Origin of the sequence: Vibrio diazotrophicus, from assembly GCF_038452265.1 — a bacterium.
Classification (GTDB): Bacteria; Pseudomonadota; Gammaproteobacteria; order Enterobacterales; family Vibrionaceae; genus Vibrio; species Vibrio diazotrophicus.
Window position 1 is genome coordinate 1,787,813 of record NZ_CP151842.1, and the last position, 57,671, is coordinate 1,845,483.

Consider the following 57,671-nt stretch of genomic DNA (forward strand, 5'->3'; position numbering starts at 1 on the left):
ACCATCCGGCAGTTTGAGTGTTGCGCCATCTTCGCCAATATGGGTCACTTTTGCAGGTAACATATTCATTTTTGGAGAACCAATAAATCCAGCAACGAACTCATTCGCTGGGCGATTATAGAGTTCAAGCGGTGAACCGACTTGTTCAATTCGACCATCTCTCAACACTACAATTTTGTCTGCCAGCGTCATGGCTTCTACCTGATCGTGAGTAACATAAATCATGGTAGTGGCAAGCTCACGATGAAGGCTGGAAATTTGTAAACGCATGTCGACACGCAGTTCAGCATCGAGGTTGGATAGCGGCTCATCAAACAAGAACACTTTCGGGTTACGTACGATCGCCCGGCCAATCGCAACACGTTGACGTTGACCGCCGGACATATCTTTCGGCTTACGATCCATCAAGTGATCAAGTTGTAGCGCTTTTGCTGCAGCATCAACACGTTGTTTGATTTCAGCCTTTGGAAAACCGTTCATTTTCATGCCAAAGCCCATATTCTCTTCCACCGTTAAGTGTGGGTAGAGAGCATAAGACTGGAATACCATCGCAATGCCGCGCTCTGCTGGGTCAACATGGTTTACCACTTCATCATCAATGCACAACACGCCATCTGTGATGTCTTCCAAGCCAGCGATAAGGCGCAATAATGTTGATTTACCACAACCAGATGGGCCAACAAACACAACGAATTCACCGTGTTTAATATCGAGGTCAACACCATGAATCACAGTATGTTCGCCATAGCGCTTAACAACATTGGAAAGATTAATATTTGCCATCTTTACATCCTTAAATTTGCTTCTTTAGAGAGCAATAGTTAGCTCTCTACCGATAATGCGCTGGCAACTGAATTGCCAGCACAGACGGCATCTGGTTAAAACTTCAATTCAACTTGGTAACGGTAACGTTCGCGGTCAAGTTTAAATTCGTCATGCACGCTTGGTGTCCATGAATCATCGCCGCCAACACCCATGTGGAATCCATCTATTCTCACGAACAAGTTGCCACTGTCTTTCAGCTCGTTGGTATGTTTTGCTTGAGCAATGTTGTCTTGAGCAAAACGGCTCACTGAGAAATGGAAGTCACCTTGTACAGTAAGCTCACCAACTTGTGCTTCTTTTACATCGCAACGTAAACCGCTGTCAGATGGGAAGATGTACCCAGTGTGCATCTCGTCTTGGCTAGCTTTGTAGCGACCAATATGCGCTGAATCCAAACGGTCTGGGTAGTTCTCATGTGGACCGCGACCAAACCACTCTACCGATTGCTGTTTCTGCGGTAACGCTAATTCCATACCGACACGAGCCAATGGAGGCGCGCTTTTCGCGACGCGAGCATCAACATCTATTGATACCATTCCGTCTGCGTAAATGTGATATGTCCATACTGTTGCCATTAATACGCCTTGCGAGTTTTTGTGTGCAAACTGAGTCACTACCTCAACTGAATTCGCTTTATCAAAAAGCTGTAACTCAACACATTCAACATCAAGCTGATTAATGCCTGCAGCATCCCAACGAGCAGACCATGCATTTGGGTCAACGCGGTCAACTTCACTCACACCAATATCGTTATCCAACGGTGCGCGGTAGAAGTTGTCTTTTGGTCCAGAAACTAATTTCTCTTCGCCACCCACAATCCAGCTATCAATCACACCGGTTTCTTTGTTGAAGCGTATAGAAAAATCTTCACCGCTTATCATTGAGTTATCCGCAAACATTGATGAAGTCAAAACACCTCTTGGTTTTGATTTCTTTAATGCCAGTGATGATGCAGACGGCAATTCAAATTGATGAGTAGCCGTAGTATGACCAGCCTGTGCCCACGCTGTATCACCAATCAAACTAACCTTAAGGTTCAAATGATACGACTTACCGACTTTAACTTCCGGTAACGCTTTAGTAAGTTGCAACTGAATAGACTGCTCAGCATCCACAACCAGCGGAATTTCACCGCTTTCAATAACTGCGCCATCCTCTGTAATCGTCCAAGAAAGCTGTTCATTATCTGAAGAGGTAAACAAGTTCTCACTGGTCACTTTAATGATTAATGGTTCAGCACCAAGCAATTTAAATTGGTAGAACTGCTGTGCGTATTTCGCTTCCAAAACAGTTGGATGCAAAGTGCGATCTGGGAAAATCAAACCATTGATACAGAACTGACGGTCGTTGATTTCATCGCCGAAATCGCCACCGTATGCCCAGTATTTGGTGCCGTTTTCATCGGTTTTAGTAATGCCTTGGTCAACCCAGTCCCAAATAAAACCGCCTTGCAGACGTGGATAATCACGGAAGGCTTGCCAGTATTTGTTGAAGCTACCCAAGCTGTTACCCATAGCATGCGCGTATTCGCACAAAATCAATGGACGATGTTCACCCGGTAAACCTAGCCATTTTTTCAATGCATATTTCGGTGTCACCGTTGGGTCGATGTGATGTACTTGGTCTTTATCGACACGAGAATACATAGGCACGATGATGTCAGTCGCTGCTGTATTTGAACCGCCACCTTCGTACTGAATCGGGCGTGATGGGTCACGCAGTTTTGTCCATTGGTACATAGCATGATGGTTGCCACCAATACCCGACTCGTTACCGAGTGACCAAATAATCACAGACGGATGGTTTTTATCGCGTTCAACCAAACGAGTAATACGGCGCATGTAGGCATTTAGCCAGGTAGTGTCATCAGAAAGGCGGCACATCGGGAACTGACCGTGTGTTTCAATATTCGCTTCATCAACCAGATACAAACCGTATTCATCACATAGCTCGTACCACAACGGATCATTTGGATAGTGAGCGGTACGAACTGCGTTGAAGTTATGCTGCTTAAGCAGTTTGATGTCTTGCAGCATAGTTTCGCGGCTCATGGTATGACCGGTTTCTGGATGATGCTCATGGCGGTTAGCACCTCGAACCAGAATCGCTTTGCCATTGACCTTAAGCAGACCATCGGTGATTTCTACACTACGGAAACCTACATTGTAGGCTTCGCAATCAAGTCGCTCGTCACCATTAAATAAAGTGACAACGCAACGATATAAGTAAGGCGATTCTGCGCTCCACTTATGCGGGTTCTCAACGTGGATGTTGTGCTCTGCGCGCTCTAGCCAAGGGCCTTTTTCATCAATGATGCGTTGCCCACAGCTTGAAGACTTCACGCCAAACACTGAGTTGCCTTGCGCATCAAATAGCTCAACCTCAACACGGTTCGCTGCATTTTTCTCGCTAATGCTGGTTGTTACATTCAACCAACCATCGCGGTAACACGCATCCAGTGGCGTTAAGATTTGTACATCCTGAATAGAGATTTGTGGTTTAGCTAATAATGTGACATTGCGGAATATGCCGCTTAACCACCACATGTCTTGGTCTTCCAGATAAGAACCGTCAGACCAACGAATCACCATAGCTGAAAGCTGGTTCTCTCCTTCCACTAAGAAGTCCGTCAAATCGAATTCAGCGGCTAGGCGGCTATCTTGTGAGTACCCTACCCATTTGCCATTGCACCAAAAATGAAATGCAGAGTTCACACCATCAAACGTAATGGTTTGACGCTTACCTGCGAAGTGTTTTGGCACGTTAAAGTTTAGGCGATACAAACCCGTTGGGTTTTCCTCTGGTACATAAGGAGGTGTATCCGCAAACGGATACTTCACATTGGTGTAAATCGGTTTGTCGAAACCTTGTAACTGCCAGTTGCTAGGTACTGCAATTGTGCCCCACGCGGAATCATCGAAATCCGATTCAACCGACGCCGCTAATACGCTTTCAGGGCGGGCAAACAGCTTGAATTTCCACTCACCGTTCAGTGATAGCTCATTCTCAGACTCTTGCTTTGTTAATGCGGCTTCTTTATTTGCGTAAGCTTTAAGCGGCGCGTGAGCAGCAAGCACATTGTGATGTGTTACATGCTGATTTTCCCATTCGCGAGCACTGATAATTTGTTCAAATGTTCTCATTTTTATTATTCCAGACTTATTTCACCGAACCTGTCATACCTGCAACGAATTGCTTCTGCATTGCGAAAAACACAGCCAGAGTCGGAAGCGTCGCAATAACAGTTCCCACCATGATGATTCCGAAATCAGGGAAATAGGCAGACGATAAAGATGATAAAACGAGGTTAATTGTTTTTAGTTCGGCAGATTGCAGCACGATCAAAGGCCACAAGAACGCATTCCAAGATGTCATGAACACAATGATAAACGCGGCGGCATAAGTGGTTTTCATCACTGGGATGTAAACAAACAGGTAGATTTTCCAATCTTTCACACCATCCACACGGGCTGCATCAATCAGCTCATGCGGAAATGCTTTGGTGCATTGGCGGAAGTAGAAAACGATAAATACTGATGCGATGGTTGGCAACATGACTGCGGCATGGGTATCTAACAGTTGAGCTTTCGCCATTAAAGTAAATAGCGGAATCATCAACGCGGCAAACGGTATCATCATGGTCAGCAGTAATGCGCCGTATACACGGTCGCGCACTTTACTTTTGTACACTTCGAAACCGTACCCTGCCATTGAAGAAATCAATAGCGTCACCAAGGTACTGATAATAGCGATTTTGCTGGTGTTCCAGAAGATAAGTCCCAGATCCACCTGCTCGCTCAAACGACTGATGTTGGCGAACAACTGGTCACCAAAGCTGAACTTGCCTTTGTTAATATCTGTTGCGGTATTGGTACTTGATACCACCATCCAGTAGAAAGGAAATAGCGATATCAAGGAAAACACGCTTAGGAATAGATACATCAATGCGCGGTTAAGTTTGTTCTTATCCATCTTTATTTATCCTTAGCGATCTTAAATTGCATAATCGCAAGCACTGCAGCAAAGAATACGATGACGTATGACACTGTCGCGGCATAACCGAAGTTTGGCACGAACTTAAACGATAAGTTGTAGATGTACATCGAAAGCGTCATGGTCTCATTCGCTGGACCACCAGCAGTAATGTTGACCACTTCATCAAACAGTTGCAGCGTACCAATCGTCGACATCACTGTAGTAAACAGAATCACGGGCTTAAGTAATGGCACAGTAATAAAGAAGAATTGCTTAGTTGGGCTAACCCCTTCCATACGCGCGGCTTCGTAGATGGACTTATCAATATTTTGCATCGCAGACAGGAAGAAAATCATGTTGTAACCCGTCCAGCGCCAAGTAATCGCAATAATAATCGTCACTTTTGCCCAGAAAGGATCAGACAACCAAGGGATTGGCTCACTGACAATGTGAGTCCACATCAAAAATGAGTTAATGATCCCTTCGTACGAAAACATACTCTTAAACAGAATCGAGTACGCCACTAGTGACGTAACACAAGGTAAGAAAATCGCAAGCCTAAACAAACTACGGAACTTCAGATTCGGAGCATTCAGGCATGAAGAAAGAATCAGTGAAAGCATAATCATCACTGGCACCTGAACCACGAGGAAAATGAAGGTGTTCTTCAGTGATTTAAGGAAAAATGGGTCGTTGAACAGACGCAGTACATTGTCAAAACCAACAAACTGCATCATAACGCCGCGTCCGGAATGCATCGACATCCAGAGTGAGCTCAAAATCGGGTAAATCATAAAGAGGCTGACGAGAACGACAGCAGGAAGAACAAACGACCAACCGTTAATATCGTAAAAGCGGTGAAAGCTTTTTTTGCTCTTTTTCTGTTTTTTACTGATGGCAGTAGAAGTATCCATAAGACAAACCAAGAAAGCATTGAAAACAAGGCACTTAGGCACCTAAAAAGGTGCCTAAGGAAGACAATTAACGTAGTTGGAACTCAAGTTGTTGTTGAACATCGCCCAACACTTTCTCGATAGGAGCACCCTGAACAATCGCAGGTAGCATAGAGCTTAACGCTGCATCAACCTCATAGGTGTAGATGCCGTAGTTCACTTCTGGGATCTGACCTAGCCAATCCGTGAAGTTCGCGTAAATTTTCTGACCACCAAAGAACTCATTGCTGTACTGATAAGCCGCTGACTGTCCAGAAGGCATATATGAACCAACGGCGCCACGCTCTTTAAGAATGGTTTCATAGAAAGGAACATTAGAGCCAAAGGTTGCGTTAAGGAACTTAATCGCTTCTTGCTTCTCTTTCGAAGAGTTTAGTACGTACCAGCTTGAACCACCTAAGTTCGATGCGTTTACCGCGCCAGCTTTTTGCAGACGAGGTGTCGCTGTCACAGCCCACTCACCCGCTTGGTCTTTACCTGCTTCAACCGATGGCGTAATCCAAACACCGGTAACAATAGAAGCCACTTGACCACGGTTTAACGAACCTACCCACTCAGACCAACCAATTGTTGGGCGAGAGACTTCTGGGCTCATCAACTCTTTAAATACATTTAGTGCTTCTTTTAGTGATTCGTTAGTAGTGATATTTAGCGAACCGTCTTTGTTGAAGTACCACTCACCACCAGACTGCATCATCACGCGCACTAGGCCAAGATCATCCGGGTTCATGCCCAGCATGGCAACGCCCGTTTTTGCTTTCACTTGCTTACCAATTTCGATGAAACGTTCCCAAGTAATGTTCTCTAGATCTTTCGCCGTAAAGCCTGCTTTCTCAAGCAAGTCTGTACGGTAGTACATACCAGTAACACCAGTGTCGAATGGTAAGCCGTATACTTCACCGTTCAGCGTCATAAGGTTTACTTTGTATGGTGCGAAGTTTTTGTAATCAACGTCTTTTGTCATCGGTGCAAAAGCACCTGGGTATGACTGAAGGTATTTTTGAGCGTTGTAATCTTCAATAAGAACCACGTCAGGAAGTGATGACGTAACGCCTGATGCAAGCATAGTGTGCAGTTTTTGCTCGAGGTCAGCCTTAGCAAAGTCCACCACATTGAACGTGGTTTCTGGGTGGTCTTTCATATAAACCTTCGCTGCTTCTTCCATAATCGCAACGTTAAAGTTTGGATCCCAAGCCCACACGGTAATTTCGTCGGCAAGTGCTGCATTACTGAAACACGCCAAACCAATCGAGGTTGCAAGCATATTTTTAAGCATTTTCTTATTCATAATCACATTCTCTTTTTTATGAGTAGGGTGCCATATCACTTCAACCAACCACTGATTTGCACGATGAAAACATTCCGTGTTCATCATTCATTAAAGCAATATGGAAACGTTTACAATTCAGGTTAACATTCACCATCATGAATAAGTAAGATCTAACCCTCATTTTCGTGATCGTCTAAGCATTAATTTCTAACACCGCAGCCACTCTGAGGCTTTCAACTTTACATTTCGCGCATTTACAGAAACGACAACCAACACGAGAACACAAGACAAGTGTATGTATTTATTACAAATATAAAACAGAAAGCAGCTAATTATTAGACGTTAATCCTAAAGCCACCTTAATCTAGGTGGCTTCGGCGTTAAGTATCTGAAAGGTTAAAAAACGGAGGGTATAAAATGAACAAATTGAAAATAAAAACACTGTAAACGCATCCAATCTCTCATATGAAAAAGAGAATTTTTATTAAATCAGTGGTATAGCACTATTAAATCAATGGAATACCAATTGCTTTTACAGAGAAAAAGACTTTGCCAGCAAACTTGCTGATTTGAATATGAGTAATGCTCTGATTATCGATAGAGAGAGAGGTGTATAGCAGAGGATTTTGCCAGTCAACCCCAAGCACATGAGCAAGAATGAAGCGAATAGGACCACCGTGAGAGACGATCAGCGTATCTTGCTCGCAATGCTGAACAATCTGTTCCCAAGCTTCGGTGACACGCTCATACCCCACTTGCAATGGCTCCGCGTTAGGTAAAGTGTTTTGCGCAGGATTCGCCCAGAACTGCTCTAGCTTTTTCCACTCATGAGTTAAGTCATCGAAAGGTACGCCATCAAAATCACCAAAGCTCTGCTCTTTTAAACGTGGTTCGATCACCAGCTTAAGTGTCGGATTAAGTCCTGTGACGAGCTCTGCCACTCTTTGACATCGAATCAAAGGCGAAGCATAAACTTTGCTAAACGAATATTGTTCTAAAACACGATGAGCGATAGCGTTCTGAATTGATTCATCAACTACCACATCTTTATGACCATTCAGCGCGGATTTGCCTTTGGTTTTCCCATGCCTCAAGAGGTAAAGGTTAAACTGGTTTTGGCTTAAACTCATTATTCCCCCTTCAGAGTCATTGGCATTCCTGCGACGACAAAATCGACTTTCTCAGCGATTTTTGCCACCGCTTGATTCATCCATCCGCTATGGTCGACATACAATCTGGTTAATGTGCCCATAGGTACAACGCCCAACCCTACTTCCGTTGAAACACAAAGTATAGTGGCTTGAGTTTCGGCCAACGCGTGAGTGAGTTCATTCAATTTCAGCTTTATTTGTTCACTGTTCGCGTTATCCCCTAAATAGTGAATCACATTGTTCAGCCAAACCGTCAGACAATCTACCAGCACCACATCGTGCGCTTCAAACTTGGACAGCAATTGTGCTAACTCTACAGGGCATTCATGATTGTTCCACATTTCATCTCTGCGAGATTGATGTAATGAAATACGCTCTTTCATTTCTTGGTCGAAAGGCTCGGTGGTTGCAACATAGTGGAGTTGTGTTTGAGGGTGGCTGCGTTTGCCTTCTTCTAACAATCTTATTGCTTGCTGCTCTGCATAAGCCGATTTCCCACTGCGAGCGCCCCCTAAATACAACCTTACTGCCATGTTGTGTTCTCCACTATTTCTGATTCGATGAATTAAGCCACATATTTGCTATGAAGCACAGTGAGTTATCGCACTTTATAACGAATTGATTTGCCAGCCCCTTCACACCATCTTCTCACTTATCAACCGTGAACTTTATGAACAAAATCGACACAATAGACAATATTATTTTTATCTCGTCTTTACAGACTTATCGTTAACACACTCATAACATTTCACTACCCGTTAAGCACTTTATGCCCTATATGCGGGAAACATAACTATAAGCGTCATTCTGACTGGATGATGCGGAAACATAAGGAACGTGAAAATGTTAAAACATATCAAACCAACCCTTACTGCGTCGCTTCTTGCGGCTATGTTCTCACTACCTAGCATGGCAGCAGAGCTAGAGAAAATTCACTTTTTAATTCCTGGTGGCGCTGGCGGTGGTTGGGATATGACGGCTCGTGGTACTGGTGACGTATTAATGAAAACTCACCTAATCGAAAGTGTTTCTTACCAAAACCTTTCTGGTGGCGGCGGTGGTAAAGCTATTGCGCACCTTATTGAAACTGCCGATCGTCAAGAAGACACCTTGATGGTGAACTCTACTCCTATCGTTGTTCGCTCCCTTTCTGGTGTATTCCCTCAATCATTTCGTGATTTAACACCCGTTGCAGCAACAGTAGCGGATTACGGCGCACTGGTTGTATCTGGAGATTCCAAATACAACTCTTGGGAAGACGTCGTTGCTGATTTCAAAAACGACCCTAAAAACGTGAAAATCGCTGGCGGCTCAGCACGTGGCAGTATGGACCACTTGGTTGCAGCGGCGGCGTTTAAAGGTCAAGGCCTAGACCCGAAAGCAGTACGTTATGTAGCGTATGATGCTGGCGGTAAAGCTATGGCAGCACTGCTTTCTGGTGAAACTCAACTGCTATCTACTGGTTTAGGTGAAGTGCTGGAGATGTCTCGCAATGGTCAGGTAAAAGTTCTGGCTATTACTGCACCTAAACGCCTTGAGTCGGCGCCTGATATTCCAACTCTGGGTGACTACAATAACCCAACCGTATTTGCTAACTGGCGTGGTTTCTTCGCAGCTCCGGGTGTAAGCCAAGAGAAAGTAGATGAATGGAATGCGGCACTAAGCAAAATGTACACTACGGACGAGTGGAAAGTGGTTCGTGACCGTAACGGGTGGATCGACACTTACAAAGCGGATAAAGAGTTCTTTGCATTCTTGGAAGATCAAGAAAAGCAAATGGGTGACCTAATGCGCGAACTCGGCTTCCTGAAATAATCTCTCCCTTGGGGCAACTCATCCTTGCCCCAAATTTTCCCCGTAATTGAGTGTGCTTATAACTCCTTTGTTTATTGGTTGGAAATTCGACTAGCAGCGAATGACTTACTTTTGGTTAATGATGTTCATTACCTTGCTCAATTACGGTTCTTTTTTCCTAGATTAACTACTACGTAAAACATGGAGTTGGATATGTCGGAGTCGCCAACGAATTTATTCAGCAAAGAGAACTTATTGTGCCGCGATCGAGTAGGCGCGATGGTTTTTCTGGTGCTGTGCCTTTGTTATGGGTATCAAACCTCTCAGATCCCTATGTTTCCCGGCGATGAATATGAACCCTTCAACGCCAGAACCCTACCAACAATCCTGACCTATATCGGTGTTGGATTATCGCTTCTTCTGCTGATAGCGGGCCAACCTGACAAGAAAAGCGGCGCGGTATTGGATTTCAACTGGAAACTTCTGATTGGCTTTCTAGTGCTAATGACGCTTTACGGCGTTGGTTTAACCTATTTAGGCTTTGTGCTGGCAACAGGATTGTTCCTTTTGGCCGGTTTCTACTTACTGGGCGAGCGTCGTAAGTCTGTGCTGTTTGGCGCATCGTTCCCGTTTGTTGTCGCTTTCTATTTGTTATTAACCAAAGGGCTGGATGTTTATCTAGAGCCCGGTCTTATTTTCACGATTTGGTAGGAACGGATTATGTTAGACGGAATTTTACAAGGACTCTCTACCGCCGTAATGCCATTTAATTTATTGATGGTTATCGTCGGGTGTTTTGTCGGTACCTTCATTGGTATGTTGCCGGGTTTAGGACCAATTTCAGCTATAGCGTTGATGATCCCTATTACCTATGGTTTAGACCCTTCTTCAGGCCTGATTTTAATGGCGGGTGTCTACTACGGTGCGATTTTCGGTGGTTCAACATCGTCGATTTTGATCAACGCGCCGGGTTGTTCTGCAACTGTGGTTACCGCTTTTGATGGCTACCCAATGGCGCAAAAAGGACAAGCAGGTAAAGCGCTTGCTCTGGCAGCTTATGCTTCGTTCACTGGCGGTACTTTATCAGCCATCATGTTGCTGGTTGCAGCACCTGCATTGGCAAAAGTCTCGCTCAGCTTCCAGTCTTCTGATTACTTTGCACTAATGATGATGGGGCTTTCTGCCGTGGCTGCGTTTGCCGGCAAAGGGCAAGTCCTTAAAGCGTGGATGATGACCATTCTTGGTTTGATGCTATCAACCGTGGGTATCGATAAAGGTATTGGTGTTGAACGCTTTACTTTTGGTTTAACCGATTTAATGGATGGTTTTAGCTTCCTACTATTGGCAATGGCTACGTTCGCGCTGGGTGAAACCTTAATGGGCATTTTAAAGCCCGAGCTGGATACACGAAATGAAGAGAGCAATAAGCTAAGCAACATCGGCAGTATGAAAGTCACTAAAGAAGAAGTGCGTGAAGCTGCGCCTGTGGCACTGCGTTCATCACTCCTCGGCTTCTTTACTGGTGTTTTACCGGGTGCGGGTGCAACCATTGCAGCCTTCCTTAGCTACGGTATGGAACGTAACCTTGCACCAAAGAACAAACGTGAAGAGTTTGGTAAAGGTTCATTACGCGGGCTGGTTGCTCCAGAATCGGCAAATAACGCGGCTTCAAGCGGTTCGTTTGTTCCGCTACTTACACTGGGTATCCCAGGCTCAGGCACGACAGCGATTATGCTTGGCGCGTTGATCGCTTACGGCATTCAACCGGGTCCAAGACTGTTTGTTGAGCATCCAGATGTGTTCTGGTCAGTGATTATTTCTATGTATGTCGGCAATATTGTTCTACTTGTTTTGAACTTGCCGCTGATCCCTTACATTTCGAAGTTACTGGCAGTACCAAGAACCGTGCTTCTGCCTATGATTTTGTTCTTCTCAATCACAGGGGTTTACTTAGTTTCATTTAACACTATGGACGTGTTCATTATGATTCTAATCGCTATGGGTGCTATTGCTTTACGTCTTGCTAACTTCCCGTTGGCTCCCCTACTACTTGGGTTTATCTTAGGTGGTTTGATGGAAGAGAACTTACGCCGCGCGTTAATGATCTCAGATGGTGAAATCAGCTTCTTGTGGGAACGTCCCATTACACTGGCATTTACTGTTATTTCAGTAATAGTGCTCACTAGCCCAATCGTGGTGGCAATTGCGCAGCGATTCCGTCGACCACAAACAGCCAAAGTCTCATAACCAGTTTTTGTATTTACCTCTTAAAGCCTAGTGATATCACTAGGCTTTTTTGTGTCTGGAAAAATTAACTTAAGGATGAGTTTTCGATTTTTTGTCGACATAAATTTCACGCTTGTACTCGTAGTATCTGCGCTATAGATACAAATACTCTCAGAGGTACAAACCGTGAAGCCAGGTAGAACAGGTATTCAACGCGTAATTTTCGCAACAGGCTATTCATTGAAAGGTCTTCAAGCTGCATGGATCAACGAAGCCGCTTTCCGTCAGGAATTAGTAGCTTCCGCACTGCTCACCATCAGTCTGTTTTTTCTCCCTGTCACTAATCTAGAACGCATCGCTATGGTGGGTTCTTTAACACTGGTTTTACTTGCAGAACTCCTCAACTCAGCGATAGAAGCTGTGGTTGACCGCATTGGTAGTGAAAAACACGAACTCAGCGGGCGCGCCAAGGATATTGGCTCGGCTGCGGTGTTTGTTGCTTTGGCATTTGCTGCTTTTACTTGGCTAATTATTTTGGTGTAACACGATGAAACTGACTAAACCAAACATCTCATTTTCTTATGCTGGTATCACCTTAGTACTTGCCACCTTTTTCGCTCTGGTCATGAATCTACCGGTGTACTCCGCGCTGGTCGGTATTTTCGGTAAGCTAGATAGCGTAAAAATTGGCTTCATCATCTCTTTGCCATTTTTCTTCGCTGCCGCGTTGAACTTTTTGTTCAACCTATTTAGCTGGCCGTATATTACTAAACCTTTCTTCATCACATTAATCATTGTCTCTAGCTTTGTAAGCTACGCGAGCTATAACTACGGTACGCTGTTTGATACAGAGATGATTAACAATATTGTTGAAACCGATACCAGCGAAGCCGGCTCTTACTTAAGTCTTTATTCTCTCGTTTGGGTTGCGCTGCTCGGCTTCCTTCCAGCAACATTGCTAGCATTTACCAAAATCAACAAGCCACACTCATGGATCAACTTCACCTTAAGAAAGCTTGGCTCCATGATGGCCTCTTTGGTGGTCATTGGTGTGATTGCCATTATGTACTATCAAGATTATGCGTCAGTGGGTCGCAACAATAGCTACTTGAAAAAACTGATTATTCCAACTCAGTTCGTTTACAGCACAACTAAGTTTGTTCAACAGAAATACTTCTCTACACCCATCGTATATAAAGAGCTTGGTCTAGATGCCAAACAATCGCCAGAAGCACTGGCCGCTGCGAAGTCCAAACCGACACTGTTTGTCTTCTTGTTGGGTGAAACCGCTCGTTCATACAACTATGAGCTAAATGGTTATGATCGCCCGACTAACCCTTACACTCGTGACTTAAACGTAATTTCGTTTAAGGATGTAAGCTCATGTGGTACTGCCACTGCGGTTTCAGTACCTTGTATGTTCTCAGCGATGGACAAAGGCAGCTTCAGTCGTGATGTTGCCGACAACCAAGACAACGTTCTGGACATTCTTAGCCACGCAGGCGTAGACGTCGCTTGGCAAGAAAACGATGGTGGCGACAAAGAAGTTGCTAAACGCATTAAGAAAACCGAAATTAACCGCAAGCGTGTTGATGATATGTGTAACGGAGAAACCTGTTATGACATGGCGATGCTGGAAAACTTCGACCAAAAAGTGGATGAGTTAAAAGGCAACCGCATGATGGTGATGCATCTTATTGGTAGCCATGGCCCCACTTACTTCCAACGCTATCCAAAAGAGATGGGAGCATTTCAACCGGATTGCCCTCGTAGCGATATCGAAAACTGCAGTGTCGATCAGATCGTCAATACGTACGACAACACCATCGCTTATACCGATTACGTAGTAGCGCAAACCATCGATAAGTTGAAGGCACTGCAAGACAAATACAACACCGCTCTGGTTTATATCTCTGACCATGGTGAGTCCTTGGGTGAAAACGGTATGTTCTTACATGGTATGCCTTACGGCCTAGCACCGAATAACCAAACCCATGTGCCGCTTATTGTTTGGCTGTCTGATGGCTTTAAACAAGAGAAGCATCTAAAAACAGATTGTTTGAAGAAAAACGCAACAAGCCATCAGTACTCACAAGATAACGTGTTCCATTCGTTGCTTGGCATCATGGACGTGAGCACTAGCGCCTACAACCCTGATATGGATTTATTCGCTAGCTGTCGTTCTTGATTGATAAATGATGTTTATCACTGTGTTATCTTTGCGCCCTTCAACGGGCGCTTTTTTGCTTATATTTTTTACTCATAGCCTCGTTTGAACACAATTCGGTAATTCAGTAGAATCGCCACACATTCAAATAACGAGCATAAGCCTGTGGCAAAACATACACCTGTGATAGAAATGACTTCCTATGGTATCTATTCCCATTGGGATGCCAAAGCCAAAGAACTGCCGAAGATTAAAGAGTTCACTCAGGTGATTACCGCAGAGGAAGACATTGAATTTGGTTTTATCGTCAATATTAAAAAAGCCAAAGGTCAACTTCTTCAGTTTTGTATCCATCATCCCGGCATCATCAACAAGAAAGGACAAGTTCTGGCACCATTTGATGGTGAAGTGTATGTTCGAAGTAATGATTGGAACTTCTATCTTGGCGACACGATTCAAGTGCTCAGCCCGATTAACGGACTAGAGAGCAACTTCGGCGAATGGCGCATGACGTTAGAAATGGAAGGTAAAACCATTGCCGAGAAGTCATTTAAAGTTGTTGCCCGCGATGAAGGGCAGTTCTGGAAAAAGCGAGGATTTTAACCTCGCTTTCAGATACACACCATTTGCAAAGTGGTTAAGTGCTGCTATATCAAAACTACGTTTTTGGTAGAACAGTTAGGATAAGTAACCCGTAAATAACGTTATTCCAAAGAAGATCAGCACCAATCCAGCCACTCTTTCTATAATGTGTATCACCGCTTTGAGTTGCATCTGAATGCGTGGACGCCCAATCGCAGATGCGATAAATAGATCCCAGAGTAAAACCGCAAAAAACATCCATACTCCGCAAGAGACTTGCTGAATCAAGGTGACTTCACTTCCCAGAATAACGGTCATTAAGCTCATGTAAAACAGAGCATTCTTTGGGTTGAGCAATGCTGAATTCAAACCAAGGAACAGCTGATTAATAGCCGATGGAGCTTTCTCCTGTTCGTGTTCAGCCTCGACTAATGTCTCTGTTTTTTGACTTCTCAGTAACCGTTGCCCTATCCACAAAAGATAGATAGCCCCCAAAATTTCCACAAAAGAAAAAACGAGCTGATTGTCCCGAATGTTGGTCCAGCCCAGTATGGCTAATGCGATGTAAAGTGCGTTTCCTAGCGCGACGCCAAGGCAGATAAATCGACTACCTTGCAATCTATGACGAATTGAGTGACCAACTATTAAGAAAAAGTCCTGTCCTGGGCTTAAAAGTGCAACAAAGTGAGCCAGTGCCAATGCAGGAAAAGCAACGGGGAAAAGAGTTGAAAGTGACATGAATATTTACCTATAGCCAAAACTGTCGTCAGACTATAGGTTTTCCAAGTTAACAATTATTGTCGAAAATTGACGTTACTTGCTGATATTGACGTGGTGTTGAGGCGGTATAGTTAACGAATGTGCGATGCAACTGACTTTGGTCTGAGAAACCGACTTCTGCCGCAACATCAACAATGTTCATCCCCGACTTAAGTAAGATCTTCGCTTTTTCGATACGACTGTTGTTTAAAAATGACTTGGGCGTAATACCAAGCTGCTTTTTGAATAGCCTAATGAGAGTCTCTTTTGGTCTACCGAATTCCTGAGAAACAACCTCAAGTGATGGCGCGCAAGCTAAGTCCTGCAACAGTCGATTTCGCAACTGTCCTACCAACTCACTTTCATCGTCGTTGTGCGTTTGTGGCACACAGTAACGGCTCACCAAATTCAATAAGCGACTCTCAACTTCAGTCACCACACTCTGAGATGGCTGATCCAACAATTTGAAAATTAAACCGGATAAGTTGTCATCGCCTTCGATTGCAGTGTGCAGTTTTTGCTCACAATAATATCTTGTGACCTCGTACCCGTAGATATTCGACAACACCTCACAACACCAGCCATCATCCAGATATAACATATGGTAGCTGCGAGGCTTATTCCCTACGGGATTACAGGCATGAACAATGTTAGGTTCTATCAGAATAATGTCCCCCTTTTTGAGGACAATATTTCCATTAGGGAGTGACAGTCGGGTCTCTCCCGACTCAATGATGCCAATGGATAGCTCACAATGGCTGTGAACTTTATAGCTCTGTGTACTGTTGCAAGTAGTGCGGAACGTCAAATAAGGAATATCCTTATTCTTCCAAAAACGCTGGTTTACATCACGAACAGTTTCTGCCACAGCACTCCACTCCATACACTCAAGCTTGTTGGATATCGTATTGCACTGAACCGTTAAGCGCAATAATCGAGCTAACAATAGCCAAAGGAATATTTGAGTACTTTCAGCTACTGCCTGATGCTAGTTGTATAAACCACTCCCAAAACGTGCGTTTTTTAACCGTTAAGAATACTTTCCAAATGTAATCTAAGAGAGGAATAAAATTAGAATATCTTATAAAGAATAATGTATTGATTATTCGCGTAAATTCTTCATCATTCATGGGCTTTACCGTCTGACGTTCTCAGACCAAACACAACAATAGAAAAATAAGAAATATTTGGATGTATAAAATGAAGTTAAAACCTTTTAAACGACAAGTTCGAGGTGTATTCGCCTCTTCAGTTGCGCTTTTCACTCTTTTGTCCCCAGTAAATGCAAACGCTGCTGAATCAGCACTGAATGGAATTTTAAGTTCCGGTGAGCTTAAGTTCTGTTTTGAGTCGGGTTATATCCCGTTCGAAATGACGGATAAAAATGGAAATTATGTTGGATTTGATATCGATTTAGCCAAACAGATGGCACGTGCTATCAACGTTAAATTTGTTCCAGTAAATACGGCTTGGGATGGCATTATTCCAGCTCTAAAAACAGGAAAATGCGATTTTATCGGCGGTATGACGATCACGCCGGAGCGTAATTTAAGTGTCAACTTCGCTGATCCATACATTGAAGTTGGCCAGACGATACTAATTTCACCTAAGCTGGCAGACAAAGTTCACTCGTTCCGTGACCTAAATAATGGGCAATACACAGTCGCAACCCAAATGGGAACCACAGGAGCGGAAGCGGCTAAAAAGTACTTATACAACGCAAAAATCGACCTTTACGAAACCTCTGCTGATGCGGCACTGCAAATTGCAAATGGACAGGCTGATGCTTTTGTTTATGACTTTCCATACAACGCTATGTATGAAGCACAACACAAAGATACAGTGATTCACCTAGATGAAAGTTTCACCTTTGAACCTCTAGGCTGGGCGATACGTCAGGGAGACCCGGATTTTCTAAACTTCCTGAACAATTATCTGCGTCAAATTAAAGGTGATGGAACATACCAGCGTATCCATGACAAATGGTTCAAATCAGATAAATGGGTCAACAACGTCCAGTAATCTTAAGCAAACAGCAATCAACTACCGAACTCTTCTCGGTAGTTGATCTGAAGTTCTCAATCGACACACGTTCGACCGAATAGGCTCTAGGATATTTGAGATAGTATTGGCTGACTTTATTTAAGCCAGCTAGAGTATTCAGGATTGGTCTCTTTCATATCAAGGTATAACCAAACCATACGGTCAACAAACCAAGCTTTGAAGACCATTATCCAAAGGTTTCCTGCTAACACAAAGCTTAGATCTAAACGCCACAAGCCGTAGATAAATACAGGTATCCCTAAAGACGTTAACGACTGCAGGATTAAAATTGGTTTGATATGGTGCTGAGGTATCGGCTCAACCTTTCTTTTCAAATAGATACGCTCGCCAAACGTAGCCATTGAAGCCCAGTTATTCGTTTTCTCTGGAGCGCCAAATAGTCTTGGGTTAACCCACACCCATAAGAAAGAAAGTAGAATCGCAATTACTGAATAACCCCCTATCCATTCCCGTGACCAAAATGCGAGAGAGATGATAGGCAAAACCGAAAACCGGCTATAAACACTCCATGGATTTGAATGTCGATGCCAACTCGATTCATCCATTGTCATCATCTTCTCTAATCTTTTGATTACATCCACAACAATTCCTCAGTTGTACTTCTGTTGTTATTGCACAAGGTAACAAAAGCGACAGTATAGACTCTTTGACACACTGATTATGTGACACAACTATGAGCGAGCCTGAATTGAATAACTAGCTGTAGCAAGCTTACTATCTGAAAATGGAGCAACACCACGCTGCTCCAAAGCGTCTATCCCATAATGTGCAAGGCTTACAAACTCACTTGCCGATTCACACCGGACTCAATGGCAAAGTCATAATCATGGCTAACGAGAATAAAACCTCCTCGGTAATTCGATAAAGCCTTGGCTAGCATAATTTTCGAATCGAGATCGAGGTGGTTGTCGGGTTCATCAAGTAACAACAAAGGCTGCTCCTGTTGATGGCTAACAATCAACATAGCCAACTTCATCTTTTCACCACCACTAAGCGTATTCCCTAAACGAAATACACTGTCACGACGGAATCCAATCCCGGCGAGTAAGGTTCGGGCATCATGTTCTTTCATACCGTGACAGTGCTCGGTCAAGTTCTCCAGCATCGACAGATCAGGCTGAATCGTTCCGAAGTGCTGATCAAGATAATATAAGGGCGTATTTAATTGCAGCTCCCCTTGGCTAAGTGAGAACTGACCTAATAGCGTTTTCAAAAAGGTAGATTTACCACAACCATTTCTGCCAGTGAGGTGGATTTTGTTATCAGCGTAGATTTGCAGCGTGATGGGCTGAGAGCAACCAAAAGGCAATACACCTTCAAGCACTGACACTACCTTTCGCAAACGGGTTTGGCTGTCAGCCAGATAAAGCTTTTGCTCTTTCATTAGCTCCTGTCTGGCTTTTAACGTCTGTTCTTTCTCTTGCAGATAAGTTTGACGCTGCTGCTCATTTTTATTGCGATTTGCTGCGCTCGCCGTTGCTTTGTCTTTCTTACCATCAAGTAAAATTTTAGGCTGACTGGCCTCCTTCCGTAGCCTGTTGCCTTGTGCTGCTCTTTGTTCCGCCTTTTCCCGATTTCGCTGTGCTTGTTCTTCTAGTTTCTTTTTCTGCTTATCAATACTCGCGAGTTGTCTCTCTACAGCTTGCAGCTCGATTCGCTTCTGTTCAGAGTAATTATCGTAATTGCCACCGAACACCTGCAAACCTAACCCTGACAGCTCCCAAATTTCTTCCATTTCCCGGAGTAACTCGCGGTCATGGCTGATAAGTAAAATAGCGCCGTCGAAAACGCGCATTGAGTCAATTAACCACTGCTTTGCATAGCTATCAAGGTGGTTGGATGGTTCATCAAAAATTAACAACTCAGCGTCACTTTCCAACAGTTGCCAAAGTTGTAATCGGGCGAACTGCCCGCCACTGAGTTGCGCACAAGGAAATTCTGGCTCTGGTGGTAAACCCAAATCCTTGAGTTGCTGACTGAGGCGCTCTGAGATGTTCCACTGTTCACCGATAATGTCGAACCAGTGCTCAGAGCAATCCCCAGATTGAATCCGCTTAAGAGCTTCCAGTATGTCGTCTTTAGCTAAAAACTGCGCAATCGTTAAGTCACCCGACAATAGATGTGAGGGTTGCTGATGATAAACCGCGTATGATTTAGGTGCTGATACGCTGCCACTAGAGGGCTGTTTCTCTCCGCACAACAGCGATGCGAATATCGATTTTCCAATACCATTGCGTCCGACCAACCCAACACGCTGCTTAGTCATGGAGCATGAGACTTGCTGAAACAACACCTCTCCGTTATCAAATTGAAAGCTTACATTGTTTGCTTGTAAAACTGGCATAAATTGCCTCCTGTATAACAGGGACAAAGGCCGTAGCATAAATATCTAGAGATGAGATCGTTGCAAACACACAGATTCAGGCTAGGTATTTCCCTAAAACATGGTCGCAATAAAATATCGGAAAGTGAGCTACGCCTACTAACCCTGTGAATCCAAAAAATAAAATGAAAAATGGATAACAGGTTTAGTTATTCATATTGGCGTAATCTCCTGAAGAAATGATGGAGGTAGATTAGTGGATTGAAGCAAGATGAGTCAAGAGCGTTACTCATCACCTTAACTCAAGTCTTTTAGTATTGTTGAACTGGGTTACCTTTCTTGAGATAAAAAAAGCGCTGCCGAGGCAGCGCTAAGTACGAATAGAAAATTAATCTTACTTCTTGTTTGCGTACTTCATTGAGTCCAATGCTACCGCGAATACGATGATTGAACCTTTGATGATGTACTGCCAGTAAGGGCTAACACCGATGTAAGTCATACCGTAGTTGATAACGGTGAAGATGAGAACACCCGTCACTACGCCAGCAATACTACCAACACCACCTGCAAATGACACACCACCGACCACACAGGCTGCGATTGCATCAAGTTCGTACAAGAAACCTAAGTTGTTGGTTGCACTACCGATACGACCTGCTTCTAACATACCACCGAAGGCATAGAAGACACCTGAAAGTGCGTACACTTTTAGTAGAGTCATTGGTACGTTTACACCTGATACTTTTGCAGCTTCTGGGTTACCACCAACTGCGAAGATGTTTTTACCAAATACTGTCTTGTTCCATAGTATCCACATGAATATTACAGCGATGATGGCATAGAAGGTTATGTACGAGAATCGGAATCCACCTAACCGAATAAAGCCTTGGGTGAACACTGTAAAGCGTTCGTCAAAGCCCGCGATTGGTGATGCACCTACTGCGTCGTAGTAAAGAGAGTTAATACCATAAACGATGATCATAGTACCCAGTGTTGCGATGAAAGGTGTTACTTTCAAGTAAGCAACGATCACACCGTTCACTAGACCAATGATTGCGCCGATAAAACATACACAAAGGATAACCGCTACGATTGGCACGTCACCAATACTTGGGAACACTTTGTTCACGTTTTCAATCGACTGTAGCAAGGTTGCTGATATAACCGCTGCTAAACCCACCTGGCGACCAGCAGATAAGTCGGTACCTTGTGTAACGATAAGACCCGCAACACCAAGCGCAATAATTACGCGCACGGAAGACTGAGTTAGAATGTTACTTAAATTTCGTAAACTTAAAAATGATGGTTCTTGAATAACGATAACCGCTAATAAAATAAACAGAACCGCGTAAATTGCACCTTCTTTTAAGTGCTTTAATGCAAATGACTTAACAGCATCCATAATAGTTTCCCTAGAGGTAACGAGAGGCTAGCTCTAATATTTCAGTCTGAGTGGTTTCTTTAGTATTCACGATGCCCGCTGCGCGGCCGTTACTCATTACTAAAATTCGATCGGTAGTACCTAATAACTCTGGCATTTCAGAAGAAATCATAATGATTCCTTTATTTTTCTTCGCGAGCTCCAACATTAGTTGGTAAATTTCAAATTTCGCACCCACGTCGATACCACGAGTTGGTTCATCCAACATTAATATTTCCGGCTGAGTTAATAACCAGCGTCCAATAATAACTTTTTGTTGGTTACCACCTGATAGTGAGCCTATATGAGTTTGATGCGTTGGTGTTTTAACACTCATCGAATCAATTACCCACTGAGTATCACTCTTCATCTTTTTATTACTTAATAAACCAGATTTCGTTTTATACTCATCAACGTTTGCAACTAATGAGTTAAAAGTAATATCGAGGTTACCGTAAATACCTGTTGAACGACGTTCTTCAGTTACCAATGCAAAACCATTGCGAATTGCTTCATGTGCATCACGGTTTTTCATTTCACGCCCATGAAGAACAATGTGCCCTTCACTTCTTTCACGAATACCAAAAATCGTTTCAACGATATCTGTACGACGTGAACCAACAAGACCTGCTATACCTAGAATTTCGCCCGCTCTAAGTTCAAACGAGACGTCTTGAATTGAAGGCTGGTTCAACGCTGTCAGGTTATTAACTTCTAAGATGACTTCTTTAGGAACGTTAGTCTTCTCAGGGAAACGGTTTGTGAGTTCTCGGCCTACCATCATCGCGATGATCTTATCCATATCTAGGCCTTTCAATGGGCGAGTATCAACCCATTGACCATCACGTAGAATAGTAATTTCATCACAGATAGAGAATATCTCTTCCATTTTGTGAGAGATATATACCACACCACAGCCTTTATCCTTCAGCTTATTGATAATGGTAAATAAGTGATTAACTTCTTTTTCTGTTAGAGAAGAAGTTGGCTCGTCCATGATCACTATTTTTGCGTCGTAAGAGAATGCTTTCGCAATTTCCAACATCTGCATTTGAGACACAGATAAAGTCGCTACTTTAACTCTAGGATCAATATTAATATCTAACTCTTCGAAAATGGCTTTTGTATCTCGATACATTTTATCGTGATCAACAAATAAACCTTTTCTTGGATAGCGACCAAGCCAGATATTATCCATCACTGAACATTGTTTAACCTGGTTTAATTCTTGGTGAACCATGGACACGCCAGATTCTAATGCTTCTTTAGAAGAGGAGAAGTTAATATGTTTTCCTAAGAAAATAATATCGCCTTCATCTTTTTCGTAAATTCCAAATAGACATTTTAATAGCGTCGATTTACCCGCTCCATTTTCACCCATTAATGCGTGAATTGAGTGCGGTCGAACTTTTAAATTAACTTTATCTAATGCCTTTACACCTGGAAATGATTTACTCACCCCTGTCATCTCTAACAGGAATTCATGTGTTTGATCTACCATGGCATCACTTAATTGTTTTTAATTTGAAACCAATAAATATCAATTAATAATTATCAATGAATAAGTACTAATTAAGATATTAACGGGTAAATATAGGGGGCTGGGCGCCCCCTAATTATAACGTCTGTTACTCAAGAGTTGATTTATCAACACCTACGTAAGGAACGCGAACAATTTTGTCTTGCATTTCCCACTGAGTACCTTCAGTTGCTGATTTACCTTCAGCTAGGTTACGAGCTAGTTCGAATGTTGCTTTCGCTTGAGAAGTTGCATCGTTTAGTACAGTACCAGCCATTTCGCCAGACTTAACTAGAGCTAGAGCTTCAGCTAGAGCGTCAACACCGAATACTGGGATTTTTTGGCCAGCGCCACGTAGTGCTTCGATTGCACCCATTGCCATGCCGTCGTTGTTAGCGATAACAACTTCAATTTTGCTACCGTTAGGGCCAGATAACCATGCATCCATTTTATCTTTAGCCATTGCGGTATCCCACATACCAGTATCCATGTGAAGCTCTTCAGTTTTGATACCGTTCTCGTTGATTTGCTTAACAGAGTAAGTAGTACGAGCTTCTGCATCTGGGTGGCCTGGTTCACCTTTTAGCATTACGTATTGAAGTACGCCATCACCGTTTTTGTCCCAAGATGAGTTTGCTTTCCAGTGTTGTGCAATTAGATCGCCTTGGATAACGCCAGATTCTTTAGAGTCAGTACCTACATAGTAAGCTTTATCGTAGCTTGCTAGTGCTGCTGCACTTGGTTCTTTGTTGTAGAAAACAATTGGTACATCATCAATTTTCGCTTTGCTAATAATAGAAGGTGCCGCAGCTGGGTCTACAAGGTTGATAGCAAGCGCTTGAACGCCACGAGCCAACATAACGTCAACTTGGTCGTTTTGCATTGATTGGCTGTTTTGAGAGTCGTTCATTAGAAGACGAACGTCTTTGTCGCCAGCAGCTTCTTTTTCGATAGCTTGGCGAACTACAGACATGAAGTTGTCATCGTATTTGTAGATTGTGAAACCCAAAGTGGTGTCAGCTAGAGTTTGCGTAGCGAAACCCATACCAGCAGTTAACATAGCAAGTGCAGTTAGCTTTCTCATGTAAGTGTCCTATTTATCTTATTAATATACGTGTAGGGAAACGTTTACCATTCCAATGAAAACGTTTACGCATTGAAGTATATTGATTAACAGGATGAATTGTGTGAGCCAGATAGGATTTTGTTAGCGCCAATTAACAATTGTAACGGTTTGTTTAAATTGTTTGAGGCCACATGCAAAAACAGACCTCGTACGTAACATAGTGTAACAGCGAGACTTATTTCGCGTTTTAGGGGCAATACAGATCACATTTCGATAGCATTTGATTCATATATGAATGCATTTAATCACATATAAATCATCCACATAAGATGAAAGATTTTTGAAGACGATGACGCAGAGATCCTTGTTATACCTGTAAATGAACAAAATTTGAATACTTAAATTGCACTTAAAATAATTGGCATATGCTATTTATGAGTTCACTATCCTCTGTATCCCCTGTTTTACATGTCAAATCATGTGAAGATTTAACAACTCTGTAAAATCTTCATTTAACGGGGAAGGTCATTTACTCGTGAGGACAATTTTATGAAATACGCTATCCCTATCTGTAACGACAAGCTGTTTAATCACTATTCGAAAGCACCTCAGTTCTTGCTTGTAGATGATGTTACAAAGCACGAACAAACCATTGATTTGACGCCTACGATAAAGGCAAAAACCTGTGGTAAGAAGACTCAGATGCTTTCTCTATTCACTGCTCATAATGTTGGCGCTGTGATTATTAAAAACATCGGTGAAGCGATGCTTTCAACTTTATTTGATCAGGGAATAAAAGTATTCCGCCTTAACAGAGGCGCTGATATTCATGCGTTGGATTTTTCTCAGCTAGTACCCGTAGAGGACTTAAGTTATGCAAAACCTTCCGTCAATAAACGCAATAAGGTCCATACTTGTTGTAAGGGTAAGCAAACTGGTTCTTCCTTTAAATGGGAACCTAAAGAAAGCCGCCTTGATGCTAAGACTCTAAGAAATCTGCGCAGCATTCATAAAATTCATCTTTAATAGGAGCTGGCCAACATGATTTACCTAATCACATTCGGTGCGTTTATTCTTTTTGTTTTACTCATGACACTGGGTGTTATGGCAAAACGAAAACCAATACAAGGTAGCTGTGGTGGCCTGTCAAATGTGGGAGTTGATAAGGTGTGCAACTGTGAAACGACATGTGAAGAGCACAAAACTAAGCTTTATACGATTAAAGAGCCAACACCAAAGCGTTAACGGCCTTATTGCACACAAGCTTTTCTAGTCGATACTAAATCTAAGTATTTGCTTCACTTACTGTTCTGAATTAAAAAAAACGCAATATTGTGGGCATATTATTCGCGTAACCAACCTTTTAATGTTATCGGAACACTCATGCTTGCTCTGCCACCTCTAGCGACATTAATGATCGCTATTTTGTTAGAAGTCATCGCGACATCCTATCTGCCTAGAACTCATCAGTTTACCTCCCCCTCTGTTACTGCGGGCGTGCTGATTACCTATGCACTCGCCTTCTACTTTTTATCGGTAACGGTTAATACTATGTCTCTAGGCGTCGCTTACGCTATTTGGTGTGGAATAGGGATTGTTCTGGTTGCCAGTATATCTTGGCTTGTCTATGGGCAAAAACTCGATATTTACGCCATCGTTGGTATAAGTTTTATTCTGATGGGAACAGTCATAATTAATGTGTATTCAACATCGGTAAACCATTAACTATTGTAAAAGTAACAGAAAATAAAAACGGCAGAGAATAAAAGGCAGCGCCGGTAAATCCAGTCACTGCCTTGCTAAAACCTCGATGGAAGTTAACAACAATCGTTGTTTAATAACCCTTTCTCTTTTAGAGATTTTTCAATTCTGTCCGTAGCGACAAGTGCACTGGTATAGTCGCAACTAGAAATGAACGCTGCCAACTGGTTACTGCAATTTGGCACAACTTTGTCGAAGTAAGCTTTTTGCTGTAGGAAGTAATCTTCAGCAGCAAGATTGTTATCATTTAACAGTTGATTCAGACAGTTAAGTTTTTCAATTAGCATTTCTAAATCGACTTCTTCCAATATTTCAGCATCTGACTCTTGAAGCTTAGATTTGTAGTCAAGATTGCTTAGACGCATTGAATTGTTATGTTGCTCAGGATTGATATCAAAACTCGTATCTAAGGTAACTTCGAACCAAAATGTACTCCCTTCTCCTGTCTTACTATCAACGCCGATCTCACCGTCCATCAATTGAGCGATACTTCTAGAGATTGTCAGGCCTAAGCCAGTACCACCGTATTTTCGAGTGGTTGAAGCATCAGCCTGTTGAAAGCTTTCGAAGATTTTTTGTTGTTCTTCGTTCGTTAAACCGATCCCTGTATCTTTTACTTCGATACGGACTTTCTTCTTACCGACTAGAGTCGCAGTAACATAAATGTGGATATTGATGTCACCCTGAGCCGTAAACTTAACGGAGTTGCTGATAAAATTGAGTAAAACTTGCTTGATGCGCAACGGATCGCCGATCAAAGTTGGAATCTTTTCTTCTACATCAAAGTGGAAACCCAGACCTTTGGTGGTGACTTTTGCTTCAAACAGCTCATACACATCTTGTGCAATCGAGTAAATACTGAAAGGGATTTTTTCAATATTTAGGTGCCCAGATTCAATCTTTGATAAATCTAAAACATCATTAATCACTAAGAGTAAATGCTCACCAGATTTTTTAATCCTAGTCAGAGAGTCTTGTTGATCACGATTAACATTGCTCGCCAGTAACATATCTGACAAGGCCAAGATCGAATTCATCGGCGTTCTGATTTCATGACTGATATTAGAAATAAACTGGCTCTTAGCAATATTCGCTTCTTCAGCCTCTATCTTTGCGGTTTTCAGCTCATTCGTTAATTTACCTAATCGACCGCCCATTATTATGGTTGCATTGGCAGTGTCATTTAACTCTTTGAGGTTAAATTGTTCATGAGAAACATCGAAGTTACCCGAACTCATCTTGTTAAACATATTTCTGATTTGAGATAGAGGAGCGGCAATTGATTCGCTCATCCGCTTTGATACCATCCAAGTAAAAGCTAAGAAGAGGATATAGAAACCGATCAAACCCATAATCATGATGTAACCGATACCTTGGTATTTTTCTTTCAACGCCATCGATTCACGATACATTTCATTTTCATCAACAACGAACAGCAATTTCCAGTTTGTTTCCGGAATGGTCACCCAAGAGACCAGCTTGTTTTCATTGTTAAGCACTAGCTTAGTCAGTCCCTGACTCTGGCCATCAAATTGAGGCTGCAATGATTTTGTATCTATTCTTTTAAACAGGTTAAAGTCTTCAGGCTTGAACATCTCATGCGTGACCGCGCTTTCATAGTTATGTTGTTTCAGTTCCTTAATATTAAAGTCCTGTTCTCCTTTTGGAGGCAGCGCCATGATAGTTCCTTCGCTGTTTGCAAGAATGGCATAGCCATTCCAAGGAACAATCAAGTTTTGTATGTTTTTTACAATGGTATCTACAGTAATATCTATACCAATGACGCCTTCCAACTTGTCACCGTTATACACTGGTGCAATCGCTGAAGTCATCCAACCCTGCCCTGCAGGGTCGATATAAACTTCGGTCCAAACCACTTCTCTTTCTGGATTGTATTTATCCATAGCCAAATAATAGAAATTGTATTCTGGGATATTCATATCCGCCGGATATTGATCCAAGGTTTGGAACCAAGGGTAGATATGATTGTAAGAATCCCAACTATTGAAATAAACGGCGGCAATAAATGGATCGCTGTTTTTAATCTCTTTCATTAAAGAGTCTAATTTGGCGAGCTTAAATATTTTATCCAAATCCTTCTCATTATTTTCTGTGAAGGCTGAATAAAAGGAGGCCGAACCACCTTTGTCATCTTTGCTGTGTAAAACACCGTTATCACTGAATGCCAAATTCGACATATCCACGTCATCGGGATGAATTTCTTCAGCGAGAACCCGTTGAGTTTCGTTCCTGTATATTTCAGCAAGTCGAGAAACTGAATTTATACGTTCTCGCACTACATCACTTTCGATAGACGAAGTGATATACAGTTCATTATTAACCTGTGAGCGAATGTAGTTCATGTTGTCTGAACTAATGAAATGATTACTGATCAGATAGATGGTAACTAACAGAAGTTCGACCAGAATCAATGGAATGATTCCGGTTTTGACCATGGAGCGCCATACCCAGGCTTGTACACTTATTTGGTTTTCTTTATTCATAGCAAATCACACGTAACGTATTGCGATTGAATGGATATCCTCTTGAATATCCATAAATGCTTCAACGATGGTTGGATCAAAATGAGCGCCACTTTCACTACTGATCATTTTGATGGCTTCATCATGACTAAAGGCCGGTTTATAAATACGCTTACTGATCAATGCATCATAAACATCAACAATAGCCATAAGTCGTGCCGAAAGTGGTATATCTTCGCCCGACAATCCTTCCGGATAACCGCTACCATCCCATTTTTCATGATGATAATGTGCAATTTCCTTGGCAACACGGAGAAAACTCATCACTTTACCATTGTTCTCTTCAGCCTTATTGATTGCTTCAAACCCAATAGTGGTATGAGTTTTCATGATCTCAAACTCTTCTTCTGTTAACTTTCCTTTCTTCATCAATATATGGTCTGGAATGCCTATTTTTCCTATATCGTGTAAGGGTGCGGATTTAAAGAGTAAGTTGATAGTGTTGTCGTCCAATTGATTGACATAATTAGGGTCTAAACGTAGACGTTCAGCTAGGAGTTTAATATATAATTGTGTGCGGCGAATGTGATTGCCCGTTTCGTTGTCACGAGTCTCAGCAAGCGAGATCATCGCGTTAAACGCGATATCCTGAATGACATGTAAATCTTCAATTTGCTTAATACTTTCTTGAGTTCTCTTTTGAACCTCTTTTTCTAATGACTCATTTTCCCCCTTAAGTAGATCTGAGGCCATTTTTAAAGATAAATGAGTTCTAACCCGTGCCTTGACGATTTCAGGCACGATAGGTTTCGTGATGTAGTCTACAGCCCCTAACTCAAGCCCTCTCCTTTCATCAATACTTTCGTCCTTTGCAGTGATAAATATAACGGGAATATCTTTGGTTAAAGGATTCGCTTTTAAATGCGAACATACTTCAAAGCCATCCATAACAGGCATCATGACATCAAGCAAAATTAAGTCTGGTTTATCGTTAGCGGCGATTGATAAACCTTTGTCGCCACTATTGGCGCCTTTAACTTTGTAATCATCTTTTAACAGCTTATACATTAAGCTGAGATTTTCGGGGATATCGTCTATGACAAGCAATGTCGGAGTGTACGAAAAAGAATGGTACATCTCTAATGTCCTTAAGTTATTGATTATAAGAATATTGCCGTTCGACGAGATGAATTTATTTTTATTTTAATAATCAATATAAACAATAAGCCAACTAAATTTAGAAACTGCTTATACATGACATATAGCGTTTATCATATAGAAAGGCTGTGACAGAAATCTACTTATTTTATTTCCATAAAAACAAATAACTTATTTTAGAGCGATTACTCTTTCGATAATCAAATCAATTATATAGAAACAACTCTTTTATTTAGTTCATTCTTTCGATCAAATAAGTTTTTATGTTTTAAGATCCTAATAATTTTTTTCACCAGATAACAATAAACACTATTTTTTTATAACCCTCTCATCGACACATGATGATCATGCTATGCTTTTCAACTATCCGAAGGATTATCACGTGGAAATAAGAATGGAAGTATTTGAATGTGTGTCATTTATCTTATTGAAAGGTAAACAAGTTTTATTAGAGCATCGCTCAAAATTAAAAGAAACCGATCCCGGTATGATCGCAATACCCGGCGGTCATTTAGAAGCTGGTGAGACCCAACAGCAAGCATTATTACGAGAACTAAAAGAAGAACTCAATGTGACACCAAGAAATGCGAAATATCTCTGTTCACTCTATCATCCAACGATTGAACTACAGCTTTTGCACTATTACGTTATCACCGAATGGGAAGGTGTAATTGTTCCATTAGAAGCGGACGCTGTTGATTGGTTTGAAATTGACAACGCACCTGTAGCAACAGAAGCTGACCAAATCGCACTTGCAGAAATTAGTCGTGTAAATCAGTTATTAGTTGATTGAACTTCAATCGAAATTTCGCATACATTAACAGCATAATACTTATGAGAGATTTGCTCGCAAGCTCATAAACCTGCCACTTATCGGAGTGTTAAATGGTGCATATCACTAATCTCACTCAAAAGGAGATAAACGTTGTTTAAAAGCCAAACTCCGGTTTTGTTCGCTATCAATGGACTGACCGCACTCGCTTTTTCTTTTATTATGCCCATAATGAGTTTGTTCCTTGTTAGTGAACTTCATACGGAACCAGCGCTTATTGGCCTCTATACATCCCTAACTGCATTGATGACGATTATTGTCAGCCAGAAACTAACAGGGTTGATTGATAAAGGCGTACCAAGCAAGTTTCTATTATTGCTATCGCTTGCTGGTATTTTTTCTGCGGCCATAATGTTTTCTCTCGCAACAGAGTTTTGGCATGCTATCGTTATTGGCTGCCTCTTAATGCCAGTGGCTTCAAGCTCAATTCCTCTTATCTTGACCGTAATAAGACGCTATGCAGATTCAACCGGAAAAAACAGCGCCAAGCTCAATTCTCAAATGCGCTCTGCCGTTTCTTTTCTTTGGATATTTGGCCCACCTTTAGCTTTTTTATCAGTCGACCAATTTGGTTTCGATAACAATTTCTATATTTCAGCCGCTATAGCCGGTTTTGTGATTATTTGGATTGCATTCTTGTTCCAAATGCCTGTCATGGAATCAGACAAAGTTAAAAACAAACCTAAAATCAAGCTGCCTTCAGCTGTCTGGTTTCTTGGGGTTGTCATACTTATCGCTAACATTGCTAACAGCACTTACATCAATGCAATGCCTCTCTTTATGACTCATGAACTCGGTTTATCAAAATCTTTCCCTGGCATCTTATTGGGAATAACAGCGGCGGTCGAAATACCTGCGATGCTATTAGCTGTTGGCTGGGCACAGCGCTTTGGGAAAAGCCAAGTGATACGGTTTGGATTTGTGGCCGGTGCCGCTTTTTACCTTGGTATGTATTTCAATACGTCAATAAACATCTTCTTGGCTTTGCAGATTTTGAATGGGCTTTTTTTTGGCATTTTTGTTGGTCTAGGCATTACCATCATGCAAGATTTTGCACCAACTGCCGTAGGTAAAGCTTCGGCGTTTTATACTAATGCAATGCTGGTTGGCACTATGATCGGGACAAGCACCATGGGTATTATTTCACAGTATTTTGGGTTTAAAGCTCCGTTGCTTCTGTGCTTAGGCGCTATCACTTGTTCGTTTGTTGGTTTGATACTGTTTGACGCCTATATTGCAAATCAACAACGCAAGGTGCAGTGTGCCTAACAATAAAATTGGCGTGATGAGCACATGAAAAGGCGGTGACGTTTTTGTGCTCACCTGAACCCAATGACTTGTATTTCTACAAGAGATTTCCGTGGTTTAATTTTGTATGTCTTTGAACTGTTTATACAGATACCAGTATAAAAGTGCATTCCAGATGATATACAACATCGTTTCCAAACCTTCAGTAGAAAAAGTTTTTCCTGACTCTAGATGGGTGGAAAACACCAACGAATTAACAAACGCTATCGGTATCAAAAACACTATAAAACGAACTGTAACGACAAAACCTAAGCTGAAATATTTTCCTAGAAAATCAAAACCGTTATTGCCACCATTAACATGGTACGTTGCGTAAGTTCCAATGAAGAGTATGATTAAATTCGCTATAAAACTCGTCAGATACCACTCATTAAATTCGTATCTGTCAGGAGCGAAGCTCAAGATTTCTATAGTGATGGTCATAAAAAGCAAGTATATGAACAGATAGATAAAGCGATCTGTTTCCGTTAGTTGGTTACGTTTAATATCCTGTTTTAACTGGTTAATATTCCATATATACAAGTTGATTCCTCCATTTCTAATTTCTAAGTAATTTTATTGAGCACAAAACTCACTCAAACTCGTTTCCCATATTTTCAAGTACTTTTTTGCCGCAGATTGTGCAGGTGACATAGCGGTTCATGTTGTAGTAGTGACCGCCGTTGATGAATTCATGTATCAACAACATGCAACGCCCAGCTATAGATTTGTCTCGATCATAACTCGACGGTTTGCGCACTAAACTCTCTTTATGCTCTGTCGGAGCTTTGCAACGCTTGCAGTATCTAATCATCGGTATATCCTCTTAGCGTTAAACACTTAGCGAATATACGCCATTGATAAATACGCACTTAAATGCACATGGATTTATGCGAGTGACTTAAAGAATTGGCGGGATATCAGACGGAGAGAGTGTTCTGACTGGATACATTAGTAGACAAAGGTAATGAATCAATGAGGTATGAGCACTCCTAAACATTAACCATTAAAGTTCAGGAGTACTTAAATAAATTAACGAACGTTTACTGCCCCACTAAGCTACCTCAGCAGCAGTTGGGTCTATAACAGATGTTACTTCGTTAATTTGGTTGGCTGGGAATCCTCCCATTTCAGCATGCTTACGGACGAGTTCTTTATTTTCCGCTATAAAAACGCAATAGATTTTGTTGGGAGTAACATACGTCTCTTGCCACTGTATTTTAGGGCCAAGTTGCTGCAGTACTCCACAAGATGTTTGAGCAATATCCTGAAGTTCTTTCGGTGTAAGATTGCTGGCACCTTCAACTTCTCTCTCGATAACATATTTAGGCATAATTACCTCCTTTCGCTCAGTTCAATTTTAGTCCAAAAGCATTAGAGGTGATCAATAAAATAAGAATTATTCTCAAACTAACCAATAAACAAAATGTTACATAAGGCGCGTATATATACACTTTACCAATTTGAAGTTATGCCCACTTGGTCGTAAAAAAACAACCCTTAACGCAGTCGATTCAAAACAACAGACTGGTCTAAATTACTCTGCCATTCAGTATAATCAAGACCTTTATCAAATATGAACTCAGTGACTAATGTTCTGACACATTCCACTAACTCTCTTGTGCCCCAAGGCTTTTCAAAGTAGCGATTAATACCAGCACTATTAATTGCATTTATAGTGTCAGAATGGGTTGCCTGTCCGGTGAGCAGAACTTTTTTAGTATAGGTAAAACGAGCATCTGCACTAATTTCTGTAAGGAGTTCAACACCTGTTTTTTCTGGCATAACATGGTCTGAGATCACCAAAGCAACATACTCGCCGTTAGCATCGAGTTCATCCATAAGTTCTAACGCTTCAGAGGCTGACTCACAGTCTTCGATATTCAGCCAGAAGCAGAGAGGCTCTAGGTCTTGTAACACTGCGCTTAGCACTTCCCTCTGGTCATCCACGCATATGATATTAAGTTTCTCCATGGTCATCCTCTACTGGTAACTTTATTCTGAAAATGGTTGCGTCTTGATCGCTTTTGACCGCGATACTTCCGCCATAACTTGAAACGATTCGCTTAACGATAGACAACCCCAAACCTAAACCAAACGACAACCCATCTTTCTTAGTAGTGAAGCTTGGTTGAAAGATTTTCCGCCTTGTCGCTTCATCGATTTCAGGCCCGTTATTGGTCAAGGTGACGAGAAGACGATGCTTACTATATTTGGTTTGGATATCTAATCTTGGCTCCGGCGTCACCATCATGGCATCACAAGCGTTCTTAACGATGTTGACCCACACCTGAACCCATTCTGTTTGCGATCCTTTTAACTTAGGTAAATTGCCCGATCTCATTCTTACTGAAACTCTACGCAAGTCACTCTGCAAAAGGGTCAGCGCTCTGTTTATTGTGTCGTTAATGTCTAGCTCTTCATCGAGATTAACTTCACTTCTTGCAAGCTGCTTAACGGACTTCACAATGCCTACAGTGTGGCTCGACGCCACACGTAGATCGTGTAAATCCCTGCCCATTTGCCAGTAACGAATGGCGAGATTCGCGTTACTTATCCAATGAGAAGACAATTCGTCTTCCGGTACGGCGCGTGCAAGTTCTCTCGCAATGTTTTTAGGAAGTTGATACTTACGTTCTAGTATCAATCCTCGCCGTCTAGCTTCACTGGAAGAGACTTTTTGACCATGCATTAATCCATAATCAAAGAACTGGCTGGCCTCGGGATGAACCTCTTCCAACAGTTCCATAAAAAGGCTTTCAAGACGTTCGCTCTTACTGCTAACTACACCTATTGCATTGTTTAGCTCGTGAGAAATGCCCGCAGCTAACTGTGCCAATGTGGTCATCTGTTCTGCGGAGTGCAGTTTTTCCAACGCTTTCTCTTTTTCTACCGCTTCCTGATGCGCTCGACGCTGGCGACGATTTAACTCCGCAACAATGACCGGCATAAATTGAGTACTGAGTGGGCCGAATTTTTCTACCTCTACGGCTTCACAGTGCCTGTCTATCCAACTGAGTTTTACTTCCGTTTGAGCCACAACCGTTGAAGAAGCCGTCCATGTTCCAGAAAAGAAACTGTGTACGCCAATAAACGCGCCTTTTGATGCAGAAAACACCTTTACATGGCGACCTTCATACTCTTCAAAATCCCCCACCAGTTCACCAGAATGGACATAGTAAAGTCGGTCATTGTAACCGTCTTGCTGAATCACTTTACTGCCCGCTGACAGGGTTATCGTTCTCTCAATGTTTCTGAAGTAACGCTCTACAAGCGTGCGTTCTTGTTCATTCATGCTATTTGCCGACTAACCGATGAATCCGATCACATTCAAAGCCGCAACCATGACAAAACTCAACAACACCCCTACGAGTCCAAGTACAACACCAACTCTTGCCATCTGGTTACTTTGCACGTAGCCAGTAGCATGAGCCAAAGCATTAGGAGGTGTACTGATCGGTAACGACATGCCCAAAGAGGCAGCAAAGGTCACCACTAAAATCAACGTAACTTCACCACCTAGTGCGCTAAGAGATGTCATTGAAGCGCCCAATGCTGCCATTATCGGCATAAGTAAGTTTGCGGTCGCAGTATGAGACATAAAGTTTGCCATTAGCAGACATAACAACGCAGCGCCAAACAACACCACGTAAGGCGAAAAATCACCGAAAGGAATGCTGTGAACAACCAGAGCGGCTAACCCTGTTTTATCTAACGCCAGCCCCAATGCGATACCACCGGATACCAGCCAGAGCACATCCCAAGATATCTTTTTCAAATCTTCTTTGTTGATGATCCCTGTTACTGAGAATACTGCGACGGGAATTAAAGCCACGGTATACGAGTTCATACCGTGTAAATCCCCCACCAACCAGAGCAATATGGTCGCGGCAAAAGTGATATACACAACCAAAGCCTTTGGTGTCTTAAGGAATTTGCCTTTAATCGTCAGCTCAATTCGTTGCTGATCAGCTTTGTATAGTGAGCAAATTAAAAACCACGACAATGCCATCATGACAACCACAAACGGCACACCAAACGCCATCCATTCACCAAAAGTAATCAGATTGTCACCGACGAGATATTTGAGTGCTATAGCGTTAGGCGGCGTTCCGATTGGAGTTCCTATCCCGCCGATATTCGCGGCGACAGGAATACACAGAGCAAACGCTATCCGTCCCGGGTCTTTCGGCCCAAACACAGCAATAACGGGTGCCAATATAGAAAGCATCATCGCCGTTGTTGCAGTATTAGACATAAACATCGAAAAAACGCCCGTGATCAGCATTAAGCCAAGCATGACGTATTTAGGATTCTGACCAAATGGCTTGAGTAATACCCGAGCTAAGTTGACATCCAATCGATACTTAGTTGCCGCCATCGCCAAAAAGAAACCGCCGAGAAACAGCATAATAATTGGGCTTGCGAAGGTTGCCATAATGTCGCTGTATTTAAGCAGTTGCCCAAACTCGGGTTGCGATTCGTTTAAACGAAACAGAATAAGCCCTTTGTTTGAAAGCATCAGCAATTCAAGGACAATGATAACAACCGAAGTGGCGTAGATTGGGATGGGTTCAAACACCCACAACAGGGCAGCAAGCAAGAAGATTGCAATGACACGTTGCTGAATAAGCGTCAAACCGTCGAATGGAAAAGCCGACAACGGCATAAGCAAAATAAGTAAAGGTATTACAATTGGAATAATAAATTTTAAGTAAGGGCGTACCATCGATGCTCTTCCTTGCTGCTGGTTAAACCAATCTGAAAAAATGGAGTTTCAAGACCAATCACTATCTGTTCTTTATTGCCCTAAGCGATTTTCATAGCGCAAATGCTTGAAAGAAAAATGACAGGTTTTGATATGACACCAGAATTCAAACTAACGGATACATTATGGAAGAGCGAAAACAAAAAGTTAGGAGTGAGATCAACGATTCAGTGTTCCTTCGAAACAACATGTCAAAAATGAGGGCTTAGACACAAACTCGGCCCTATAGCATCAAGATAACCGAATGAAGAAAAAGAAAAATCCGGCCTAAGCCGGATTGGGTTTAATCGTGGGTGCCTAATTTCACTTTGCCATTGGTTTTAAACCACAGCGCTTCTTTGCGACGGCGACCAAGCAGAATAGGACCATCATCGTAGAATAAGAAGTTCTTCCAGTGACGTTTAAACACGGACCATTTGGTTTCAATCACATTGTATTTTTCATAACAAAAATAGACAGTAACATCGTCTTGCCAGTCAATGTGTTCTAACACAGCTTGTGGTAGATCTTCATCATCACTCTCCCACTCAGCCATCCAGTCTATTTCGTTCGACCAACTGTCTGCCTTGCTAGGCCAGTCTTGAGAGCTGAAACGCTCTGCATCTGGGCTCTGCGAGCTTAAGTTCTCTTTCCAATACTGAGCAGCGCGAAGTTGAGTCATAGGTTTTATCTGTGCCAAATCCTCTTCTGGAACTGGCATAGATTGATGGGTAAAAATCCATTTTCTTTGGTAATCATCCAAAGGCAAATACGACATGAAATGTCCTTAGGCTTTGAGCCATCCATTTTCGGTGGCTTGTTCAATCATTTGCTGCGCATATTCCCACAGCGTATGTGAACCATCGTCAATACGTCGATTCACGGTTAATGCTTGTTGGCGAGTTACGTTGTTTTCTCTCCAACCAATCCCCTGATTGTTGAAATTCAGCATCATAGGAATCAATCTGTCGAGCGCTTTGGCAAATTTAGCATCCGCGCTCTCGGCGGCTTCGAATTCACGCCATAGAGAAAACAGCTCTTCCGCCTGATCGTCTGGTAATAAACCGAACAACCTTTCAGCAGCAGCCAGCTCTTTTTGCGCTTGCTCTTTTGAAGCTGCTGCATCATATACAAAGGTGTCGCCAGCATCAATTTCAACCATGTCATGCATCAATAACATTTTCAGAACCCGACTAATCTCAACAGGTTCATTTGCATGCTCTTGCATCACCAATGCCATCATAGCGACGTGCCAACTGTGCTCAGCACTGTTTTCTAGTCTATCTTCCGCACATTGAATACGAGTTCGACGCAGCACAGATTTTAGTCTGTCCAATTCCAACACCAGATTGAGTTGTTGTTGCAATCGCTGATTCATATTATTCCTCTTTCCAATGCGCGTTAATCAGTGACATCAGGTTGTGATCTTCCCACTTACCATTAATCAGAATGTAGTCTTTGGCATGCCCTTCGTGCGAGAAACCCACACGTTCAAGAACACTTTCACTGCGTTTATTACGAGGAATGTAAGCCGCCATAATGCGATGCATATTCTGAACAGAAAACATGTAGTTGCATGCCATTTGCAATGCACGAGTCATGGTTCCTTTGCCTTGTGCATCACAGGCAAGTGAATACCCAACATTGCAGGTGTAGATAGGAAAACGATTTAAGTTACTGAATGAAATAGTGCCAAGCATTTTATCGGTCTTGGCATCAATAATCAGCAGATAGTAGCCCAGAGAAAGTTTATGTACTTCGGTGAGTTTAAGTAACCTCTGCTGCCAGCCTTCTGCAGTAAAGAAGGCTTCTTCACGCGCAGGGTCCCATGGCTTTAGGTGTTCTCGGTTCTCTTTGAAGTATTGGGCAATGCGCTCAGCATCACTGAACTGAGCGGTAACCAGTAGTATTTCGCCATCCGTTTCATAGACTGACGTTGGCGTGCTGTTCGATTCAATCAACGTTTCTTAATTCCATAATCTCGAAGCTTGTTGGCAACAGAGGTGTGTGAGACATCTAGGCGCTTAGCCAGTTTGCGGCTTGAAGGGAAAGACTGATACAAACGGTCAAGCACTTGAGCTTCGTAATCTTTCATGATGTCGTCCAGTGAGCCATCAAGATTAATATTGGTGACACCCACATTATTGCTTTCCAACTGTGGCAGATGGAAAAGTTCAGCAGTAAGCACATCATCTTGCAACTCAGTAAGTGCACGTAAAACCATATTATCTAGCTGACGAATATTGCCCGGCCATTGATACAAAGCCAGTTGATCGAGCAAACCTTCGTCCAGTTTCGGCTTAGCCATACCAAGTTTTGCAGTGTGCTTGGAAATAAACAATTCCAACAGAGGCTGAACATCACTAGGACGCTCTCGTAACGGTGGAATAGTCAATGTCAGTACATTGAGACGGTAGAAAAGGTCTTCGCGGAACTTGCCGGATTCTGCCAACTCAGCCAGCTTATAACGTGTAGAAGCAATCACACGCACATTGACATGGATTTCGTGTTCTTCACCAACGCGGCGGAAAGTGCCATCTTGCAAGAAACGTAGCAGCTTAATTTGCAGATGAGGACTCATTTCACCGATTTCATCCAGCAGTACTGTGCCACCATTGGCTTGTTCAAAGATACCTTTATGACCTTGCTCATGGTTGAACGAACCCGGAGCATGACCAAACAACTCAGTCTCAGCCACATCATCAGGCATAGACGCACAGCTTAAAACTAAGAATGGATGATCAGCACGGTCTGAACGATTATGACAAGCCCGGGCAAGCATCTCTTTACCTGTCCCCGTATCCCCTTCAATCAACAATGGTTGATCGAGCATCGCAAGTTTTTTTGCTTGCGTGATAAGTGCCTTATGGCGATTCGAAATACCGACAAAGTGCTCGAAACCAAGGTTGTTATGCAGAGACAGCTGAGTTTCAGTTGCAACACCGGTGACTCGAGGGCGAATGATCATCATAGCGCTGGCAAAGGTAGATTCTTTGGATTCGCCAGTGATGTACACAGGCATCATTTCCATTAAGTAATCCAGACCATCCAACACGATCTCCTCGCGCAGACGAGACTTGCTGCCTTCTATCCAACGCTGGAAATTGAAACTTGGTAACAGCGTTGAGATGTGTACACCATTCATATCGCCATTGTCTTTGTTAAACAGAGACAATGCAGAATGGTTAGCCATATCGACAGAGCCCTTCAGGTCAATCGATAGCACCGCATCAGGCAAATTGTTCAATAAGGAAATCAGTTCCGTATTGTGCCTTTCCATTGGCATAAACTGAATTTTACGTACGTCTTTAACACCGGAAATTCTACGAATTTCAGCCATTAACTCACTGAAAGTTTCAAAATCAATGTCTGGACAGTTTAAGTAAATGATTCCGGAAATATCGATTTCGATACCACGTAAATCGATATTTTTAGAGGCGAGTATGTCGAGGAGTTCTCGAGTCAGACCAAGTCTATCTTCGCAAAATACTTCAAGGCGCACAGAATGATTTCCCAATAAGAAAGTGTCACGAAAAGTTGACAGTAGTTTCTATCAAGGGCTGAAATGCGTCAAGTAATCTGTGTGCCTGTCGCGAGTTTTCTCTTATTTCACGGTCAACGCGGTGACTTTCGTAACGATTTGTTTGCGTATTGCGCTCAATTTTACAGCGCGATCCTTATGCCATGGTAACGGACGTAACAATGTCATTGCTTTTAAACCTAAACGTGCCGTTAAGATACCCACACCGATACCCTGTCCTGCACGCGCCGACACTTTGCCCGCTAAATCCATAGAAAGCAGATCCATACTGGCATCGATCACCAGTTCGCTTGCCCCTGCTGCGGCCATGTTAACCAATACAGATTTAAACAGTTTCAATCGTGACCAATACCCAAGCTCAACACCATACAACTGCGCAAGTTGATCAATCATGGTGAAGTTGCGCCAAGCCACCAGCAACATATCTGCAATCGCTAACGGACTTATCGCCACTAATGCAGCCGCTTCGGTTGAGAACTTAGACACAAGCTGAGTGGCTTTTTTATCTTGTTCGCTCACCACCATAGCATCATACATATCTAATATTTCAGCATCGCTGTAACTGTCACTAACGCTGTTTTTCCAGCGTTCATAAGCAGGCGAAGTAGGCAGCACTCCACCTTGTTTTGCCAATGACTCGCAAAACGCTTCACCCTGCCCAACCACGTCTTTGGTCATTAACGCTTCCGCTTGTTCCTGAGTTGAAAAATGATTTCTCAACTTGCGGAGTTTCCAAAGCTCTCGACCTATCGCTCCCAGCCCTAGCGATGCGAGCGTTGCGATAAATCCTGTCCAGCCAAGGCTTAACCAATCTGACGTTTGAACCGCCTGAATCACTGAGTCTATCGCCTGCCAAGTAACTAGACCACCAAAGCCTAATAATAAGCCGGAAGCCAACCAGCGACGACCTCGCTTAGGTCGGATAATTTGTTCTAGTTGCGTTTCAATATTGCTTTCTTCAATCTCAGCGACTGAAGGGACGAACTTCTCTTGTTCGGAAAACTGCTTTTGCGCAGTAAGTTCGACTTTGTCATTTTCTTTGTCTAACGACTGAGTGAAGACTTGTTTGGCTTTTAAATCGCTCATTGCAGCTTATCTCCAATCAAAGTATCCAACGCTTTGTCTACGCGAATATGCTGACAAGGCTCATCATGATTCATGCTCGCAGGTCGGAACGAAGTGAAATCGAAACGGCTCTTTTGCCAAAAATCAGGATTTGGCAACTTGTTAGGCACTTCTCCCGGATACAAAGTGAGCGACTCTCCCGCTTCAGTCAAACCCTGAATAGCCGGAACTCTGCCTTCACTGGTATCAATATGACCGGATTTAGTTGCGCGAACTGAGGCCATGCTAATGCAGCTCATCTCAATGTTTTCATACGCCGCTGACTGCCAAGCAGGATGAATCATCTGCTGAAGCAGCGACACTAGGTTCCCATATTGATCGGGGGTTATGTGGTCTGCTTTGGTGGCCGCAAACAACACTTTATCGATCTTGGGAGAAAAGATGCGTTTCAATAAGCCATTTCTGCCATAACGGAAGCTATGCATAATTTGTTCAAGCGCGCTGCGCATATCCATAAAGGATTCGTGACCATCATTCAGCGGGGAAAGACAGTCGACCAGCACGATTTGACGATCAAATGTTGAGAAATGGTGTTTGTAGAAGGCTTTAATAACCTTGTTCTGATATTCCTCATAACGCTTTTTAAGCAGAGATAAAACACTGTGTTTACCGGTCTTGGTCACAGCTTCAATATTTCGGCACGGGAAGAATTGCAGTACAGGAGCCCCTTCCAGCTCTCCAGGTAAGACAAATCTTCCTGGCTGAACCCAATGCAACCCAGACTCCTTACATTTGTGAAGATAGTCTGTATAAAGCGAAGCAATGTGCGCGAGTGTTTTTTCATTCGCTTCTTCATTTAAATCGACTTTGTCTAGCTCTTCAAGCCAAGGTTTCGCCAGTTCGGCTCTAACGCCATGCATGGCATTGAATTGCTGTGCAGACCACGTAGTAAAATCCAGCTCAAGCATCGGCAAATCAAGCAGCCACTCACCCGGATAATCGATAATATCCAGATACAGAGTCGATGTACTGCTCAGTAACTTTTTGGTCCGCTTCTTAGTTTTGTACTTGATAGCTAAACGAATTTCACTCACATCGCGAGTTGGAACCGGCCACTCTGGTGGCATAGAGTGCAGTTGCGCCATTGCTTCGTCATAACCAAAACGCGGCACCATTAGGTTGGTTTGTGGGACACGTTTCGCGCCGATAATTCGCTTATCTCGCGCTGCGGCAAGCAGTGGCAAATTATCATGTGTGGACGTATGCAGCAGTTGATTCACCAACGACGTAATAAATGCGGTTTTGCCTGCACGGGATAGCCCCGTCACGGCTAATCTCACATGGGCATCTAAACCACGATTAATTAAGTCATTCACTTCTTGGCGAATTCGCTTCATTGACAGTCTCCCAGAAAATCTTTAGCGCATCATGACGTTGTTAATCTTAATACGAGATGAATAAAAAAGCCCCTGAATAAAATCAGAGGCTTAGTATTCGTTTTTAAACGGTTAATCTTCTTCAATCAGCTTGTAGATAACAAACAGTGCGATTTCCAACATCACGAACAGCACGCAGGTAATCGTTACGTACTTATCATCAAAGATACTGATCCCATGAAGAATAAGGTCGTAGCCTACAAAAGCACCGATAACCACGGCTATGAGGATCTGAAGAATTTTTATAAAGCGAGGCATCATGCTCTCCTGACGTTTCAATAAGTTAACAAGCCAATAATTATTAAAGCATTATATAGACAAAAAGTGCCGCTTTCGCCGCACTTTTTGTGATTTATTGGTCAATATTATCTTTATTAAGAATTACTTGGCAGCTTCAGCGATTTTTACGCGCCAAGTATCCGGACCAGTTTGGTGTGCATTTGTACCTGTAGAATCAACTGCAACAGTTACTGGCATATCTTCCACTTCGAACTCGTAGATCGCTTCCATTCCTAAGTCTTCAAAAGCAACCACACGAGCTTTCTTGATCGCTTTAGCAACAAGGTAAGCTGCGCCACCCACTGCCATCAGATAAACCGCTTTGTGTTTCTTGATTGATTCAACCGTTGCAGCGCCACGCTCTGCTTTACCAATCATGCCCATAATGCCCACTTCTTCCAGCATCATGTCAGTAAATTTATCCATACGCGTTGAGGTTGTTGGGCCAGCAGGACCAACCGCTTCATCACCCACAGCATCAACAGGGCCGACGTAGTAGATAAACTTGTCTTTTAGATCGACACCTTCAGGTAACTTCTCACCATTTTGCAGCATGGTTTGGATACGCTTATGCGCAGCATCACGACCTGTAAGGATCTTGCCTGAAAGCAGTACCGTTTCACCCGTTCTCCAAGACTGAACTTCTTCTGCCGTCACCGTATCTAGGTTAACTCGGCGAGTATTCGAACCTGCTTCCCACGTGATTTGTGGCCAATCTTCTAGCTTCGGTGGCGTTAGCTCCGCTGGGCCTGAACCGTCCAAGGTGAAATGTACGTGACGCGTTGCAGCACAGTTTGGAATCAAACACACTGGTTTAGAAGCTGCGTGTGTCGGCGCTGTTTTGATTTTAACGTCAACAACGGTTGTTAAACCGCCAAGACCTTGAGCACCGATACCTAATTTATTTACACGGTTGAAGATATCAATACGCAGTTCTTCTTCCGCATTTTGAGGGCCACGAGCAATCAGCTCATGAATATCGATATGTTCCATCAAGGATTCTTTTGCCAGTACTGCCGCTTTCTCAGCCGTACCGCCGATACCAATACCTAGCATACCCGGAGGACACCAGCCAGCGCCCATTGTTGGCAATGTTTTCTCTACCCATTCTGCAATATCGTCAGACGGGTTAAGCATTACCATCTTAGTTTTGTTTTCACTACCGCCGCCTTTAGCCGCGATTTGAATTTCAACTTTATTACCCGGAACCATATTGATATGTACAACCGCTGGCGTGTTGTCTTTGGTGTTAATACGTTTACCAGCAGGATCCATCAAAACAGATGCACGTAGTGGGTTGTCCGGATTGGTGTATGCCTGACGAACACCTTCGTCCACCATTTGCTGAACCGTCATATCAGTAGAGTCCCACTGAACAGCCATACCAATGTTAACAAAGCAAGTTACGATACCTGTGTCTTGACAGATAGGACGGTGGCCTTCTGCTGACATGCGAGAGTTAATCAAGATTTGCGCGATAGCATCTTTCGCAGCTTGGCTTTCTTCTTTGTTGTAGGCTTCTTCTAGGGCTTTGACAAAATCTAGCGGGTGATAGTAAGAAATGTATTGTAGAGCATCAGCTACACTACTGATTACGTCTTGTTGTCGAATTACCGTCATTGCTTGCCTCTTTTATTGTTATGCTTCCTTGAGCTTTTAAAGAGCTTACCTTTGAATCAGAAAATTGCATGGAATTGGTGAGCCCATCAAGTGGCTTTATGATACTCTTGCTTTCCTCAACGCGCCATTCGGTGAACGGTCTCTTTGTCACAAATTACTAAAATGACAATTTATTAAAATGAATAACAACGAACAAAAAATCATTCAGTCAAAAGCACTTACCTATCATGCGGATATTGCAACTCAACTGTTTTCAAAGGTAGAAAATCGCCCTTGGGCCATGCTGTTACGCTCGGCTTCTGAGACACATATCGACAGCCGCTATGACATTTTGGTGGCGAACCCAATAGCGACACTCACAACCACTGGCGAAGAAACAATCATCACTGAACCCTCCGGTGTAACTTCATCCTTAGAAGACCCATTTGCACTGCTCGCTACTTTGCAAAATCAGTATCTGCCTAAGCAAAGTTATAGTGAGAGCCTGCCATTTGTTGGCGGTGCAGTCGGCTATTTTTCATATGATTTAGGCCGCAGAGTCGAGAAACTTCCTACTCTTGCCAAGCACGATATCAATATGCCAGATATGGCTGTGGGTATTTATGAGTGGGCAATTGTAGTCGATCACCACAGCAAAACGGCTCAATGGGTTGGCGTAAACTTAGATGATGCGCAGCAGTGGCTGGAAATGCAAGACAGAGACTGCCATGACGAAAAAGCCAAACAAGCTTTCTCTCTTACAACGGCTTGGCAATCGAACATGACACTGGAAAGCTACGCTGAAAAATTTGCTCAGGTTCAGGAATATTTGAAATCCGGAGATTGTTATCAGATCAACCTCGCACAGCGTTTCGAAGCTCAGTATCAAGGCTCTGAATGGCAAGCCTATCTTAAGTTAGAAAACCACAACCAAGCACCCTTTTCTGCCTTTATTCGTACTGAAGAAGGCGCAATTTTAAGTGTTTCACCAGAGCGTTTCTTACAGTTACGTGGAGACGAAATCGAAACCAAACCGATTAAAGGCACCAGACCAAGAAGCCAAGATAAACAATTAGATGACGCTTTTGCATCAGAGCTTGCTCATGCGGAGAAAGATCAAGCAGAAAACCTGATGATTGTTGATTTGCTGCGTAATGACATTGGTCGTGTCGCGGCGCCGGGCTCTGTTCACGTGCCTAAACTGTTTCATATTGAGAGCTTCCCAGCGGTTCACCATCTTGTGAGTACCATTCGTGCCAAGCTAGACAGCCAATATTCGGCTTGTGATCTACTAAAAGCAGGCTTTCCGGGCGGCTCCATTACAGGGGCACCGAAAGTGCGTGCAATGGAAATCATCGAAGAACTCGAACCTCATCGTCGCAGCGCTTACTGTGGTTCGATTGGTTACATCAGCCGACACGGGCAAATGGACACCAGCATTACAATTCGCACCCTAGTTGCCCACAATCACAAAATCTATGCTTGGGCTGGTGGCGGCGTGGTTGCGGACAGCCAATGTGAATCAGAATTTCAGGAAACATTGGACAAACTGAGCAGAATTTTGCCTATATTGGAAAGATAAGATGAACACCAGATAAGTGGCTTCTTCATGAAATTACTTATCTGGCTACCTTTTCTAATGTCATAGAAACAAAACTATTGAGTCAGTATGAAAGCAAGAACACCGCTCACGAAAACGGAACTAATACAGCGATTCCAACTTCATCAACCCGTTGATTATCATGTTGAATCAACGCGTCGCTATGACAAAATCCCAAGAGATTCACTACGCAAAGCATCTGTACTGATTGGATTTGTACAAAGAGAGCATGGGTTGAATATTGTTTTGACCAAACGCGCAGAACATCTCAAACATCACCCCGGTCAAATTAGCTTTCCGGGTGGAAAATACGAAGAAGGCGATCTGACGCTGTACAGAACAGCGATACGAGAGGCAGAAGAAGAAATTGGAATTACCGCTTCTGATATAGAAACCTTCGGTCAGTTGCCCGAAATCGTCACCATAACTAAGTTTTCAGTCACTCCTATCATGGCTTTTATCAATCCTGACTATCAGGCAACGATTGATCCCAACGAAGTTGAAGAGGTATTTGAAGTCCCCGCCGATCATTTGTTAGACAAAAACAAACTCTATTCGGGTATTTTTCAGGTCAAAAGTCAGCCGCATCGAATATTTGCCATCCCCTATCAGCGACATTTCATCTGGGGTATGACGGCGCAAATCATCCAAGCTTTGCAACGTCACATTAATATCTCTCACAAATAAGTCCATATCATTAACATTAGTAATGCTTTTTATTCGAGCACAAAGCGATAACAATTAATTAAACTCAAGATTACTATTAGTTTTTCTAATCAAACATCTCAAAATAACTCATGTGTGGCACGTAAATTTCGTGATCTACTTGTTATTTTGAGTAAACAACTTATCTACAGAACTGTTGATGTGATTTATATCAACTATTTTTGCAACACAAACAAAGAGAATTGCGCCCGAAATTATTTTCCCATAAAAAATTGAGATATAAAAAATGAACACATCGATTGCTATCGAAAAATCAGAACAATCTTCTAATAAATGGACTTATCAAGATTTTGCATGGACTCTCTCACTTTTTGGTACAGCTGTAGGCGCAGGTGTACTTTTCCTTCCAATTAAAGCGGGTGCAGGTGGTTTTTGGCCATTAGTAATTCTGGCATTGATCGCAGCCCCAATGACATGGTTCGCTCACAAGAGCTTAGCTCGTTTTGTACTGTCAGCTAAAAACCCTGAAGCAGACATCACTGACACGGTAGAAGAACATTTCGGTAAAACTGGCGCAAACCTTATTACTTTCGCTTACTTTTTTGCTATTTACCCTATCGTTCTTATTTACGGCGTTGGTATCACTAACACGGTTGATTCATTCCTAGTAAACCAAGTAGGTATGGAATCTATACCTCGCTGGCTGCTATCTGGCTTATTGATCGCAGCAATGACTGCAGGTGTTTTATTTGGTAAAGAACTGATGCTGAAAGCAACTTCAGCAATGGTATACCCACTTGTAGCCATTCTACTGGCTCTGTCTTTCTACCTTATCCCTGAGTGGAACAGCTCTATGGTAGAAGTAGCACCTGATTGGTCTTCAATGCCTTCAATCATTTGGTTAGCAATCCCAATTATTGTGTTCTCTTTCAACCACAGCCCTATCATTTCTCAGTTCTCTAAAGAACAGCGTATGAAATACGGTGAAGAAGCAGTTCAGAAAACTGATTCAATCACTGGCGGCGCTGCTATGATGCTGATGGGTTTTGTTATGTTCTTTGTATTCTCTGTTGTTCTTTCTCTTTCTCCAGAGCAACTAGCAGAAGCAAAAGCACAGAACATTTCTGTATTGTCTTACCTAGCAAACATTCATGAATCACCGCTGATCTCTTACATGGGTCCACTGGTTGCTTTCGCTGCAATTACTTCTAGCTACTTCGGTCACTTCCTTGGTGCTCACGAAGGTCTGGTTGGTCTAATCAAATCTCGTTCACAATCACCAGTAAGCAAGATTGAAAAAACATCTCTATTGTTCATCGTTCTTACTACTTGGATCGTTGCAATTGTTAACCCAAGTATCCTAGGTATGATTGAAACAATGGGTGCACCAATGATTGCTGCTATCCTATTCTTAATGCCTGTGTTCGCAATGCATAAAGTTCCTGCGATGGCTAAGTACAAGACTTCAGCTCCTGTGCAAATTTTCACAGTTATTTGTGGTCTTGCAGCAATTAGTTCTGTAATCTACGGCGCGTTTTAATCCCAAACTTTGTAAAGTCCGATTAAACTAAAAATATAATAGTAATAAGCCTCCTTTTTACAGGAGGCTTAGTTTGAGGTAATCGCTATGATTAGTGTGTTTGATATCTATAAAATTGGCATCGGTCCTTCGAGCTCACATACAGTTGGACCAATGAAAGCCGGTAAACAATTTGTTGATGACTTAAGCGCAATGGATAAGCTACAAGACATCACCAAAATTACCGTGGACGTTTATGGATCATTATCGCTGACAGGGAAAGGTCACCATACAGATATTGCTATCATCATGGGCTTAGCAGGTAACACTCCTGAGCATGTTGATATCGACAGTATTCCAGGTTTTATTGAAAGCGTTCAGCAGACTGAACGTCTTCCTGTTGGTACGCACAATCATACCGTTGCTTTTCCACGTGAAGGTGGCATGGTTTTCCATAAGAGCTTCTTGTCTTTACACGAAAACGGCATGTCAATTCATGCGTGGAACGGTGACGAAGTTGTTTACAGTAAAACCTACTACTCTATCGGCGGTGGTTTTATTGTTGATGAAGAGCATTTCGGTCAAAAAGCAAAAACTGAAGTATCAGTTCCTTACCCGTTTAACTCTGCAGAAGAGCTTGTTAACCAGTGTAAAGAGAGCGGACTTTCTATCAGCACTCTAGTAATGGAGAATGAGAAAGCTCTTCATACTGATGTTGAAGTGAAAGAGTACTTCGCGAACATCTGGAGAACCATGCAAGAGTGTATGGAGCGTGGTATGGGTACTGAAGGTATTCTTCCAGGCCCACTACGTGTGCCTCGTCGTGCAGCAGCTCTACGCCAACAGCTTTTGACTTCGGAAAAAATCACTAACGACCCAATGGCCGTTGTTGACTGGGTAAACATGTACGCTTTCGCAGTGAATGAAGAAAACGCAGCGGGTGGTCGTGTGGTTACAGCACCAACTAACGGTGCATGTGGCATCATCCCAGCAGTACTTGCTTACTACGACAAGTTCATCCAAACAGTAACAGAGAAAGATTATACTCGTTACTTCGCAGCGTCTGGTGCTATCGGTGGTTTGTACAAGCAAAACGCTTCTATCTCTGGCGCTGAAGTAGGTTGCCAAGGCGAAGTTGGTGTGGCTTGTTCAATGGCTGCTGGTGGTCTAGCTGCACTGCTAGGTGGAAGCCCTGAGCAAGTGTGTATGGCCGCTGAAATTGCCATGGAGCACAACTTAGGTCTGACGTGTGACCCAGTAGCAGGACAAGTACAGGTACCATGTATCGAGCGTAACGGTATTGCTGCTGTGAAAGCAATCAACTCTACCCGTATGGCAATGCGCCGTTCTTCAGCACCACGTGTTTCTCTCGATAAAGTGATTGAAACCATGCTGGAAACAGGTAAAGACATGAACGCGAAATACCGTGAGACATCGCAAGGCGGTTTAGCGGTTAAAGTAATCTGCTAATCGTTAGTATCTGATCTCATTTACGAAAGCCTGATGATTTATTATCAGGCTTTTTTCTTTTCTTCAATTCAACTTCTTGACCTACCTTTACTTAGTTTTACTTTTTGAACGCTTGTTTAAAAAAGCGATTCGCTCAAAAATGGTTCTCATTACAGCTTTTCATCATTTGGAATCATTTAACCCACATGGCTATACGTATTACAACTAAAAAAGTCTTCGTCGTGCTTACTCTTATCGCAGGTATGAGTGGCGCTGGTTACTACTTTTATCCAAAAGAAGCACCACCAAGTTTCGTTACAGAAGCCGTACGAAGAGGCAATATTGAAAACACGGTCCTTGCCACTGGTATGTTGCAGGCCTCAAAACTGGTCGCAGTCGGTGCTCAAGTCTCGGGCCAAATCGAAAAATTGGGAGTTAAGCTTGGTGATGAAATCAAACAAGGCGACTTAGTGGCTCAAATAGACAGCCTCACTCAGCAGAACAGCCTCAAAGAAGCCAATGCATCACTAAGCAAATTAAAAGCGCAAATCATTGCGAAGCAAGCACAGATTCGTCAGGCACAATCAGAGTATACACGCCAGAAATCGATGCTTGCGGATAGAGCCAGCTCCCAAGCTGACTATGAATCGGCACAAGCTACCCTAGCAGTTTACAAAGCAGAACTTGAACAGCTAAAAGCTGAGTTGGAGCAAGCGAAGATCAGTGTCGACAGCGCACAAGTTGACCTCGGCTACACCACAATTACCGCACCTATGGATGGCACCGTGGTTTATAGCGCCGTTGAAGAAGGTCAAACGGTTAACGCCAACCAAACTACCCCAACCATTATTGAACTGGCTCAGCTTGAGCGTATGACGGTTAAGGCTCAGATTTCAGAAGCAGACGTTGTGAACGTCAAATCGGGGCTGCCTGTTTATTTCACTATTTTGGGTAAACCCAACCATCAGTATCACGCGACTTTAAGAGCTATTGAACCGGGCCCTACTCTTATGGACGGTGATGACAGCGACCTCTCCGTCAGCAATGATGAAGCGATTTATTACCATGGTCTGTTCGAAGTGGATAACCCAGACAAGACGCTGCGTATCGGTATGACAGCGCAAGTATCCATTGTGTTGAACAAAGCTGATAACGCCTTATTGGTTCCCGCTCAAGTTGTGATTAAACAGCCGGGACAAACACCACATTATCAAGTTCCGGTATTGGTTAACGGTCAGCAAGAAATGCGTGATGTGACTATTGGTATCAATAATAAAGTATTTACAGAAATAACGAGCGGACTAGAAGAAGGTGACCAGATTATCATTGGCACACCAAATTCCGCAGGCACTCGTTCAAGCCGTATAGGCCAATCGAGGATCTTTTAATGTCTCGTCCGCTACTCGAAATATCCCATATCTATCGTAGCTTTGCGGCTGGTGACGAAGAGCTAACGGTACTCAAAGACGTCAACCTCACTATTGAACGTGGTGAGATGGTTGCCATCGTCGGTACATCCGGCTCGGGTAAATCTACCTTGATGAACATTCTTGGTTGCCTTGATCAGCCAAGCCGCGGCGACTACTGGATAAATGGTCGAAACACTTCACAGCTCGATTCCGATCAACTTGCTGAACTGCGTCGCGAACACTTTGGCTTTATCTTCCAACGTTACCACCTGCTGGGTGATTTAACCGCTGTCGGTAACGTTGAGATTCCTGCAATTTATGCTGGAAGCGATAAGAAAGCTCGTCAGGAACGTGCAGAAAAGCTACTCACTCGCCTTGGTCTTGCCGATCGCCTTGATCATAAACCTAGCCAATTGAGTGGTGGTCAACAACAGCGTGTATCTGTTGCCCGAGCACTGGTAAATGGCGGAGATGTGATACTGGCTGACGAACCGACGGGTGCGTTGGATAGTAAAAGCGGCGAAGAGATGATGATGCTGCTGCAAGAGCTACATCAACTTGGTCACACTATCATCATCGTGACACACGATTTGAAAGTCGCCCAGCACGCAGATCGAATCATTGAGATTAAAGACGGTGAAATATTGAGTGACACCGTCACCAAGAAAGAAGTTATTGCAGATAATGTCGACAGCGTAAAACATGCCCCAGCCAAGGACGTCCTTGAGAAAGGTCGTAATCTGTTCGACAACTTGTGGGAGGCGCTCAAAATGGCATTGGTGGCGATGTCCAACCACAGGTTAAGAACATTCCTGACAATGCTCGGTATTATTATCGGTATCGCTTCAGTGGTTTCAGTGGTGGCGTTGGGTAATGGTTCGCAAAAAGCCATTCTAGAGAATATTTCTGCCATGGGGACAAACACCATCGATGTTATGCCAGGCACAGGTTTTGGTGACCGACGTTCAGGCAGGATCAGAACCTTAACTGCAGCCGATGCTGACGCACTGAAAAACATGCAGTTTGTCGATAGCGTTACACCGACACTAAGCACATCTGTCACTCTAAAATATGGCAACCAAGCGGTAACAGCATCGGTTCAGGGTGTGGGTCCGGATTACTTCCGCGTCCGTGGCTATGAGCTGGCTGAAGGTCAGTATTGGGATGATTCCAGTGTCGCCAACATGGCTCAAGAAGCGGTGATTGATAACAATACTCTCAAATCGTTGTTCCCTGATAAAAATCCAATTGGTGAAGTAATTTTTGCCGGTAACCTACCCGTTCGAATCATAGGCATTACTAAAGCAAAAGAAAGTGCGTTCGGTAACAGCGATTCTTTGAACATTTGGGTTCCTTACACCACAGTGAGTGCACGTATGGTTGGGCAGAACTATCTCAACCGAATCTCGGTGCGAGTCGATGACAACACACCAAGTGAAGCGGCAGAACAGGCAATTATCCAGCTGTTGAAGATGCGTCACGGTACAGAAGATTTCTTTACTATTAATACCGATACCATTCAACAGAATATTACTAAGACCACCGCAACCATGACCTTGCTGATTTCAGCTATTGCTGTGATTTCACTGATTGTCGGTGGTATTGGCGTTATGAACATTATGTTGGTTTCAGTAACAGAGCGAACACGTGAAATTGGCGTTCGTATGGCAGTGGGAGCAAGGCAAAGTGACATTCTTCGTCAGTTCTTAATTGAAGCAGTGTTGGTTTGTTTGTGTGGCGGTACCATAGGTATTGGCATGGCATATTTGATTGGCGTAGCGTTCGCCTCCTTTGGCAGTAGTTTTACTATGATTTATTCCACAACATCGATTGTTTCAGCATTTCTATGCTCCACCATGATTGGTGTACTGTTTGGCTATCTTCCCGCGAAGAATGCCGCACAGCTAAACCCAATAGACGCGTTATCTAGGGAGTAAGCCATGTTACGTCGATACAAATACTCCACGCTTGCGCTGTGTGTCGTTCTGGCAACTGGCTGCGTAACTCGTTCAGAGTTTCCTGAGCCTGAAGTTCAAGTTCCTCAATCTTGGCAATCAACAAAGCAAGCATCGAGCGAACAAGTTTCAACAAATGAAAACGCGACACCAGTTATCAATCGCTGGTGGACAAGTTTTTACGATGAACAGCTCAATCAATTGGTTGAGAAAGTACTCGCAACCAACAGCGATTTGGCGATTGCTACGCTGACACTAAAGCAAGCTCGTTTACAAGCCAACTTAGCTGGAAGAGATCTCTACCCTGACCTATCTGGCAATGTTTCTGCTGATGGCTCTCGCTATCTAGACAGTGGTGCTTCATCTGAAAGCTACCAAACAGGCCTTTCAGTCAGCTACGAAGTGGATCTGTGGGGCAAGCTTTCAGCTGCCGCAGATGAAAGTGAATGGACTGCCCTTGCCAGCTTAGAAGAGCGTGAAGCGACAGCTCAGAGTTTAGTGGCAACCACGGCGCAACTCTATTGGCAAATCGGCTACCTGAACCAGCGTATTGAACTGAGCAACAGTGATATTGCTGATGCGACAGATACATTGAAGCAAGCACAGAGTCAGTTCAGTAATGGTTCTGTCACCCGTTTAAATGTATTAGAAGCAGAACGAACCCTTGCGGGTCTGGAAGCCACACATCGCGATTACTTGCAGCAGTTAACTGAAGCGCAGAATGCTTTTGCTATTTTGTTTGACCAAGCTCCACAACAAATGCTGAAAGAGATCAAAGCACTGCCTGAAGGTGATTTGCCTGAAATTGCGTCTGGAGTTCCTGCAGATGTGTTGAGCCGTCGCCCTGATATCAAACAAGCACTCTATGAGCTGAAAGCAACATTTGCTGCTAAAGATTCAGCGGATGCTGCCTATTTCCCTACGCTAACTTTAACCGGTGCTCTGGGCGGTTCTTCAGAACAACTACGTAACTTGTTGAGCGATCCACTGGGTTCTATTGGTGCTGATTTGACCATGCCGTTCCTCAACTGGAACACAATGCAGATCAATCAAGATATCGCGCAAGTGAAATACGAATCTGCGATCATTTCATACCGCAAAGCGCTCTATACCGCGTTTCAGGATGTGGATAATGCCCTATCTGCTCGTGAAAACTATCAGTATCAGGCGGAGAAACTGCAAAAGCAGTATGACAGCGCTGCAGCAGCAGCTCGTATTTATGCCAGTCAATATAAGTATGGTGCAATTAACATCACCACTTTGCTTGATGCTCAAGACAATGAGCGCAGTGCCAAAGCGTCACTGTTGGAAAACCGTTATAACCAGCTAGTCAATCTCACTACGATTTATCGAAGCCTAGGTGGAGATGATGTGATTCCTCAATCAACTGCTGAAACTTCGCAGCAATAACAACGCTTTTGTACATGTAAGTAGGCAATACATAAAAAAAGAGAAACGCATCTAACGGTCGTTTCTCTTTTTCTATCTGACTTCCCAACTGATTTTATGGCGCAGGGCTGTATAGCCTTGGCGAGCCCGAATGAGGCAGATGAATCAAGTTCAGATTGTTTCTTCTCGCCCATTCAACAGTTAATGCGGTTGGGGCAGATAAACACACCAGCGTTGAAAGCTTTGCTCTTACAGCTTTATGAATAAGCTCCAGACTGCAACGACTGGTCACTATTGCAAAGCCGCTTTTGATATTGAGCGACTCTGATGCCATTGCACCAATCAGCTTATCCAGCGCATTGTGACGACCAATGTCCTCGCGACAGAGCACAATCTCTCCTTTTGCATTGGCAAATAAAGCGGCATGCAGCGCGCCTGAAATTTTTGCCGCTTGCTGATGTTGAGCGATTCTCTCTCTCAACCCTTCAAACACTAACGGATTAGGTGGTGAGGATGAATCCAGTGGAGACAAATCAGGTAAAGCTTGTTCAAGAGCTGCCACACCACAGATACCACAACCGGTCGTGCCGGCCATATGACGACGTTGGTTTTTCAGATTCCAAAAAGCGCGGTTACTGATTTCCACTTCTGCGAAGTGAGAGTCGCCCTGCCCGCCAATTTCTATGTCTCGAATTTCGCTAAAGCTACTCACAATGCCAGCACTAAGGCTAAAGCCGCGAACGAAATCTTCAAGATGACCGGGGGTGACCATCATCACCGCTTGGTTGATACCGTTGTAACTGATCGCTAACGCAGACTCACTGGCTAACGGGGCATCTAGTATTTCACTTTCACCGGTTAACTCACGGTAGTAATGCGCACTCGGTGCAGCTGGCGCTTGGTTAAAATCATGCAGCTCACTGTAAGTTTGAGTATCTATCCTGCAGGACATCAAATCACCTCTATCACTTGCATGCGTGATTTAGGCTTAGCAAACAGATGTTTCGCTTCAGCAAAGCACTGATCAACAAGCGCCGATGAGGGTTCTTGTTTACGTTTGAGTAAAACCAGAGGTGAATGCACCACCGCTTTCTCAATCGGAACGATACGCAGTTGTTCGTTGAGTTCTGCTAACCCAGAATTGAGCGGCATAATTGCACAGCAAAGCCCGCTGGTGACCGCTTGGATTAAGTGAAAGCTGGAATTACTTTCAATCACCGTTTGCGGAACAAGTCCTTTACTGCCAAAACTCAAATCGATGGAGTGACGATAATGCATCCCTTTTGATAGCAAGCCTAATGGAATGCTGCTTAAGGATTCCCACATCACAACGTCTTCAGCGAAGTCAAAATAACGATGGTCGTAAAGCACGCCTAAATCTGTTGAGCTCATTTCGACTACGTCAAAATAGCTCGTATTCACCTGATCGATGTAACACATACCCAAATCAAGCTGATTGCGATTGAGCTGGTCTATGATCTGCTCAGACGCCATAGACATAATCTGAAAACGTAACTCTGGATAGAGTTCTGACAGTGGCTTAATGAGCTGCATCGGGTTCTGGCTTGCCAAAGGAACCATACCTAATCTCAATGAACCGACCAACTGTCCTCGACAGTTCGCCGCTTCAGCTTGTAGCCCATCGTGAGCAGCCAATACCGTTTTTGCCCAAGCAAGAATCCGGTCACCCGCCTCGGTAAACCCTTCAAATCGTTGACTTCTTGTGATGAGTTCAAGCTCTAGCTCTTCTTCTAAACGTCTAATCCTCATCGACAATGTTGGCTGCGTGATATGACACAATGCCGCCGCCTGACCAAAATGCTTGGTCTGATCTAAGGCGATTAAATACTTAAGTTGTTTGATATCCATTGTCGATTACAAGACCTAAACCGTATGTGACAAGAGTGTTTTTTCAGCAAATGACGCTCGGAAAAAACACAGCAATAATTGATCTAAATCAAGATTATTCTTATCAAATATCAGGGTCAAATCTAAATTATCTATAGCGTGATAGATAGCAACTATCAGCCAATCTTCGGCTAGATAAGGAATAACGCGAACAATCGCCTTATTTTCAGCCAAATTATTACTTCGTTAATATATGCGGTTTATCAGCAGCTATTCATTCGTTTTTTGCATTCATCATAGATTCTGTTTATCACTCAGTCGGTAATATCAATTGGACGCATATCTTGGGACGCAATAATCTTTGATTTAGATCAAGACATGATGTCAGCCGATCCAATCTGAAATTTAAAAGCAGTAAGCAGGACTCTTCTAAAACCATAATAAGCCGTATTACTACTTCCGCTTTATTCCCATATCGCGCCTGTTTTCACCGGTACTCCTGTTTGCTGTTGTTCCTGTTCGTGAGGAGTAAAGTCGTGAGTCAAAAAGAACACATTAAGCAATACAAAGGCCCTGCAGGTGGTTGGGGGGCATTGAAAGCCGTCACGAAAAGTTTGTGGGGCAGCGAGAACGCCGTTAAGAACATTCGTACCATGCTCAAGACTAACCAAAATGGTGGCTTTGACTGCCCCGGTTGTGCTTGGGGAGAATCGCCGGAAAGCGGTAAAGTTAACTTCTGCGAAAACGGCGCAAAAGCGGTTAACTGGGAAGCCACCAATCGCGTGGTTGATCCAGAGTTTTTCGCCACTCACAGCGTTTCATCACTATTGAAACAAACAGACTATTGGCTTGAGTATCAAGGTCGCATTACGCATCCGATGAAATACGACTCTGCCAACGATCACTACGTTCCGATAAGCTGGGATGAGGCATTTCAGTTAGTTGCTAAACATCTCAATCAACTTGAATCACCGCATCAGGCTGAGTTTTATACCTCTGGTCGTGCAAGCAACGAAGCAGCGTTCTTATACCAACTGTTCGTGCGTGCTTTCGGTACTAACAACTTTCCTGACTGCTCCAACATGTGCCATGAAGCGAGTGCAATTGGTATGAAGGACACCATTGGTGTTGGTAAAGGAACAGTGATTTTTGACGACTTTGCCAAAGCCGATGCGATTTTTGTGATTGGTCAAAATCCGGGAACCAACCACCCGAGAATGCTCGAACCTCTGCGTGAAGCAGTGAAGCGTGGCGCGCAAGTGATCTGTCTTAATCCGCTGAAAGAACGCGGTCTGGAACGATTTCAAAACCCACAAGTAACAATTGAAATGCTCAGCAACGGTTCTAAGCCAACCAACACTGCGTACTTAAGACCTGCTCTCGGTGGCGATATGGCGGTATTTCGTGGTATCGCCAAATACTTGCTGCAATGGGAACACCAAGCTTTGAAAACCGGTGGTAAAGCGGTATTCGACAGAGCATTCATCCGTGAGCACACCATGGGTATTGATCAATATTTAGAAGAAGTCGACGCGACCACATGGGAACATATCA

At 43.2% G+C, this 57,671-nt stretch carries 52 protein-coding genes (2 of these 52 running past the window's edge); 20 read left to right on the forward strand and 32 right to left on the reverse strand.

Annotated features, from left to right (window positions below):
* The 7 genes from AAGA51_RS08165 to cobU form a co-directional block, all read right to left on the reverse strand.
* A protein-coding gene (locus tag AAGA51_RS08165) for an ABC transporter ATP-binding protein (protein ID WP_042487493.1) crosses the window boundary here: on the reverse strand, positions 1-783 show its 5' portion. Its footprint begins 303 nt before the window's first position; 783 of the gene's 1,086 nt are visible here — the first part of the coding sequence; it begins with the start codon at positions 781-783; its stop codon lies beyond the left edge, outside the window.
* A 95-nt stretch (positions 784-878) separates the two neighbouring features.
* Positions 879-3,968: a beta-galactosidase gene (locus AAGA51_RS08170; protein ID WP_042487496.1), complete on the reverse strand. Its 3,090-nt coding sequence runs from the start codon at positions 3,966-3,968 to the stop codon at positions 879-881.
* A gap of 16 nt (positions 3,969-3,984) precedes the next feature.
* Positions 3,985-4,797, reverse strand: coding sequence for a carbohydrate ABC transporter permease (locus AAGA51_RS08175; RefSeq protein WP_042487499.1), 813 nt, complete (start codon positions 4,795-4,797; stop codon positions 3,985-3,987).
* Between the two features lie 2 nt (positions 4,798-4,799).
* On the reverse strand, positions 4,800-5,714 hold the full coding sequence (locus AAGA51_RS08180; RefSeq protein WP_042487503.1) for a carbohydrate ABC transporter permease: 915 nt from the start codon (positions 5,712-5,714) through the stop codon (positions 4,800-4,802).
* A 67-nt stretch (positions 5,715-5,781) separates the two neighbouring features.
* A complete protein-coding gene (locus AAGA51_RS08185; RefSeq protein ID WP_042487834.1) occupies positions 5,782-7,041 on the reverse strand; it encodes an ABC transporter substrate-binding protein in 1,260 nt (419 codons plus the stop codon).
* Between the two features lie 488 nt (positions 7,042-7,529).
* A complete protein-coding gene (locus AAGA51_RS08190) occupies positions 7,530-8,153 on the reverse strand; it encodes a histidine phosphatase family protein (protein ID WP_042487506.1) in 624 nt (207 codons plus the stop codon).
* A complete protein-coding gene (cobU, locus tag AAGA51_RS08195) occupies positions 8,153-8,707 on the reverse strand; it encodes a bifunctional adenosylcobinamide kinase/adenosylcobinamide-phosphate guanylyltransferase (protein ID WP_042487509.1) in 555 nt (184 codons plus the stop codon). Before cobU ends, AAGA51_RS08190 begins: the two co-directional genes overlap by 1 nt.
* A 310-nt stretch (positions 8,708-9,017) precedes the next feature.
* On the opposite strand from cobU, the gene AAGA51_RS08200 reads away from it, so the two are divergent.
* The 6 genes from AAGA51_RS08200 (at position 9,018) to AAGA51_RS08225 (ending at position 14,964) form a co-directional block, all read left to right on the forward strand.
* Positions 9,018-9,989: a tripartite tricarboxylate transporter substrate binding protein gene (locus tag AAGA51_RS08200; protein ID WP_042487512.1), complete on the forward strand. Its 972-nt coding sequence runs from the start codon at positions 9,018-9,020 to the stop codon at positions 9,987-9,989.
* 192 nt (positions 9,990-10,181) lie between these two features.
* A complete protein-coding gene (locus tag AAGA51_RS08205) occupies positions 10,182-10,679 on the forward strand; it encodes a tripartite tricarboxylate transporter TctB family protein (protein WP_042487513.1) in 498 nt (165 codons plus the stop codon).
* A 9-nt stretch (positions 10,680-10,688) separates the two neighbouring features.
* A complete protein-coding gene (locus AAGA51_RS08210) occupies positions 10,689-12,215 on the forward strand; it encodes a tripartite tricarboxylate transporter permease (RefSeq protein ID WP_042487517.1) in 1,527 nt (508 codons plus the stop codon).
* 165 nt (positions 12,216-12,380) lie between these two features.
* Positions 12,381-12,737, forward strand: coding sequence for a diacylglycerol kinase (locus tag AAGA51_RS08215; protein ID WP_042487520.1), 357 nt, complete (start codon positions 12,381-12,383; stop codon positions 12,735-12,737).
* A gap of 4 nt (positions 12,738-12,741) precedes the next feature.
* Complete coding sequence (locus tag AAGA51_RS08220) at positions 12,742-14,382, forward strand: phosphoethanolamine transferase (RefSeq protein ID WP_042487523.1); 1,641 nt, start codon at positions 12,742-12,744, stop codon at positions 14,380-14,382.
* A gap of 144 nt (positions 14,383-14,526) precedes the next feature.
* On the forward strand, positions 14,527-14,964 hold the full coding sequence (locus AAGA51_RS08225) for a DUF3859 domain-containing protein (protein ID WP_042487526.1): 438 nt from the start codon (positions 14,527-14,529) through the stop codon (positions 14,962-14,964).
* Positions 14,965-15,039: 75 nt separating this feature from the next.
* On the opposite strand, the gene AAGA51_RS08230 is transcribed toward AAGA51_RS08225, so the two are convergent.
* On the reverse strand, positions 15,040-15,681 hold the full coding sequence (locus tag AAGA51_RS08230; RefSeq protein WP_042487529.1) for a LysE family translocator: 642 nt from the start codon (positions 15,679-15,681) through the stop codon (positions 15,040-15,042).
* Between the two features lie 49 nt (positions 15,682-15,730).
* On the reverse strand, positions 15,731-16,570 hold the full coding sequence (locus AAGA51_RS08235; protein WP_255209398.1) for an AraC family transcriptional regulator: 840 nt from the start codon (positions 16,568-16,570) through the stop codon (positions 15,731-15,733).
* A gap of 332 nt (positions 16,571-16,902) precedes the next feature.
* Between AAGA51_RS08235 and AAGA51_RS08240 the strand changes: the two genes are divergently transcribed.
* Positions 16,903-17,724 (forward strand): transporter substrate-binding domain-containing protein, encoded by an 822-nt coding sequence (locus tag AAGA51_RS08240; RefSeq protein WP_081878741.1) that lies wholly within the window; start codon positions 16,903-16,905, stop codon positions 17,722-17,724.
* Between the two features lie 116 nt (positions 17,725-17,840).
* On the opposite strand, the gene AAGA51_RS08245 is transcribed toward AAGA51_RS08240, so the two are convergent.
* From AAGA51_RS08245 to mglB, 5 genes are all read right to left on the reverse strand, one after another.
* On the reverse strand, positions 17,841-18,347 hold the full coding sequence (locus AAGA51_RS08245; protein ID WP_042487535.1) for a DUF6653 family protein: 507 nt from the start codon (positions 18,345-18,347) through the stop codon (positions 17,841-17,843).
* A gap of 194 nt (positions 18,348-18,541) precedes the next feature.
* Positions 18,542-20,110, reverse strand: a complete 1,569-nt coding sequence (locus AAGA51_RS08250; protein WP_042487538.1) for an ABC-F family ATP-binding cassette domain-containing protein — start codon at positions 20,108-20,110, stop codon at positions 18,542-18,544.
* A gap of 373 nt (positions 20,111-20,483) precedes the next feature.
* A complete protein-coding gene (gene mglC / locus AAGA51_RS08255) occupies positions 20,484-21,491 on the reverse strand; it encodes a galactose/methyl galactoside ABC transporter permease MglC (RefSeq protein WP_042487540.1) in 1,008 nt (335 codons plus the stop codon).
* 10 nt (positions 21,492-21,501) lie between these two features.
* Positions 21,502-23,010, reverse strand: a complete 1,509-nt coding sequence (gene mglA / locus AAGA51_RS08260) for a galactose/methyl galactoside ABC transporter ATP-binding protein MglA (RefSeq protein ID WP_042487542.1) — start codon at positions 23,008-23,010, stop codon at positions 21,502-21,504.
* A gap of 127 nt (positions 23,011-23,137) precedes the next feature.
* Positions 23,138-24,112 carry a galactose/glucose ABC transporter substrate-binding protein MglB gene (gene mglB, locus AAGA51_RS08265; RefSeq protein WP_042487545.1) on the reverse strand — a complete coding sequence of 325 codons (975 nt, stop codon included), beginning with the start codon at positions 24,110-24,112 and terminating at the stop codon, positions 23,138-23,140.
* Positions 24,113-24,643: 531 nt separating this feature from the next.
* Between mglB and AAGA51_RS08270 the strand changes: the two genes are divergently transcribed.
* The 3 genes from AAGA51_RS08270 (at position 24,644) to AAGA51_RS08280 (ending at position 25,819) form a co-directional block, all read left to right on the forward strand.
* A complete protein-coding gene (locus tag AAGA51_RS08270) occupies positions 24,644-25,120 on the forward strand; it encodes a NifB/NifX family molybdenum-iron cluster-binding protein (protein ID WP_052404618.1) in 477 nt (158 codons plus the stop codon).
* 15 nt (positions 25,121-25,135) lie between these two features.
* Positions 25,136-25,339: a (Na+)-NQR maturation NqrM gene (nqrM, locus tag AAGA51_RS08275; protein ID WP_042487548.1), complete on the forward strand. Its 204-nt coding sequence runs from the start codon at positions 25,136-25,138 to the stop codon at positions 25,337-25,339.
* 138 nt (positions 25,340-25,477) lie between these two features.
* Positions 25,478-25,819 (forward strand): DMT family transporter, encoded by a 342-nt coding sequence (locus tag AAGA51_RS08280; RefSeq protein ID WP_042487550.1) that lies wholly within the window; start codon positions 25,478-25,480, stop codon positions 25,817-25,819.
* A gap of 92 nt (positions 25,820-25,911) precedes the next feature.
* Here the strand turns inward: AAGA51_RS08280 and AAGA51_RS08285 are convergent, their stop codons facing one another.
* A complete protein-coding gene (locus AAGA51_RS08285; RefSeq protein WP_042487553.1) occupies positions 25,912-28,359 on the reverse strand; it encodes a sensor histidine kinase in 2,448 nt (815 codons plus the stop codon).
* A gap of 6 nt (positions 28,360-28,365) precedes the next feature.
* Entirely contained in the window at positions 28,366-29,475 is a 1,110-nt protein-coding gene (locus AAGA51_RS08290) for a response regulator (RefSeq protein ID WP_042487556.1), read from the reverse strand.
* Positions 29,476-29,890: 415 nt separating this feature from the next.
* Between AAGA51_RS08290 and AAGA51_RS08295 the strand changes: the two genes are divergently transcribed.
* Both AAGA51_RS08295 and AAGA51_RS08300 read left to right on the forward strand, forming a co-directional pair.
* Positions 29,891-30,289, forward strand: coding sequence for an NUDIX hydrolase (locus AAGA51_RS08295; protein WP_042487559.1), 399 nt, complete (start codon positions 29,891-29,893; stop codon positions 30,287-30,289).
* Positions 30,290-30,421: 132 nt separating this feature from the next.
* A complete protein-coding gene (locus tag AAGA51_RS08300) occupies positions 30,422-31,597 on the forward strand; it encodes a sugar efflux transporter (protein WP_042487562.1) in 1,176 nt (391 codons plus the stop codon).
* Positions 31,598-32,207: 610 nt separating this feature from the next.
* Here the strand turns inward: AAGA51_RS08300 and AAGA51_RS08305 are convergent.
* The 13 genes from AAGA51_RS08305 to AAGA51_RS08365 all read right to left on the reverse strand — a co-directional run bounded on the left by AAGA51_RS08305 (position 32,208) and on the right by AAGA51_RS08365 (position 44,303).
* Positions 32,208-32,429, reverse strand: coding sequence for a hypothetical protein (locus tag AAGA51_RS08305; protein WP_042487569.1), 222 nt, complete (start codon positions 32,427-32,429; stop codon positions 32,208-32,210).
* Between the two features lie 240 nt (positions 32,430-32,669).
* Positions 32,670-32,948: a DUF4242 domain-containing protein gene (locus AAGA51_RS08310; RefSeq protein WP_042487572.1), complete on the reverse strand. Its 279-nt coding sequence runs from the start codon at positions 32,946-32,948 to the stop codon at positions 32,670-32,672.
* A gap of 167 nt (positions 32,949-33,115) precedes the next feature.
* Positions 33,116-33,589 (reverse strand): response regulator, encoded by a 474-nt coding sequence (locus AAGA51_RS08315; protein ID WP_042487574.1) that lies wholly within the window; start codon positions 33,587-33,589, stop codon positions 33,116-33,118.
* The gene (locus AAGA51_RS08320; protein WP_042487576.1) at positions 33,576-34,910 is read right to left on the reverse strand and encodes an ATP-binding protein; all 1,335 of its coding nucleotides are present in this window, start codon (positions 34,908-34,910) and stop codon (positions 33,576-33,578) included. Before AAGA51_RS08320 ends, AAGA51_RS08315 begins: the two co-directional genes overlap by 14 nt.
* A gap of 12 nt (positions 34,911-34,922) precedes the next feature.
* A complete protein-coding gene (locus AAGA51_RS08325; RefSeq protein WP_042487580.1) occupies positions 34,923-36,344 on the reverse strand; it encodes an SLC13 family permease in 1,422 nt (473 codons plus the stop codon).
* A 322-nt stretch (positions 36,345-36,666) separates the two neighbouring features.
* Positions 36,667-37,140, reverse strand: a complete 474-nt coding sequence (locus AAGA51_RS08330; RefSeq protein WP_042487584.1) for a DUF2947 domain-containing protein — start codon at positions 37,138-37,140, stop codon at positions 36,667-36,669.
* 9 nt (positions 37,141-37,149) lie between these two features.
* Positions 37,150-37,740 carry an HD domain-containing protein gene (locus AAGA51_RS08335; RefSeq protein WP_042487588.1) on the reverse strand — a complete coding sequence of 197 codons (591 nt, stop codon included), beginning with the start codon at positions 37,738-37,740 and terminating at the stop codon, positions 37,150-37,152.
* 1 nt (position 37,741) lies between these two features.
* Positions 37,742-38,320 (reverse strand): GNAT family N-acetyltransferase, encoded by a 579-nt coding sequence (locus tag AAGA51_RS08340; protein WP_102963425.1) that lies wholly within the window; start codon positions 38,318-38,320, stop codon positions 37,742-37,744.
* Positions 38,320-39,864 carry a transcriptional regulator TyrR gene (gene tyrR / locus AAGA51_RS08345; protein WP_042487593.1) on the reverse strand — a complete coding sequence of 515 codons (1,545 nt, stop codon included), beginning with the start codon at positions 39,862-39,864 and terminating at the stop codon, positions 38,320-38,322. The genes AAGA51_RS08340 and tyrR overlap by 1 nt, the downstream gene beginning before the upstream one ends.
* 102 nt (positions 39,865-39,966) lie before the next feature.
* Complete coding sequence (locus tag AAGA51_RS08350; RefSeq protein WP_042487596.1) at positions 39,967-40,989, reverse strand: YcjF family protein; 1,023 nt, start codon at positions 40,987-40,989, stop codon at positions 39,967-39,969.
* The gene (locus tag AAGA51_RS08355; RefSeq protein ID WP_042487599.1) at positions 40,986-42,365 is read right to left on the reverse strand and encodes a YcjX family protein; all 1,380 of its coding nucleotides are present in this window, start codon (positions 42,363-42,365) and stop codon (positions 40,986-40,988) included. Before AAGA51_RS08355 ends, AAGA51_RS08350 begins: the two co-directional genes overlap by 4 nt.
* A 111-nt stretch (positions 42,366-42,476) precedes the next feature.
* A complete protein-coding gene (locus AAGA51_RS08360) occupies positions 42,477-42,662 on the reverse strand; it encodes a hypothetical protein (protein WP_042487601.1) in 186 nt (61 codons plus the stop codon).
* A 123-nt stretch (positions 42,663-42,785) separates the two neighbouring features.
* On the reverse strand, positions 42,786-44,303 hold the full coding sequence (locus AAGA51_RS08365) for a fumarate hydratase (RefSeq protein ID WP_042487602.1): 1,518 nt from the start codon (positions 44,301-44,303) through the stop codon (positions 42,786-42,788).
* A 178-nt stretch (positions 44,304-44,481) separates the two neighbouring features.
* Between AAGA51_RS08365 and pabB the strand changes: the two genes are divergently transcribed.
* The 7 genes from pabB to AAGA51_RS08400 all read left to right on the forward strand — a co-directional run bounded on the left by pabB (position 44,482) and on the right by AAGA51_RS08400 (position 54,290).
* Positions 44,482-45,864 carry an aminodeoxychorismate synthase component 1 gene (gene pabB / locus AAGA51_RS08370; RefSeq protein WP_042487605.1) on the forward strand — a complete coding sequence of 461 codons (1,383 nt, stop codon included), beginning with the start codon at positions 44,482-44,484 and terminating at the stop codon, positions 45,862-45,864.
* Positions 45,865-45,951: 87 nt separating this feature from the next.
* Entirely contained in the window at positions 45,952-46,569 is a 618-nt protein-coding gene (locus AAGA51_RS08375; protein WP_042487608.1) for a CoA pyrophosphatase, read from the forward strand.
* Between the two features lie 265 nt (positions 46,570-46,834).
* On the forward strand, positions 46,835-48,088 hold the full coding sequence (locus tag AAGA51_RS08380; RefSeq protein ID WP_042487611.1) for an aromatic amino acid transport family protein: 1,254 nt from the start codon (positions 46,835-46,837) through the stop codon (positions 48,086-48,088).
* 87 nt (positions 48,089-48,175) lie between these two features.
* On the forward strand, positions 48,176-49,537 hold the full coding sequence (locus tag AAGA51_RS08385) for an L-serine ammonia-lyase (RefSeq protein ID WP_042487614.1): 1,362 nt from the start codon (positions 48,176-48,178) through the stop codon (positions 49,535-49,537).
* A gap of 185 nt (positions 49,538-49,722) precedes the next feature.
* Positions 49,723-50,904, forward strand: a complete 1,182-nt coding sequence (locus AAGA51_RS08390; protein WP_042487617.1) for an efflux RND transporter periplasmic adaptor subunit — start codon at positions 49,723-49,725, stop codon at positions 50,902-50,904.
* Entirely contained in the window at positions 50,904-52,862 is a 1,959-nt protein-coding gene (locus AAGA51_RS08395; protein WP_042487621.1) for a MacB family efflux pump subunit, read from the forward strand. Before AAGA51_RS08390 ends, AAGA51_RS08395 begins: the two co-directional genes overlap by 1 nt.
* Positions 52,863-52,865: 3 nt before the next feature.
* Entirely contained in the window at positions 52,866-54,290 is a 1,425-nt protein-coding gene (locus AAGA51_RS08400) for an efflux transporter outer membrane subunit (RefSeq protein WP_042487624.1), read from the forward strand.
* A 94-nt stretch (positions 54,291-54,384) separates the two neighbouring features.
* Here the strand turns inward: AAGA51_RS08400 and fdhD are convergent, their stop codons facing one another.
* The 3 genes from fdhD to AAGA51_RS08415 are packed head-to-tail and all read right to left on the reverse strand — an operon-like array spanning position 54,385 to position 56,351.
* Positions 54,385-55,221, reverse strand: a complete 837-nt coding sequence (fdhD, locus tag AAGA51_RS08405) for a formate dehydrogenase accessory sulfurtransferase FdhD (protein WP_042487628.1) — start codon at positions 55,219-55,221, stop codon at positions 54,385-54,387.
* The gene (locus tag AAGA51_RS08410; protein ID WP_042487631.1) at positions 55,221-56,138 is read right to left on the reverse strand and encodes a LysR family transcriptional regulator; all 918 of its coding nucleotides are present in this window, start codon (positions 56,136-56,138) and stop codon (positions 55,221-55,223) included. The genes fdhD and AAGA51_RS08410 overlap by 1 nt, the downstream gene beginning before the upstream one ends.
* 15 nt (positions 56,139-56,153) lie before the next feature.
* Positions 56,154-56,351, reverse strand: coding sequence for a hypothetical protein (locus AAGA51_RS08415; RefSeq protein ID WP_042487634.1), 198 nt, complete (start codon positions 56,349-56,351; stop codon positions 56,154-56,156).
* A gap of 302 nt (positions 56,352-56,653) precedes the next feature.
* Between AAGA51_RS08415 and AAGA51_RS08420 the strand changes: the two genes are divergently transcribed.
* Positions 56,654-57,671, forward strand: partial view of an FdhF/YdeP family oxidoreductase gene (locus tag AAGA51_RS08420; protein ID WP_042487636.1) — the 5' portion only. It continues 1,307 nt past the right edge of the window; 1,018 of the gene's 2,325 nt are visible here — the first part of the coding sequence; the start codon lies at positions 56,654-56,656; its stop codon lies off the right edge, out of view.

What these genes read in the sequence shown, in the direction of transcription:
- AAGA51_RS08380 (WP_042487611.1), top strand. Translation starts at nt 46,835, where the DNA reads ATGAACACATCGATTGCTATCGAAAAATCAGAACAATCTTCTAATAAA.
- AAGA51_RS08320 (WP_042487576.1), bottom strand. Translation starts at nt 34,910, where the DNA reads ATGAATGAACAAGAACGCACGCTTGTAGAGCGTTACTTCAGAAACATT.
- AAGA51_RS08280 (WP_042487550.1), top strand. Translation starts at nt 25,478, where the DNA reads ATGCTTGCTCTGCCACCTCTAGCGACATTAATGATCGCTATTTTGTTA.
- cobU (WP_042487509.1), bottom strand. Translation starts at nt 8,707, where the DNA reads ATGGCAGTAAGGTTGTATTTAGGGGGCGCTCGCAGTGGGAAATCGGCT.
- AAGA51_RS08400 (WP_042487624.1), top strand. Translation starts at nt 52,866, where the DNA reads ATGTTACGTCGATACAAATACTCCACGCTTGCGCTGTGTGTCGTTCTG.
- AAGA51_RS08305 (WP_042487569.1), bottom strand. Translation starts at nt 32,429, where the DNA reads ATGATTAGATACTGCAAGCGTTGCAAAGCTCCGACAGAGCATAAAGAG.
- AAGA51_RS08220 (WP_042487523.1), top strand. Translation starts at nt 12,742, where the DNA reads ATGAAACTGACTAAACCAAACATCTCATTTTCTTATGCTGGTATCACC.
- AAGA51_RS08375 (WP_042487608.1), top strand. Translation starts at nt 45,952, where the DNA reads ATGAAAGCAAGAACACCGCTCACGAAAACGGAACTAATACAGCGATTC.
- AAGA51_RS08180 (WP_042487503.1), bottom strand. Translation starts at nt 5,714, where the DNA reads ATGGATACTTCTACTGCCATCAGTAAAAAACAGAAAAAGAGCAAAAAA.
- AAGA51_RS08270 (WP_052404618.1), top strand. Translation starts at nt 24,644, where the DNA reads ATGAAATACGCTATCCCTATCTGTAACGACAAGCTGTTTAATCACTAT.
- AAGA51_RS08175 (WP_042487499.1), bottom strand. Translation starts at nt 4,797, where the DNA reads ATGGATAAGAACAAACTTAACCGCGCATTGATGTATCTATTCCTAAGC.
- AAGA51_RS08330 (WP_042487584.1), bottom strand. Translation starts at nt 37,140, where the DNA reads ATGTCGTATTTGCCTTTGGATGATTACCAAAGAAAATGGATTTTTACC.
- fdhD (WP_042487628.1), bottom strand. Translation starts at nt 55,221, where the DNA reads ATGTCCTGCAGGATAGATACTCAAACTTACAGTGAGCTGCATGATTTT.
- AAGA51_RS08210 (WP_042487517.1), top strand. Translation starts at nt 10,689, where the DNA reads ATGTTAGACGGAATTTTACAAGGACTCTCTACCGCCGTAATGCCATTT.
- AAGA51_RS08295 (WP_042487559.1), top strand. Translation starts at nt 29,891, where the DNA reads ATGGAAGTATTTGAATGTGTGTCATTTATCTTATTGAAAGGTAAACAA.
- AAGA51_RS08250 (WP_042487538.1), bottom strand. Translation starts at nt 20,110, where the DNA reads ATGCCAGTTTTACAAGCAAACAATGTAAGCTTTCAATTTGATAACGGA.
- AAGA51_RS08230 (WP_042487529.1), bottom strand. Translation starts at nt 15,681, where the DNA reads ATGTCACTTTCAACTCTTTTCCCCGTTGCTTTTCCTGCATTGGCACTG.
- AAGA51_RS08170 (WP_042487496.1), bottom strand. Translation starts at nt 3,968, where the DNA reads ATGAGAACATTTGAACAAATTATCAGTGCTCGCGAATGGGAAAATCAG.
- AAGA51_RS08410 (WP_042487631.1), bottom strand. Translation starts at nt 56,138, where the DNA reads ATGGATATCAAACAACTTAAGTATTTAATCGCCTTAGATCAGACCAAG.
- AAGA51_RS08365 (WP_042487602.1), bottom strand. Translation starts at nt 44,303, where the DNA reads ATGACGGTAATTCGACAACAAGACGTAATCAGTAGTGTAGCTGATGCT.
- AAGA51_RS08285 (WP_042487553.1), bottom strand. Translation starts at nt 28,359, where the DNA reads ATGAATAAAGAAAACCAAATAAGTGTACAAGCCTGGGTATGGCGCTCC.
- AAGA51_RS08190 (WP_042487506.1), bottom strand. Translation starts at nt 8,153, where the DNA reads ATGAGTTTAAGCCAAAACCAGTTTAACCTTTACCTCTTGAGGCATGGG.
- mglC (WP_042487540.1), bottom strand. Translation starts at nt 21,491, where the DNA reads ATGGATGCTGTTAAGTCATTTGCATTAAAGCACTTAAAAGAAGGTGCA.
- AAGA51_RS08350 (WP_042487596.1), bottom strand. Translation starts at nt 40,989, where the DNA reads ATGAGCGATTTAAAAGCCAAACAAGTCTTCACTCAGTCGTTAGACAAA.
- mglA (WP_042487542.1), bottom strand. Translation starts at nt 23,010, where the DNA reads ATGGTAGATCAAACACATGAATTCCTGTTAGAGATGACAGGGGTGAGT.
- AAGA51_RS08240 (WP_081878741.1), top strand. Translation starts at nt 16,903, where the DNA reads ATGAAGTTAAAACCTTTTAAACGACAAGTTCGAGGTGTATTCGCCTCT.
- AAGA51_RS08325 (WP_042487580.1), bottom strand. Translation starts at nt 36,344, where the DNA reads ATGGTACGCCCTTACTTAAAATTTATTATTCCAATTGTAATACCTTTA.
- AAGA51_RS08355 (WP_042487599.1), bottom strand. Translation starts at nt 42,365, where the DNA reads ATGAAGCGAATTCGCCAAGAAGTGAATGACTTAATTAATCGTGGTTTA.
- AAGA51_RS08385 (WP_042487614.1), top strand. Translation starts at nt 48,176, where the DNA reads ATGATTAGTGTGTTTGATATCTATAAAATTGGCATCGGTCCTTCGAGC.
- mglB (WP_042487545.1), bottom strand. Translation starts at nt 24,112, where the DNA reads ATGAGAAAGCTAACTGCACTTGCTATGTTAACTGCTGGTATGGGTTTC.
- nqrM (WP_042487548.1), top strand. Translation starts at nt 25,136, where the DNA reads ATGATTTACCTAATCACATTCGGTGCGTTTATTCTTTTTGTTTTACTC.
- AAGA51_RS08290 (WP_042487556.1), bottom strand. Translation starts at nt 29,475, where the DNA reads ATGTACCATTCTTTTTCGTACACTCCGACATTGCTTGTCATAGACGAT.
- AAGA51_RS08335 (WP_042487588.1), bottom strand. Translation starts at nt 37,740, where the DNA reads ATGAATCAGCGATTGCAACAACAACTCAATCTGGTGTTGGAATTGGAC.
- AAGA51_RS08185 (WP_042487834.1), bottom strand. Translation starts at nt 7,041, where the DNA reads ATGAATAAGAAAATGCTTAAAAATATGCTTGCAACCTCGATTGGTTTG.
- AAGA51_RS08390 (WP_042487617.1), top strand. Translation starts at nt 49,723, where the DNA reads ATGGCTATACGTATTACAACTAAAAAAGTCTTCGTCGTGCTTACTCTT.
- AAGA51_RS08310 (WP_042487572.1), bottom strand. Translation starts at nt 32,948, where the DNA reads ATGCCTAAATATGTTATCGAGAGAGAAGTTGAAGGTGCCAGCAATCTT.
- AAGA51_RS08200 (WP_042487512.1), top strand. Translation starts at nt 9,018, where the DNA reads ATGTTAAAACATATCAAACCAACCCTTACTGCGTCGCTTCTTGCGGCT.
- AAGA51_RS08205 (WP_042487513.1), top strand. Translation starts at nt 10,182, where the DNA reads ATGTCGGAGTCGCCAACGAATTTATTCAGCAAAGAGAACTTATTGTGC.
- AAGA51_RS08395 (WP_042487621.1), top strand. Translation starts at nt 50,904, where the DNA reads ATGTCTCGTCCGCTACTCGAAATATCCCATATCTATCGTAGCTTTGCG.
- AAGA51_RS08315 (WP_042487574.1), bottom strand. Translation starts at nt 33,589, where the DNA reads ATGGAGAAACTTAATATCATATGCGTGGATGACCAGAGGGAAGTGCTA.
- pabB (WP_042487605.1), top strand. Translation starts at nt 44,482, where the DNA reads ATGAATAACAACGAACAAAAAATCATTCAGTCAAAAGCACTTACCTAT.
- AAGA51_RS08360 (WP_042487601.1), bottom strand. Translation starts at nt 42,662, where the DNA reads ATGCCTCGCTTTATAAAAATTCTTCAGATCCTCATAGCCGTGGTTATC.